The organism is bacterium (genome assembly GCA_024224155.1).
Classification (GTDB): Bacteria; Acidobacteriota; Thermoanaerobaculia; order Multivoradales; family JAHEKO01; genus CALZIK01.
Window position 1 is genome coordinate 1 of record JAAENP010000356.1, and the last position, 51,150, is coordinate 51,150.

Here is a 51,150-nt window from a genome sequence, read left to right on the forward strand (position 1 = left end):
TCCTCGAGCGCTTCGACGATCTTGTCGAAGCTCTCGGGCCTCTGCTCCGGCGCCTTCGCCAGGCAGCGGTGCACGAGGCGGACGAGGCGGCCGGGGATGGCCCCGGCTCGGAGCTCTTCCGATTGCTGATGAGCGATCTGATAGAGCACCGCCGAAAGGGTCTCGCCCTCGAACGGGCGGTGGCCCGAGAGGAGCTCATAGGCCAGTACTCCGAAAGAGAACATGTCGGTCGCCCGGCTGGGCCGCTCGCCATGGATCTGCTCCGGGGCCAGATAGGCGGCCGTGCCGACGGTGGTTCCCTTCTGGGTGAGGTCCGAAGGAGCCGCCCGGATTGCGGCGACGCCGAAGTCGAGCAGCTTGATCGAACCGTCTTCGAGAACCCGTATGTTGGCTGGTTTGATGTCCCGGTGGATGACATCGCGCGAATGGGCGTAGGCGGCGCCGCGGGCGATTTGCAGCAGTATTCGAACGCGCTCGTGAGTCGAGAGCTCGAGGCCGGAATCGATCCAGTCGGCAAGGTCCTTGCCGCCGAGAAGCTCCTGGACGATGAATGGAACACCCTCGGCGACGCCGAAGTCGAAGATTCTGACGATGTTGGGGTGACTGAGGTTGCCCGCGATCTCGGCTTCGCGGAAGAACCGCTCGTGGTCGTCTTCGTCGAGCGAGGAGCACTTCTTGATCGCAACCGAGCGTTTGATCCGTGGATCGTAGGCCTCGTAGACGGTGGCAAAGCCGCCCTTGCTGAGTGGCCGCCGGAGCTCGTAGCGGTCGAGGCACTCGCAGGGCTCGGTCTCGGGCAACCCCGAGCTCTCGATATCCTCGACGCCCACGATCCGGGCTGTCTCAAAGCTGGCTTTCTGGTTCATGAGCTCGGCCGCCGGACCGGAATGGTCTCCGGCACGTTGATCGTAGCCGCTGATAGATTGCGCGAATGTGAAAAGGGCCACTCCGCCGTATAAGGTGGAGTACCCGCTCAGGACGGGCGGAGAAGGACGAAAGTACAAGTGAACTGGGCGAAACAGCTCGTCTGTCCGCGCACGGGTGCGCGCGATCGGCTCTCGAGAATCCACAACCTGTCGCCGGCGGGCGCGCCCTGGCTGGTGGAATACGACCTCGACCCGGAGCGCGGCCAGCGTCTGCTGCGCTCGCTGCCGCGCCGGGCCTGGACGATGTGGCGGTATCGGGAGCTGCTTCCGGTGAACGACCCCGATCATCGCACCGATCTCGGCGAAGGCGGAACGCCATTGGTACCTCTCGAGGGTGAGGCGGCTCTGGGAAGACGGGTATGGGTGAAGCAGGAGGCGGGCAATCCGACCGGCTCGTTCAAGGCTCGGGGCCTCTCGATGGCGCTCAACCGTGCCCGTGAGTTGGGGGCCCCGGGGGTTCGGCTGCCGAGCGCCGGCAACGCCGCGATCGCGGCCGCGGCCTACGCCGCGGCTTGCGGCCTGCCATGCCGCGTCGCGGTCCCGGCCGACACGCCCCCGAACGTCACGGAGCGCGTGCGCTCGTATGGAGCCAGGATCGACGCGGTTGGAGAGACTCTGGTCGAGTCTGGCCGGTGGCTGGCGGAGGAAGCGCCCGAGCTGCTCGATGTCTCGACTCTGCGCGAGCCCTACCGGCTCGAGGGCAAGAAGACCATGGGCTTCGAGCTGGCCGAACAGTTCGGCTGGAATCTGCCCGAATGGATTCTCTATCCGACCGGCGGCGGCACCGGGCTAATAGGAATTCCGAAGGCCTTCGACGAGCTCGAAAGGCTCGCCTTGGTGGGCTCGCGGCGACCCCGTATGGTGACCGTCCAGATGACCGGCTGCGCCCCGATCGTCAAGGCGTTTCACGAGGGGCGAGAGAGTGCGGAACCATGGCTCGAACCCGATACCCGTGTCTGGGGTCTGCGCGTGCCGCGCGCGGTCGGCGACTTTCTGATTCTGCGGGCGCTACGAGCGACGGGGGGCACCGCCGTGGCGGTGGAGGAAGAGGTAGTCACCGCAGCCACTCGGGAGCTGCCCCGAAAGACCGGACTCGACTGGGGCCCCGAGGGCGCCGCCTGTTGGGTCGCTCTCGAGTGCCTGATCGGCGGCGGCGAGATCGGCCGCGACGACCGGGTGGTGATTCTCCAAACCGGGCATCCCGCGAACTACGGTTAGGCCGTGAGCAGTCGGAAGCTCAGGAGGTTCCTCGACGAGCTCTACGCCTCGGGCGCGGTGAGCGCGGCGGCCGCTCTGGTTGGGAGCTCACGGTCGATCGAATACCGGGCCGCGGTCGGCGTCAAGAGGCGGCGGGGTGCGGGACGGGTTACGACGTCGAGCCTCTTTGATCTTGCGTCGCTCACCAAGCCGGTGACTGCGACCCTGGCGCTGGCTCTGGATCGGTGTGGTGAGCTCTCCCTGTCAACGACGGTGGGGCGCGCACTGGGCCGCGAGGGGATCGCGGTCGAGGCCAGCCTGGGTCGGCGTCGGCTCGGCACTCTTCTGCGGCATCGCTCCGGACTGAGGCCCTGGACGCCGCTCTTTGATCGCTGCCGGGCGCGGTCAGAGGTAGTCGAGCTGTTGAGCTCGAGCCCCGGGCTTCTGGGTGCGGGGCCGCCGGCCTACAGCGATCTCGGCTTCATTCTCTGGGGGGGCATCGCGGAAGAGAGAACCGGGCGCTCCTTGGGGGCACTGATGCAGGAACACGTAACTCGACCGCTGGGTCTCCACGGCCTCGTAGGGCCGCCCGGCGACGTACCGAGGGTGGTCGAATGCCGGCTCGGCAACGATCGCGAGCGGGATCTGGCCCGGGCCGAGGGTCTCGAGATCGCCGGTCGAAGATCGCCTGCGCCCGGGACCGCTCAGGACGGCAATGCCCGCTTTCTGGGTGGGCTTTCCGGGCATGCCGGCTTGTTCGGGTCCGCCCAGGCGATTTGGCGTCTGGCCGCGGAGTGGCTGGCGCCGGGAGCCGTGTTGACCGAGGCAGCTGTGGAGTCGGCGCTTGCCGGTCGAGGCGAGTATGTCCTGGGGTGGTGGCGTCGTCCGGCCGAGTCGGCGGGTAGGGCGGGACTCTGGTACGGTCACCGGGGCTTCACCGGTGGTGGAGTCTGGTTCTGTCCCGAAACCGACGAGATTCGGGTCTTTCTGGCCCATCGCAGCTCGGTATCGGTTCCGTTGAGCCAGTGGCACGCGAGGTTCCTCGAACTGGAGCCGTGAGTCGCGCGACTCCGGCGGGGAATCTCCGAGCCCGTGTCCGGGTTATTAACTGCGTCTCTAGATAGGATGGGGCGCTTGGAGGAACAGCAGCCATGAAACTGAGCAAAGACCTGGTTCTGATCGACGGGGTGCGCACCCCGATGGGGGAGTTCAATCAATCGCTGTCCGGCATTTCGGCCATTGACCTGGGGGCCCATGCGGCGAGGGCCCTGTTCGAGCGCACCGGCGTCGAGCCGGTCGCGATCGACCACTGCGTGGTCGGTAACGCGATGCAGACCTCACGCGATGCGATCTACGGAGCCCGGCATGTGGCGCTCAAGGCCGGAGTGCCTCAGGAGGTCCCCGCGCTCACGGTCAACCGGCTCTGCGGCTCCGGGATCCAGGCGATCATCAGCGGCGCGCACATGATTCTCAACGAGGAAGGCGAGACTTGTCTGGTGGGCGGCATCGAGAGCATGAGCCAGGCTCCTCACGTCATCTGGGGAGCACGCCGGGGATTCGGCCTTGGGCAGGGGAAGCTCGAGGATCTCCTGATGGCTTCGCTCCTGGATCCCTACTGCGGTTGCTACATGGCGCAAACCAGCAACAACCTGGCGCGTGACTACGGGATCTCGCGTCAGGAGCAGGACGAGTTCGCGCTTAGGAGCCAGCAGCGTGCCGCGGCCGCCTGGGAGGCAGGGAGGCTGGCGGAGGAGGTGGCTCCGATCGAGGTCGGCAAGGGCAAGCGAGCACGCACCCTCGAGCGCGACGAGCATCTCCGGCTGGATACCACCCTGGAGGTCTTGGCCGGTTTGCCGACGGTCTTTGGCGAAGACAGCTTTGTCACCGCCGGCAATGCCTCCGGTATCGTCGACGGCGCCGCCATGTTGCTTCTGGCTACCGCCGAAAAGGCCGAAGAGCTGGGCAAGCCGGCACTGGGACGCATTCGATCCTGGGCGGTGGTGGCCGTGGATCCGTCGCGCATGGGCATCGGGCCGGCACCGGCGATCCGGGAAGCCGCCGGGCGGGCCGGCATGGCCGTCGCCGACTTCGATCTGATCGAGATCAACGAGGCCTTTGCCGGTCAGATCCTGGCCTGCGTCAAGGAGCTCGACCTCGACGTCGAGAGACTCAACGTCAACGGCGGCGCGATCGCGCTCGGTCATCCCCTGGGAGCGACGGGGGCCCGGATCACGCTGACCCTGCTCAAGGAGCTCAAGCGCCGGGGTGGGGGAGTCGGAGTGGCGTCGGCCTGCATCGGCGGTGGCCAGGGCATCGCAATCGTGGTCGAGGTCTAGCGGACGATCCGACCATGATCGACCTCGGCGGCCGGAAGGTACTGATCACCGGGGGTAGCCGCGGCATCGGCGCCGCGTGTTGCCGTCTCTTCGCTCGGGCCGGTGCGACGGTCTGGGTGCACTGTGCGACTCGCAAGCAGGCGGCCGAGCGGGTGCTCGGCGATTTGTCGGATGCCGCGGACGCACCGCACCGGATGGCAGCAGCCGATCTTTCCGATCGGCGCCAGGTGGACCGGCTCTTCGACGAGGTGGAGAGAGAATGGAGGCGCCTGGACTGCCTGGTCAACAACGCCGGGATCTGGGTGCGAAACGAGCTCGCGGACCTGGACGACGCCAAGCTCGAAGATACGCTCCGGCTCAACTTGAGCGGCGTGTTCTGGGCGGCGCAGCGGGCGCTGCCTCTGATGGCGAGATCGGCCGATCCCTCTATCGTGAACATCAGCTCGACCGCGGGCCAGCGTGGCGAAGCGTTCCACAGCCCGTACGCGGCCAGCAAAGGAGCTCTGATCGCGGCGACCAAGTCCTGGGCGGCCGAGTTGGCTCCGCAGGTCCGGGTCAATTCGGTCGCGCCGGGCTGGGTGGACACGGATATGTCGGCCGAGGCCTATGCGGGCGGTGGCCGAGAGGCGATCGAGAAGATCATTCCGCTCGGCCGGGTGGCCACGGCCGAGGACATCGCAGGCGCGGTTCTTTTCCTGGCCTCGCCGCTGGCGCGACATGTCACCGGCGAGATTCTCAACGTCAACGGCGGCAGCGTGCTCTGCGGATAGTCGCTTGACGGTCGAGACGGCGCTCGACCGCTACAGGCGTCCTCTCAGTTTGTAGCGGTCGACCCCCGCTTGCCCTCGAGCGAAGCGAAGGGTGTCGACCGAGAGGCGAGAACGTGGCGCGTCCCAGAACAGGCTGCAGCTCAGGGACTCGGAGGTTGGCAGGCGGCGTCCAAGAGCTCGAAGCCGGCGTCGTGGACAGCCACACACCGGCAACTCGACGAAACGCTCCCCCCGATCTCGCTGTGCGCGACGCGGCAAGTGATGTCCGATGTGTCGTGGTCGATCGAGACACCGTCCGAGATCAGCACCGAATGGTAGATCCTGGCCTCCGAGTCGTCTTCGAGACGCACGTTAGCCTTGTTGTCGGAAGCGGAGACGACCTCGATCGTCGTGTCTCGGAGGGTAACCAGGGATCCACTTTGGTTGAACAAACCCAGCGCCCGCTCCCAGGCCACGGTGCTGACCAGCGAGTCGGTGAGTCGCGGCCAAGCACTCGAGAGATTCCAGATGCCGATGCCGTCGGCGCAGGTCTCATCGAAGTAACCGCACGCCTCGATCTCTACCCGGTTCAGGCGGGGCTGCGATCCGAGCTCGTTGAGGAGCGCAACGTTGAAAACGCCGCCGTGCACCTTGAGCTTGACATCGGTGAGCGTCGGCGAGGCACCGCTGTTGATCATGGCGGCGGCGCATTCCATGCCATCTCCGAAACTGAATGCGGTGAGTGAGCGCAGCTCGGCATGGTCGGCCCCGAATACCGCCGCCTCGGTGCAGCCCGTCCCGCCACCGATAGAGTTGAAGATGCGGGTGATGTCGCGGCCGGCGCCTTGTATGTCGACCCAGTCCTCCATCATCACCTGACCCGAGTACGAACCCGGCGCCACCCAAACGAGGTAGGGGCTGGAATCACTGGCGCCCGAAATGCTGTCGAGCGCCGCCTGGATGGAAGTGAAGTGACCGCCACTCGCGGCGACGGTGAGCACCCGGGCGTACGAACCGCCTGCCGACGTCAGTAGGCTGCCGTCCGGAAACTGGATGCCGTCATTTCTCAGCGCCAGCGGATCGGTTTGGCCCGCCAGCACCAGGACGGCAATCACGAGCAGGATTCGGTCTCTGCTGGTCACGCCGGACCTCCGGTCTCACAACGCAGGAGTATGCAGTCTTACGGAGGACATTACAACCCCCAAACGGGTGGGTTGGCGGCTCGATCGAACATCTGCGCTGACTGCCACCGATCGCCAGAAACGGCTTCCCGAAGGCGTCTCTCTAGGACGATATGAGCGGCCTGATCGGCGATCTCGAGTCATCGGAACGCCCACGAGAGCGCTTGCTCGCCAATGGCGGCGGCTCTTTGGCCGATAGCGAGCTGGTGGCCATTCTGCTCAGAACGGGTGGCGCCGGCCGCTCGGCCCTCGACATGGCTCGGGATCTGCTGCGCGAGCGTTCGGGGCTGGCCGGGCTGGTCGGGATCGAGCCGGCTCGGCTGCGGCGACCGGGCATCGGTCCGGCCAAGACCGCGGCCGTTCTCGCCGCGGTCGAGCTCGGGCGGAGGCTGGCGCGTAGCGAGCTGCCCGACCAGGAGCTGCTGAATCGCCCGGACGCCGTCGCGAGGTACCTGCGCCTGCGCTACGCCCGGCAGGGGCAGGAGATCCTCGGTGCGCTTTTTCTGGACGCCAAGACCCGGCTCTTGGGCGAAGCCGAGGTCTTTCGCGGCACCCTTCAGCGCGCCGCGGTTTCGCCCAGGCAGCTGCTCAAGAAGGCGCTCTTGTGCGATGCCGCGCGCCTGGTCGTCTTTCACACCCACCCGAGCGGCGATCCTTCACCCAGCACCGAGGATCTCGCCTTCACCCGACGCTTGGCCGAGGCCGGGAGCGTGGTCGGCGTCGAGCTTCTGGATCACCTGATTCTCGGTGGCGGCGAGCGCTGGATATCGCTCAAGACCCGGGGCGGCTGGTAGTCTGGACTAACCGGCGGCGCTGTTACAATTCGCGTCTTGCCGACGGTGTCGCGATGTCTGATTTCTATGTAACCACGCCGATTTACTACGTCAACGACTTGCCGCACATTGGCCACGTCTACACGACCGTGGTGGCCGATACTCTGGCGAGGTACCGGCGGCTCATGGGCGACCGGGTCTACTTTTCGACCGGCACCGACGAGCACGGGGTCAACATCCTCAGAGTCGCCGAGGGCAAGGGGATTACGCCGCTCGAACAGGCCGATCGGGTGGTGTCGCGGTACCACGATCTCTGGGAGCAGCTGGGAATCTCCCACAGCGATTTCATCCGGACGACCGAGGACCGCCATCATCGCGCGGTGGCCGAGATCGTCCGGCGGATCGAGGCGAACGGCGACCTTTATGTCGCGAAGCACGAGGGCTGGTACTGCGCGTCCTGCGAGACTTTCTACACCGAGAAGGAGATCGGCCCCGACAGGGCCTGCCCGGTTCACGAGAGCCCGACCGAGTGGCAGGCGGAGGAGAACGTCTTCTTCCGGCTATCGAAATACCAGGACCGGCTGCTCGACTGGTACGCCCAGCCTGGTTCGGTCGAGCCGGTGAGCCGCCGAAATGAAGTCCGGAGCTTCGTCGAGTCCGGGCTGCGGGATATTTCGGTGAGCCGAGCCGACCTTCCCTGGGGTGTACCGTTCCCCGGACACGAGGGCCAGACGGTCTACGTATGGCTCGAAGCGCTGACCAACTACCTCAGCGTGCTGGGTTTCGGCGCCGGCGATCAGCCCCTCTTCGACACCTTTTGGCAGGGTCCGGACAGTACACGCGTCCACCTCGTCGGTAAGGACATCCTGAGGTTTCACGCGGTCTACTGGCCCGCGTTCCTGATGTCCGCGGGCCTCCCCCTGCCTACCACCGTCTACGCGCACGGCTGGTGGCTGCGGGACGCTAAGAAGATCTCCAAGTCGGTCGGCAACATCGTCCGGCTCGACGAGCTATTCGAGCATTTCGGCGTCGATCCGGTGCGCTACTTCCTGCTCCGCGAAATGGTCTTCGGCCAGGACGCGTCGTTCTCGGACGAAGCTTTTGTGGACCGGTTCAACAGCGATCTCGCCAACGATCTGGGCAATACGCTCAGCCGGCTGGTGAAGCTGTCGGCCAAGGCCTTTGACGGCAAGACGCCACCGGAGTCCTGCTCCAACAACCCGGTGAAGGATGCCGCCGAACCGGCGATCGCCGACTATCTCGAGGCCATGGACGAGTACGCTTTTCACAAGGCCTTGAGAGGCCTCTGGCGGATTCTTGCCGAGGTGAACCAGTATCTGGTCTCGAGAGAGCCGTGGAAGAGCCTGAAGAAGGATGAGGTCGACGACGGCGTTTCGCGAGTGCTCTGGAACGGCCTCGAGGGCGTTCGGCTGGTGGCCACGGGACTCTTGCCGTTCATGCCGACCCTTGCCGCCAGGGTCTTGACGGCGCTGGGCGTCGATGCCGGATCGGTGAACGCGGATGCGCTCCGGTGGGGAGGCTTGCCGCTGTCCGCGCCGCTCCCGGAGAAGCGGACGCTGTTCCCGCGCATCGACAAGTCGGCGTTTCTCGCGGGCGAAGCCGAGCCGCCGCCTCCGGAGGCCGAAGAGGAAAGAAACGACATGATCAGCATCGACGATTTTTTCAAGATCGAGCTCAAGGTCGCGAAAGTAGTGGCCGCCGAACGGATTCCGAAGTCCAAGAAGCTCATCAAGCTCGAGGTCGAGGTCGGGGAAGAGAGACGTAACCTGGTTGCCGGTATCGCCGAAGCCTACGAAGCCGAGGACTTGGTCGGCAAGCAAGTGGTGATCGTCGCCAACCTTCAACCGGCGACGCTCATGGGCGTCGAGTCTCAGGGCATGGTGCTGGCGGCTTCGGTCGACGGCAGACCGGTCTTGCTGCACCCCGGAGCCGAGGTGCCTTCCGGCACCCAGGTGAAGTAGAGGGCTTCGGGCTCGGACAGAGCTCCCGCCGGAGAGACCGTGGTGGCAAAGCAGGTTGCACTCGGGTCCGAGTCCTCGGGGCCCGTCGATTCGCACTGTCACCTGCAGTACTTCGATTCCGGGGAGGTGCTGAGGACGCTGGACGAAGCCAGAGAAGCGGGCGTCAGAGGGTTTCTGGTGCCGGCGATACGACTCAGCGACAGTGAGCGGCTGCTGAGTCTGGCGCAGCGAGAAGCGGACGTCTGGTGCGCTTTGGGAGTCCACCCGCACGAAGCCAAGAGTTGGCATGACGGCGACCAGGGGCGGCTCGGAGAACTGTTGAACGAGCCGGGTGTGGTCGCGGTGGGCGAGTGCGGCCTGGATTTTCACTACGACTACTCACCCCGGGACATTCAGGAGCGAGTGATGAAGCTGCAGTGGGAGCTGGCGAAAGAAGCAGGTCTGCCGGTGATCGTCCACAACCGCGAGAGCAACGCCGAGATGCAGGCGGCCGTCGAGGCCCCGGCATTCGCCGGCCTCCGGGGTGTGCTGCACTCCTATGCCGGTGGACCCGAGCTGGCCCTGACGGCCATCTCTCGCGGCTTCTATCTCGGCATTTCCGGAATGGTGACTTTCCCCAGGGCGGACAACGTGCGCGAGGTCCTTCCCGCCACGCCCAGGGATCGGCTCCTGGTGGAAACCGACACACCCTACCTTGCCCCGGTTCCTTATCGGGGCAAGAAGAACCGCCCGGCATGGGTTGTGGAGGTGGCACGGCGCCTGGCCGCCGAGCTCGAGGTGTCCTATCGGGAACTCTGCGAGGCCACAGGGGAGAATTTCCGGAGGTTGTTCTTGCGGACCGATGGCCAGGGGCATCAGGTTGACCCGACCGGTTGAGTCGCGCGAGGACTGTCTCTCCGGGAGCGCAGAGAGGCTCCCTGCAAGACAGGCGTCGCGCTTCATCGGGGACTGAGTCGGAACGCGGTCCGGAGCGAGCGGAGAACGCTTGCGGCACTGTGGTCGACTGCGACAGCTCTCCCGGAAGCTGGCGCGCGAAAACGCCGCCTCGGCAGGCAACCGGCCAGGGGGCTCGCCGCAAGCGCTCGGCAAGGAACTTCGCAGGATTCGGTCGATGTGCGCGCAGCGGCCCGCAGGCGGGGGCCGACGCTTCGGCAATCGCTCTACACCGGGTTCGGGACGTCCACGAACTCGACCTCGATTCCGAACTTCTCGGCGAGGTGCTCGCCCAGAGAGCGGATGCCGAGGACTTCGGTCCGGTAGTGACCGGCGGCTACGAAATGGATCCCGGCCTCGTTGGCGACGTTCATCACCCACTCGTTGGGCTCTCCCGTGATGAACACATCGAGGCCGAGGTCGATCGCGTCGTAGAGAGCCTTGGAGCCGCCTCCGGAGACGATGCCGAGGGTCCCGATGTCATCCGGACCGCCCAGGAATGCCGAGGGCTCCGGGCCGAAGACCTCGGTACAGCGATCGAGCAGCTCATCGGGGCGGATGGCCTCTGCCAGCCGGCCGTGACAGCCGATCTTGCGGCCTTCGAACTCGGCGAACGGCTCGAGCTCGGAACAACCGAGGCCCCGGGCGCCGAGCGCGTTGTTGCCGATCTCGGGGTGGGCATCGAGCGGCAGGTGGTAGCCGATCAGATTGATCCGATGACGAATCAGGGATTCCAGCCGGCGGTACTTGTCGCCGGTGACTTGCAGGGGAAGTCCCTTCCAGAAGATTCCATGATGGACGAGGACCGTGTCGGCCTCGAGCTCGGCCGCGCGCTCGAACAGCCCCAGGCATGCCGAGACGCCGGTGACGATCTTCTCGATCGACTCGCGTCCCTCGACCTGGAGCCCGTTCGGACCGTAGTCGGGAAAGGACTTGGCGTCGAGCAGCTCGTCGAGGTACCGAATCAGCTCGGCTCGAGCGACCGTTTCGCTACTCATTCGAGGGTAGCGGCGCGCCTGGTGCCCCGGGCCGGGTGGCTGGGGCGCTCGAGTTGATCTGGTTCTTGATCAGCTCGAAGTCCTCGTGGCACTGCAAGAAGGCGTCAACGAGGACCGGATCGAAGTGAAGGCCGCGATCGCGGGTGATGCGGCGGATGGCTTCTTCGTGTTCGTAGGCCTTTTTGTAGGGTCGCTGACTGGTGATGGCGTCGTAGGCATCGGCGAGAGTGACGATTCGCGCGGCAATCGGAATCTTGGACTCGGCCAGGCCGTTCGGATAGCCGTTTCCATCCCAGCGCTCATGGTGGGAGTAGGCGATCTCCATGGCCATGACCAGAAAAGTGTGTCCCTGGTGGGTTTCGATCACCGTGCGCAACGTGTCACCGCCGATGGTCGTGTGCTGCTGCATGACTTTGAACTCGGCGTCCGTGAGAGCGGCCGGCTTGAGCAGGATCGCGTCTGGAATCCCGACCTTGCCGATGTCGTGAAGCGGGCTGGATCGGTGGAGCTGATGGATGAACTGTTCGGTCAGCAGGTCGCCGTAGCTGCCGGCGCGTGCCACCTCCTCGGCCAGGCGACGGCTGTACTCGCTCATGCGCTCCAGGTGGAGCCCAGTGTCGTTGTCGCGCGATTCGGCCAGCTTTGCGAGAGTGATCAGGGAAAGGTCGCGGGTCTCGAGGATCTCCCGCGTTTGCGCCTCGACCATTTTCTCGAGGCGCAGACGGTAGGCCTCGTTCTGCTTGAGGAGCTGATGGTGCTGAAGAGCACGGTCCACCGTGTTGGCGAGCTCCTCGAGCTCGAAAGGCTTGATCAGGTAGTCATAGGCGCCGTCTCGCAGGGCCTGGCGAACGACGGCCATGTCGTGATGACCCGAGACCATGACGACTTGGAGATTGGGGTCGAGCTGCTTCAACTGCTGGAGCAGCTCGATTCCAGAAAGACCTGGCATCTGAACGTCAGAGACCACCAGCGATGGCCTGGGCTCGGCGATCGCCAGGTCCAGAGCCTCTTCGCCGTTGACCGCGCTCCGGCAGGGATAGCCGACGGCCTTGATCTGGCTCACCAGAAGCTGGCGGATGCCGTCGTCGTCGTCGACAACCAGGATCTGATCTTTCTTCTCTGGCTGATTCGGCTTGGCCGGCCGGGTCGACTCGACCAAGACATCGTCCAGGGAAGCGGTGTCCCCGAGACCCGGCTCACTCATGACCGGGCTCCTCGGGACCACACTTGATGGAAACCACGCTAGCTACGGGGGCGGCCGCCGCGGCCTCGGGACCGGCCGTCTCTGGAGTCACGGCCTCGCCCCCTCGGGCCGTCGTGCCGTGAGCGATCGCGCCCTCCCGAGCGCTCCGACGAAGGCTCCATGTCGGGATACTGCGACGGATCGAAGTCGGGTGACTCCATGATGACCGCTTTGCGGGAAAGTCGGACTCTGTTCTGATCGTCAATGTTGACTACTTTGACCGTGACTTCGTCGCCTTCGCTCACGATATCAGAGACCTGGTTGACTCGATTCGGCGCCATCTCGCTGATGTGCAAAAGACCGTCGGTTCCCGGCAGGATCTCCACAAAGGCGCCGTAGGCCTCGACGCGCCGGACGATGCCCGAGTAGTTCTTGCCGATCTCAGGACTCTCGGTGAGGCGTTCGATCATTTCACGGGCCTTCGCGGCGGCGATGCCATCCGGCGAGGCGATGATGACGTTGCCGTCGTTCTCGACTTCGATCTCACAGCCGGTCTCCTCGATGATCGACCGGATCGTCTTGCCCCCTGGTCCGATGATGTCGCGGATCTTGTTCTTGTCGATCTGCATGGTGTGGAGGCGAGGCGCATACTGGGACAGTTCCTCACGCGGTGCCGGAGCCACCTGCTCCATGAGGCCGAGGATGTGGAGCCGGCCAGCGCGGGCCTGCTCGAGCGCCTGTTGCATCACCTCGCGGGTGACGCCGGTGATCTTGATGTCCATCTGCAAAGCGGTGATGCCGTCCTTGGTTCCCGCGACCTTGAAGTCCATGTCTCCGTAGTGGTCCTCCTGACCCGCAATGTCGGAAAGCACTGCGAAGGTGTCGCCGGCCTTGACCAGCCCCATGGCGACTCCGGCCACGGGCGCGATCAGCGGCACACCGGCGTCGAAGAGCGCCAGCGAGCCGCCGCAGACCGTGGCCATCGAGGAGGAACCGTTGGATTCCATGATGTCGGAGACGACCCGCACCGTATAGGCGAAGTCGTCTTCGTGGGGGAGCACCGGCATCAGGGCCCGGCGGGCGAGCACCCCGTGGCCGATCTCACGCCGGCTCGGGCCGCGCAGAAACTTGACCTCTCCCACCGAGAAAGGTGGGAAGTTGTAGTGGAGCAGGAACTTCTGAAGAGTCTCGCCTTCGTACTCCTCGATGATTTGAGCGTCTCGGCGCGTCCCCAGAGTTGCCGAAACCAGTGCCTGGGTCTCACCTCGCGTGAACAGCGCCGATCCATGGGTGCGCGGCAGCAGCCCGGTCTCGATGTCGATCTCGCGAATCTCGTCCAGGGCTCTGCCATCGAAGCGGCGTTGGGTGTGCAGGATCGAGTCGCGCAGGATCTCCTCTTCCAGAGCGGAGATGACCTTCTTGACCTGGCCGCGTTTCTCGTCGTCGTCTTCAGGCAGGCTGTCGAGGTAGGGCCCGGTCACTGCGGCGACCGCGTCCTTGCGCTCGAACTTGCCCTTGGTGTGAAGAGCGCCGGCGAGGGCGTTGCCGAGATCGTTCTTGACCTGATCGTAGGTCTCCTGGGAGAAAGCTGGCTTGGCCTCCCATACGTCCTTCTGGGCGCCGGCCTCGGCGACCATTTCACGCTGGGCGGCGATGATCTTCTGGATCTCTTGATGGCCCCGGAAGATGCACTCGAGGACGAGGTCCTCGGGGAGTTGGTTGGCGGCCGCCTCGACCATGGCGATCGCGTCGTTGGTACCGACCACGATGAGATCGAGATCGGAGACGTCCCGTTGATTGTTGTCCGGATTGAATACGACCTCTCCGTCGATGAGACCGACTCGTACCGCTCCGATGGCGTGCTCGAAGGGGATCTTCGAAAGCATCAGGGCGAACGACGCGCCGTTGATTGCCAGAATGTCGGGATCGTGCTCGCCGTCGGCGGAGAGCACCGAGCACACGATCTGGGTCTCGTCGAAGTAGCTTTCCGGAAACAGCGGACGAAGGGGCCGGTCGATCAGCCTGCAGGTGATGATCTCCTTCTCGGACGGCCTGCCTTCGCGCTTGAAGAAACCTCCCGGAATGCGGCCGCCGGCGTACGTGTATTCGCGGTAGTCGACCGTAAGAGGAAGGAAGGACCTGGGCATATGACTCTTGGCGCTGCATGCGGTGGATAGGACGACGGTGTCGCCGAGACGGGTGACTACGGAGCCGCCCGCTTGCTTGGCGATGCGGCCGGTCTGGAAGGCGATCGTGCTGTCTCCGACCTGGACGTGTTTCGTGACTTTCATTTCTGTCTTCCTGTTCTGTTTCTTGGGTCCTCGGGCCGTACAGGCGCGATCCACGCCTGCCGAGGCCGGTTTGGCACCTGCCCGGGACTAGTGTCGTGTTGGGTTTTGCTTTTTTGGGGCTGGGTTTTCCAGCCGATGCCGCTCGGCCGCCGCTACTTGCGGATGCCCAGTCGTTCGATGAGCACGCGGTAGCGTTCCAGGTTCTGGTGCTTGACGTAGTCCAGGAGACGGCGCCGTTGACTCACCAGCTTCAGCAAACCGCGGCGGCTGTGGTGGTCTTTGGCGTGGACTTTGAAATGCTCGGTGAGCTCACGGATTCTGCGGGTCAGAAGTGCCACTTGCACTTCGGGCGAGCCGGTATCGCCATCGTGGTTGCGAAAATCGCTGATGACGCTCGCCTTGGTCGCTTCTGCTTCGGACAACTCTTCTTCCTCCTACTTTTACCTACAATTTTCCTTGCGCGGGATGGTACCACAGCCGAGTGCCTCGGGATAGACCCAACTCCTTCTATCGAAAGACGATCCGTGGCCTGACGACGCCGACGCCGCGATCCCCGATGGTCTCGACCACCGAGCCCACCGCGATGAGCTGGTGACGCTGGTTGACGAGCTTGATCCAGTCGCCCTCCTGACACTCGGCGCCGCGAATCAGCACCGTCTGGCCGTGGATGATTCGGTGCTCTTGCTGGGTGTCGGCGTTGATCTGGCGGAAGGGGAGCGGGATGGCGTCGAACGGAATCCACGCCGAACCGAGAGCGTGCGCTTCCGCGGAGTCCGCTTCGGCCAGGTCCTCGAGACTGCAGGCGTCTTCGACGCTGAAGGGGCCGACTCTGAGGCGCCTCAGCGTCTCCAGATGCCCGCCACAGCCCAGAGTCTCACCCAGGTCGTTGGCGATACTCCGGACGTAGGTGCCCGTCGAGCAGCTCAAGGTGAACTCGATGCGACCGTCACGAAGTGGACCATCGGCGGCAAAGTCGAAGATCGTGATCTTCTTGAGCGCGGTGGGAACTTCCTCTCCACGGCGCGCCAGTTCGTAGTACTTGACACCGTTCAGCTTCTTGGCGCTGTAAGCCGGTGCGGCCTGATCCGTGCTCCCGACCATATCGGCTATGGCGGACCGGACCGCTTCCTCGGAGAGATCCGCTATTGGCCTTTCGGACCTGATCTCTCCGGACGCGTCATAGGTGTCCGTACTGATCCCGAACCGGATGGAGCCGGAGTAGGTCTTGGGCGCGTTGATCAGAAACCGGGTCAGGCGCGTCGCCTTGCCGAGAGTCAGGACCAGGAGCCCCGTGGCGGCGGGGTCCAGAGTTCCGCAATGGCCGATCTTGCGCTGCCGAAGTGCCCGCCGAGCCTTCTGGACCACGTCGTGCGAGGTCCAGTCCGGCTCTTTGTCAATCAGCAGAAGGCCGCTGTGAGTCATGTTTCTCCAAAGCCTGGATCAGCTCGTCGATCACCGTCTGGCGCGCCGCGGCAGCCGAGGCGTCGAGCCGAAAACCGGCCGCGTTGCGATGCCCGCCGCCACCATTGCGGCGGGCTATCTCTTCCACGTTGACTCGATCTTTGCTGCGTAAGGAGACCTTCACCCGGTTACCGTCGATCTCGCGGATCAGACCCACGGCCTCGACGCTAGCAATGGACCGCGGGAAGTCGACCATGCCCTCGGTGTCCTCGCGGGCGGCTCCCGACCGCTCGAACATCTCCCGGGTGAGAAGGGCGGTTGCCACTCTCCCGTGCTCGTGGACTTCGAGCGAGCCGAGCATCTCCTGGAGCAGCCGCAACGAGGCTTCGCTCCTGCTTTCGTAGAGCCATTGCGAGATCTGCTGGGGTTGGGCGCCCCTGCGAACCAGCTCGGCGGCGGCCGTGAAGGCGCGATCCGAGCTGTTCGAGAACCGAAAACCACCGGTGTCGCTCACCAGGGCGACCAGGAGACAGGTCGCGGTCTTCGGATCGAGCGGGATCTTGAGCTTCTCGGCCAGCGTCAGGATCATCTCGCCGAGCGCCGGAGCCGAGGAGTCGGCCCAGTTGGCCAGGCCATAGCTCTCATTGCCCAGGTGGTGGTCGATGTTGAGGACATCTATTTCGCCGAGCGCTTTGTCGAGGCCGGACCTGGAAAGGGACGGGCACTCGAGGGCGATTGCGGCGTCGAAGTTGCCCGGGAAGCCCGACGGCGGATCGGATCCGGTATGCACGCGGTCGCTGCCGGCCAGCTGAGCGAACATGCTCGGTACCGGATCGTGGAGCCAGACCTGCGCCACCTTGCCGAAGCGGCGGAGGAGTCGCGCCAGTCCCAAGGACGAGCCGACGGCGTCGCCATCCGGATTCAGGTGGCTGGTGATGATGAAGCGCTCTCCTTCACAGAGCGGGCGCAGGAGGGGGTCAGGCGGATCGATTCTCGTCATGTAGCGACTCCAGTAGGTCCTCGATGCTTCGACTGTGCTCGGCTCCGCGATCGAGCTCGAACACCAGGTCGGGAATGATCTTCATGGTCCGCAGGCGCCTTGCCAGGGTGGTGCGCAGGAAACCCCTGGCGTGCTGCAGACCCTCGAGGCCGGCGCGTCGAGCCTCCTCGTCTCCCAGAATCGACATGCGCACTACCGCCCGTCGGAGATCTGGGGTTACGCGCACGTCGGCCACGGTGGCGAGACGAACTCGGGGATCCTGGAGCTTGCTGACGATGACTTCAGCGAGCTCGCGGCGGATGAGATCGCCGACCCTCTTGGTCCGCTGACTCATTCGAAGTCCTCGATCAGGTCCGAGTGCCAGTCGGTCAGGAACGCCTCGCTCCGGCCCTCGACCATTCGATGGATGTTCTCGAGAACCGCGACCGCATGCCGCCGGTCCGAGTTGACCAGGGCAAACCCCAATTGGGCCCGCTGATGCAGGTTCTGGTGCTTGACCTCGGCCGAGGAGACCCCGTACCTGTGAGCCACGCGGTCGAGCAGACTCTTCACCACGCGGCGCTTGTCCTTGAGGCTTCTGGCCTGAGGTATGTGCAGATCTGCGACAGCAACTCCGACGATCATCAAGATACTCCTGGCGGGGACCGCTTTCCGGGACCACGGCCCCGGCCGGACCGCGTCCCGGGTGGCCCCTAGAGCGTGGGTGCGACCTCTTCCTTGGCGTACGCCTCGATCAGGTCACCGGGCTTGACGTCCTGATACTTCTCGAGTCGAATGCCGCAGTCAAAGCCGGTTCGGACCTCGGCGACATCATCCTTGAAGCGCCGCAGGGAACCGAGCGCGCCGTCGTGAATCACGACGTTGTCGCGTAGCAGCCGAGCCTGAGCATTCCTCGGGATCGTGCCTTCGATGACGTGGCACCCTGCGATGACACCCTGCTTCGGAATCGAGAAGATCTCGCGCACTTCGGCGCGGCCCCGAATGACTTCCTTGAAAGTGGGCTCGAGAAGGCCGGTCATGGCCTTGCGGATCTCGTCCGTGAGCTCGTAGATAACCGTGTGCAGGCGAATGTCGACCTGTTCCTTGTCCGCGAGATCCGCGGCATTCTGCTCGGGCCGGACGTTGAAACCAACCACGATCGCATCCGAAGCGGCTGCCAGCAAGATGTCGTTGTTGGAAATGGCGCCGACTCCGGCACGGATGATCTCGATCCGGACCTGCTCTGTGGCCTGCTTGCGCAGGGTGTCGGCGATGACTTCGACGGATCCCTGGACGTCGGCCTTCAGCACCACCGCGAGCTCTTTCGCCTCACCCTGCTGAATGCGATCGAAGAGCTGTTCGAGCGAGGCCTTGCCGGATACCGGGGCCAGCTCCTTGCGGCGAACCTCTTCCTGGCGGAACTCGGCGACCGAACGGGCCTTGCTTTCGTCTTCGACGACCTGGAAAGGGTCTCCGGCTTCGGGCACGCTGTCGAAACCCATCACCTCGATCGGCGTCGCCGGTTCGACCTCGTCCAATCTTTCGCCGAGATCGCTGAGCATGGAGCGGACCTTCCCGAAGGTGGCACCGGCGACGAAGACGTCGCCTCGCCTCAAGGTCCCATTCTGTACCAACACCGTGGCCAGGATTCCGCGGCCGGCCTCCTTTTTGGCTTCCAGGACCACTCCCTGGGCCGGCAGTCCGGGGTCGGCCTTGAGCTCGAGGATGTCCGCCGTCAGCAGCAGCATCTCGAGAAGCTCGCTGATGCCTTCCTGCTTGAGCGCCGAGATCGGCAGGGCGATCGTGTCGCCGCCCCACTCTTCGACCGCGACGCCGTGATCGGCGAGCTCTTTCTTGACCCGCTCGACGTTGGCGTTCGATTTGTCGATTTTGTTGATCGCTACGAGGATCGGAACGTTGGCAGCCTTGGCGTGATCGATCGCCTCGATCGTCTGCGGCATGACGCTGTCGTCCGCCGCCACCACCAGAACGACAATGTCGGTGGCCTTGGCGCCCCGGGACCGCATCAGCGTAAAGGCCTCGTGTCCCGGCGTATCCAGGAAGACGACTTTCCGCCCGCCGACGTCAACCTGGTAGGCGCCGATGTGCTGGGTGATCCCGCCGAACTCGCTCTCGGTGACCCTGGAAGAACGAATCGAGTCGAGCAGCGTGGTCTTACCGTGGTCGACGTGACCCATGATGGTCACGACGGGAGCCCGCGGCTCGGTGCCGCCGACCGACTTCTGCTGTAGCTGGATCTCTTCCTCGAATGAGACCGCCATTGCCTCGACCCCGAGCTGCTCGGCGATCTCGACGGCCAGGTCGGGCTCGACGATGTGGTTGATGGTCGCCATCATCCCCCGTTCGAGGAAGTACTTGATCAGGTCCTTGGACTTGACATCGAGTTTCTCCGCGAATTCTCGAACGGTCATCGCCTCCGAGATCGTGATCGGTCCGGTCGGCGCGCCGTGCTTGAACTCGAGAGTCTGGTCGCTGGCGGTTTGCTGACGGCGCGCGCTCCGTCGCTGCCTGCGCGCCGAGGTGTCGACTTCCGTGGCCCTGCCGGCCTCGGGCGTCGGTGGAGGCGTAGGCTGAGCGCTCGGCGCCTGGGTAGCGGGCGTGGCGCTGGCCTGGACTTCAGGTGCCGCCGCGACCTCCTCGGCCGGCGCCGGAGTCGCGGGGACCGCTGGCTGCGGTTTTTGAGTCGTCGGAATCGTGCGAATGCGGGGCTGCACCCTCTGAATCATGCGGCGGCCGCGCGGTTTCAGTCCAGTCGGCATCCGCCTCTGGGGCGGCTTCTTGCGCGCCACCGGTACCGTGGCCTTGGCCTCGGCGTCACGCAGAATCACTTCGCGCGGCTGGCGCAGACTCTTGCCCTGAAGAACCGCAGCGATGATCTCGGAATCCACCTCGGGATTCTTGTCGTCGAGCTGAACGCCGATGGATTTGAGCTTGAAGATGAGGTCCTGGTCCTCGACGCCCATCTTTTTGGCGAGATCCTGGACCGAAATCTTTCCCATATCGGAGACTCCTAGAGCAGTGCTTGCGACCGCCTATACGTTTTCTTTGCTTCCCTCATCGGACTCCGAGCTCGCGTTCTCGTCGACTCCCGACGGTTCGGCAATCTCCTCGTCGCTCTCGCCGGGAGAACCGGACGTCGCCTCGGTCTCCTGAAGAGCGCGGCTCAGCGCGGCCATGAAGTCATCGTCCTGGGCAGGAGCACCCGTCTCCGCGGTCTCGACTCCGGCCGTTGCGGCGCCTTCCGCCTCGACGGCTACGGCCCCAGCGGCCGGGAAGCTGTCCGCCCAGTCCTTGATAGCGCTCGCGGTCTTGAGCCCGACACCTTCGACCTGGGCCAGGTCCTCGGGCTCCGCCGCCTGCAGTCGCTCGAGCTCGCCATAGCCGGCGGCTTCGAGGTTCTCGGCGGTAACGGCTCCGACCCCCGGTGCGCTCGCCAGGTCGAAGACTCGCTCCGGGGTCGAATCGACTTCCTCGGCCATCGCGGTCTCGAGCATCTTCGCGAGGGCATCGGCGACCTCGCCCTTGACGTCGGTCTCGCTCTTGATGTCGATCTTGGCGTTCAGGAGCTCGGCCGCGAGTCGGACATTCTGGCCGCGTTTGCCAATCGCCAAGGAGAGCTGCTCGTCTTCGACGATTACGTCCAAGTGGGGCGTCTCTCCCGGATGGGTAACCGAGACACGAGTGATCCGGGCCGGCGCTAGGGCACTCTGAGCGAAGGTGACGAGATCCTCGCTGTATTCGATGATGTCGATCTTCTCGCCGCGGAGCTCGCGGATGATGGCCTGAACGCGAGAGCCCTTCATGCCGACGCAAGCGCCCACAGGATCGACGTCACGCGCGCGGCTGAACACCGCGACCTTGGCTCGCTCTCCAGGTGCTCGGACAGCCGACTTGATGCGCACCGTGCCGTCGTAGATCTCCGGAACTTCCATCTCGAAGAGCTTGACTAGCAGTCGGGGGTCGGTCCGCGAAAGAACCACCTGAGGCCCCTTGGGCTGTTGATGAACCTCGACGATGACGGCTCGAATCCGCTCGCCCTGGCTGTAGCGCTCGTGGCGGGCCTGTTCGCCCCGCGGCACGACGGCCTCGGTGCGACCGAGATCGACGATGATGTCGCCGCGCTCGAAGCGCTTGACGGTGCCGTTGACGACTTCGCCGACGCGCTCGATGAATTCGTTGTAGATCTTCTCCCGCTCGGCTTCGCGAACTCGCTGATACAAAACCTGCTTGGCGGACTGCGCGGCGATTCGTCCCAGGCCCTCGGTCGAGATCGGGATGTGGATCTCGTCGCCGACCTCGGCGTCGGCCTTTTCCTCCCGCGCTTCCTCGACGGTCCACTCGGCCTGGGGGTCTTCGACCTCGTCGACGACTTGCTTGACAATGAACGCCTCGAACTTGCCCGTGCTCTTGTCCAGCTGGGAACGCACGGGCGCCTTGATCCGATGCTGCTTCTTGGCGGCGGACGCCATCGCGTCCTCCAACGCCGCAATCCAGCGGTCGACGTCGATCTCTTTCTCGCGTGAAACCTGATCGAGGATCTCGCCGAGGTTGATTTCCTGTGCTTTTGCTTGGGCCATGACGTGTCTTCCTAGAATTTGGGCTCGAGCCGGGTCTTCAGGACCTGATCGAGCTTGATCTTGTGGACGCCCTCGGGCAACTCGAGCGCGATCTGCGGACCGCCGTCCGCATTCGGTTCGTAGTCGATCAGGCGTCCACTGTCGGTTCGTTTCTGATCTTGATCAAGCCAAGAAACCCGCACCGGCTCGCCGAGGAACCTCTGATAGTCGCTCTCGGAGTAGAACTCCCGATCGAGACCCGGCGAGGTCACCTCGAGGGTGTAGTGGCCGCTGCCGAAGTCGACGACGTCCAGGAAAGCCGAAGCCTCCCTCGAGACGTCGGAGCACTCCTTGAGCGTCACACCACCTTCCCGGTCGAGGATCAACTTGAGTACGCCGCCTCTGAAGTCGGCATGGAGAAGCTCGCAGTTGCATCGAACGGCGATTCCCTCGAGCTCTTCCTGTACTTCCGTGTTGATTGACATGGCGAGTTTCACCCTACTCGGTCTGGAGGTCCGGGACAAAAAAAAGCGGGCGCGCGGCCCACTTCCCCAACACCGGACGACTCGACCAACCGTTAGTATATGGAATTGGGAGTGGGTTTTTCAACCAGTCGGACCGGATGCGGATCCCACGACAAGGTGCTGCGCCGGACCCCGGGTACTGCCAAATTGGCGTAGACAAGGGGATCGCGTCCTACCAAGCAACCGCCGCCCCCTGGCAAGAGGCTTGCTACGATGGGGGTCCGATGGGGAGACGGACCGGACGAACAACCGACGACAGCATTTACAGGGTAGAGGTATTCGAATGAAAAACCGCGCACAACGTGGAGTCTTGACCGCGATCTTGATCTTCGGAGCGGTCATCTTCGGGATGGTCCTGGCAGGTGGCCTCAACCTGACCTCGCGGAGCGTCGGATCGCCGACACCGGTGGCCGGGCCGGACTCGAGCGACGAACCGGTTCTGGCCGTGACCAACGGGTTTCCCGACTTCGCCGAGCTGGCCGAGCGGGTTTCCCCATCGGTGGCTTCGATCGAGGCCCATTCGTTCGAGAGTAGTTCGAGGCAGCGCAGACGGGTAGATCCTTTCGAGTTCTTCTTCGGTCCACCGCGGCGCCGAGATCAGGAGCCGGAAGGCGACGAGCGCGAGTTTCGCCAGGATTCCGGAGGTTCCGGCTTCGTGATTAGCGCAGATGGGCTGGTGATCACGAACAACCATGTAGTCGACGGTGCCGACGAGCTCAAGGTCCACCTTGGCGATCGCACTTTCAAGGCCGTGGTCAAGGGGCGCGATCCCGAGACCGACTTGGCGCTTCTGCAAGTGGAGACCGATGAGAAGCTCGACTATCTGCCGCTGGGAGACAGCGAGCAGCTACGAGTCGGAGAGTGGGTCATGGCTGTCGGCTCGCCGCTGGGGCTCGCCGACACGGTGACCGTAGGTGTGGTCAGTGCCAAGGGGCGCCGCATCAACATCAGTCGAGAGACGGGCTCGTTCGAGAACTTCATCCAGACTGACGCCGCCATCAACTTCGGCAACTCCGGAGGCCCCTTGATCAACCTCCGCGGCCAGGTCGTCGGCATCAACACGGCGATCAACTACGGTTCGGAGAACATCGGTTTCGCGGTACCTGTAAACACCTTGCAGCAGGTTTTGCCGGCGCTGCGCGAAGGGGGGCGCGTACGGCGCGGCTATCTAGGGGTCGGCGTGAACGACCTGGATCGGGATGCCGCCGAGGCCTTCGGCCTTTCGTCCACGAACGGGGCCATGGTGACCCAGGTCATGCCCGGCCAGCCCGCCGACAAAGCCGGGATCAATCACGGCGACATCGTTCTGGCCGCCGACGGCAGGCCGATCAAGAACACGCGCGAGCTGATCGACTACGTGTCCTCAACGGCGCCCGGCACGGGAGTGAAGCTCGACATTCTGCGCAACGGCAAGCGGCTGACCAAGACGGTCGAGCTGACGGAGAGGCCCTCTGAAGGGCAGGAGGCCGCCGAAGAAAGCGGCGAGGGCGAGAGCGGGATCGGTTGGTTGGGAATTCGGTACCAGGACCTGACGCCGGGTCTGCGGGAATCTCACGGTCTTCCCGAGGGCCTGGGAGGCGTCTGGATCACCTCGGTCTCGCCACGAAGTCCGCTCTACGACGAGGGCGTAACGCAGACGCAGAACGTGATCACGGTGATCACCGAAGTAAACGGCGAGAAGGTGGACTCCGTGTCCGCCTTCGAAGGCAAGGTCAGAGAGGCCGGTCTCGGCTCTCGCCTGCGGATCTACCTGCGTCGCTTCGTCAACGGCCAGGAACAGCAGCCGCTGTTCGCGTTCCCCCGAGTTCCGGAGGAGTAGCAACCGGGGGGTTGGATGGTTTGCGAGCTCCTCATGAGCTCCTTTGGTTGGGTCGGCTCCGTTGTGGGGCCGGCCCTTTTTCTTGCGCGATAGACTGCCCGCCATGGCCGACAACGAAGGCAGCTTCCGGGGGCGGATTCTCGTCGTCGACGACGAAGCCTCGATTCGAGAGAGCCTGCGAATGATTCTCGAGTACGAGGGGTATCAGGTTGAAGAAGCCAAGAACGGTGAGGAGGCGATCGAGGCGGTTCGGCGCCACGTTCCCGAGGCAATTCTGCTGGATATCAAGATGCCCGGGCTGGATGGGCTTTCCGTGCTGCGTCGGCTTCAGGAGAGAGGCTACGACCTGCCGGTTCTGATCGTCACCGGGCACGGCGACGTATCGACTGCCGTCGAGGCCACCAAGGCGGGCGCGTTTGACTTCTTCGAGAAGCCGCTTCAGCGCGAGCGCGTCCTCGTCAGCCTGCGCAACGCCGTTGACGTCGCGCGTCTTCAACGAGAGAGCGAGGCGGGCCGGCCGGACCGCGACGAGATGGTGGGGTCGTCTTCGGTAATGACGGAGCTGCGAGGGACCATCGAGAAGGCCGCCCCGACGCCGGCCACGGTCTTGATCACCGGCGAGAGCGGCACCGGTAAGGAGCTCGTGGCGCGCGCGATCCATTCTCTGAGCAGTCGTCGCGACAAGATTCTCGTGCAGGTGAACTGTGCCGCGATTCCGGAGGAGCTGATCGAGTCGGAGCTCTTCGGTCACGAGAAGGGCTCTTTCACCGGAGCGTCGAAGAAGCAGGTCGGCAAGTTCGTCGCGGCGGACGGTGGCACGATCTTCTTGGACGAGGTCGGCGACATGTCCGCCCGCACTCAGGCGAAGGTGCTGCGGGTTCTGGAGGACGGCGATGTCGAGCCGGTCGGGTCCCAGAAGGTCAGCAAGGTCGATGTGAGGGTGGTTGCGGCCACCAATCGGGACCTGAAGGAGGAGATCGGGGGGGGGCGTTTTCGTGAGGATCTCTATTACCGGCTGAACGTCGTTCCGATCCGGACGCCGCCCCTGCGCGAACGGCTCGCCGACGTCGACGATCTGATCGAGTACTTCGTGCGACGCTTTTCGCAGGCCAGCAACTATCCGCCCAAGACCTTCTCGGCCGATGCCATCGAGCATCTCAGATCGCTGCCCTGGCAGGGCAACGTCCGGGAGCTGAAGAACGCTGTCGAGAGGCTTCTGATCCTGAGCGCCGGAGACCCGGTTTCGAAGTCCGATGTGATCGGTCTCCTGGGCGGTCCGGCTCCGGGGCTCTCGGGTACGCTTGCCGAGGCCGATACCTTGCGCGAGTTCAGGGAAGTCTCCGAGAAGATGTTCCTGCTCAGGAAGCTCGAGGAGAACGGCTGGAACGTGACCAAGACGGCCAAGACGATCGACACCCCACGCAGCAACCTGTACAAGAAGATGGAACAGTATGGAATCCATCGGGACCAGAGAGGCGGAGATGGCGAATGACGGCGCCGACCTGCTGTCCGAGCTGAGATCGAGCGGGGCGCTGCATCAGGGCCATTTCCGGCTCTCGTCGGGGCTGCACTCGAACCTCTATGTTCAGTGCGCGAAGCTGCTCGAGGATCCGGCCCGCTCCAAGAGAGTCGGCTCCGCACTTGCCGCCGAGCTTGCCGCCTACGAGCCTGATTCCGTGCTCTCGCCGGCCCTCGGGGGCCTGATCATAGGCTACGAGACCGCGGCCTCGCTGCGGGTGCCGTTCCGATTCTGCGAGCGAAAGGGCGGTGCGATGTGCCTGCGACGCGGCTTCCGGCTCGGCCCGGGTGAGCGCGTGGCGGTGGTCGAGGACGTGGTGACGACCGGTGGCTCCGCGCTCGAGGCTGGGCGCCTAGCACAGGCCGCTGGGGCAAACGTAGTGGCCTATGGCGCCATCATCGATCGGTCGGCGGGCTCGGCCGGTTTCCGCGAGCCCTTTGTCTCTCTTCTGGAGCTCGAAGTCCTGGCTTTCGTAGCTTCGGAGTGCGAGCTTTGTGTTGCCGGGCAGCCCCTAACCGCACCCGGTAGTCGGGCCTAGACTAGACCCTGCGCACGAGCCGGTCGATGGCGGCTCGCAGGGCTGGAATCCGTCCCAGCTTGTCAGCCGCCTTCTGGTCGACGGCCAGAGTCGAAACCAGCTCGCTGACGTCCTGAACCGAGATGCGCCAGCGTCGTTTCTTGATCTCGTAGGCGCCCTCGGCTTCCTCCAAGCTCCAACCGGAGGGGAGGTAACTTTCGAGTTCGATGCGACTGTACGAGAGACTGCCGCCGCGATCAGATGGGCTCACGATGCTGAATTCTAGGAAAAAACAGCGAGAGGCACCAGCGCCCCGTCCCTCTTGCTTCAAAGCCGGAAGGCCGGTTCGATTTCTTGACCGCTCTTCGGAGCGGTTGCTACGATGGCCAAAGGGCGCCCCGCCCCTTTTTCGGTATTTGTGCGGCCCCCAGCGACTGTCGAGGAGACAATGAAGATCAAGCTGAGCGAAGAGCAAGAACTGCTGAGAGAGACTGTGCGGCAGTTTGCGGCCGAGGTGGTCGGACCTCGTGCAAAAGAGGTGGACGAATCGGGCGAGTTTCCCTCGGACTTCGTTGGTAGGGCGGCAGACCTCGGGTTGACCGGGGTGGCAATCCCCGAACGGTACGGTGGCTCCGGGATGGACAGCGTGTCGTACTGCTTGGTGATCGAGGAGATCAGCCGCTACTGCGCGACAAGTGGCGTTATCCTCTCGGTGAACAACTCCCTGGTCTGCGATCCCTTGCTCGAGTTCGGTTCCGAAGAGCAAAAGCAGAGGTATCTGACACCGCTCGCCTCGGGAGAGAAGCTGGGGTGTTTTGCGCTCACCGAGCCCGGAGCCGGCAGTGATGCGGTCAGCCTGCGCACCACGGCCCGACGGGACGGCGATGACTACCTCCTCAACGGCAACAAGGTCTTCATCACCAACGGCACCGACGCCGACCTGGCGCTGGTCTTCGCGACGGTGGATCGGGAGCTCAAGCACCGCGGCATCACGGCCTTCATCGTGCCCACCGACACGCCGGGCTTCAGCCGGGGCGGCAAGGAGTACAAGCTGGGCGTCAACGGCTCGGGGACCACCGAGCTGGCTTTCGAGGACATGAGAGTTCCGGCCGCTCTGCGAATCGGCGAGGAAGGCGAAGGCTTCAAGATCGCGATGCGCACCCTCGACGGCGGGCGCATCGGAATTGCTGCGCAGGCCATCGGGATCGCGCGGGGAGCGTTCGAAGAGGCCCTCGCCTACGCCCAGGAGCGAGAACAGTTCGGCCGGCCGCTGGCGAAGTTCCAGGCAATTCAGTTCTATCTTGCGGATATGTCCACCGGTCTGGATGCGGCCCGCTTTCTGACCTGGAAGGCCGCTTGGACCAAGGACAATCGTCCCCGGTGCACTCTCGAGGCGGCTCAGGCCAAGCTTTTCGCTTCCGAGGTCGCGCAGAGAATCACGGACACGGCGCTCCAGATTCATGGCGGCTACGGGTATACCCGCGAGTACAACGTCGAGCGCTACTTCCGAGACGCCAGGATCACAGAGATCTACGAGGGCACGAGCGAGATCCAGAAGATGGTCATCGCCGATGCCGTTCTTGCGGACTGAGGGCGGTAGGGGTTGACCGTCCTGACCGAGGAGAGCGCCGGAGTCGACTTCTCCTTGGCCGAGGAACAGGAGCTCCTGCGGGCGGAGGTACGGCGCTTCGCCGAGGAACGAATCCGACCCGGAGTCGCTGATCGGTACCTGAAGAGGGAGTTCCCCCACGAGATCACCGCCGAGATGGGCACGATGGGACTGCTCGGCATGATGGTGCCCGAGGAATTTGGCGGCGCGGGATTCTCACCGTTGAGTTACGTGATGGCGGTAGAGGAGTTGGCGGTCGTCTGTCCGTCGATCGCCGGCACGATGAGCGTCACCAATTCTGTGTGCTGCTGGCCGATCTCTCACTTCGGCGCCGAGCCCCTCAAGAAAAGGGTGCTTCCGCCGCTGGCTTCGGGCCAAGTCATCGGAGGCTTCGGCCTGACCGAGGCCGGCACCGGGTCCGACGCCGGCTCACTCCAGACACGGGCAAGGCGTGACGGCGACTTCTGGGTCCTCAACGGTGAAAAGGCCTGGATCACGAACGCCGGTGTTGCGGGTGTCTACGTCGTGATGGCCAAGACCGAGCCGGGCGCTGGAAAGAGAGGCATCAGCGCGTTTGTGGTGCCCGCCGATGCGCCGGGGCTCGAGATCGGCGAGCCCGAAAGCAAGATGGGCCTTCATGCCTCGAGAACGGCACCTCTGATCTTCGAGGATTGTCGGATCGCGGCCGATTCTCTGCTGGGCGAGCTCGGACAGGGATTCAAGATCGCACTAGCCACCCTGGACCATTCTCGCCTCGGCATTGCCGCGCAGAGCGTCGGCATCCATCGCCGGGCACTCGAGCTGGCCATCGACTACGCTCGAGAGCGCATTCAGTTCGGAGTACCGATCGCCAAGCACCAAGCGATCCAGTTCAAGATCGCCGAGATGGCCACCGCGTTGGCCGCTTCCACGGCTCTTACCTATGGCGCCGCCCTGGCCGAAGGCAAGAAGGACGGCGGCCGCTTGGCCTCGGAGGCCAAGCTCTTCGCCTCCGAGGCGGCGAACCGAGCGTGCTACGAGAGTCTCCAGATCCACGGTGGTAACGGCTTCGCGGACGAATATGAGATCTCGCGCCTCTACCGAGACGTTCGTGTAACCACGATCTACGAAGGCTCCAGCGAGATGCAGCGGCTGGTGATCTCGCGCAAGCTTCTCAGCTAGCGGCTGGCTTATACTCGGAGCTACAGCCGAGCCCGGCACCGGTCACGCTCGGTACCGGCGAAAGGAATATCTATGACTGTAAAGGACCCGCCGATCAGAGTCGAGACCAAGAACGTCTTTGCCGAGGACGCCCTGGAGACCATGGCCGAGGCCCGAATCCGTTGGGAGCGATCCCAGGCCGAGATGGCGGACAAGCGCCCCCATTGGAAGAGTGACTTCACCACCGTGTCGAGCATGGAGGTGGCGCACCTAGTCACGGCGGACCAGATTGGGGACATCGATCCAATCTCGGACATCGGCGTGCCCGGCGAGTTCCCCTACACCCGGGGCATCCACCCGACAGGATACCGCGGCAAGCTGTGGACGATGAGGCAGTTCGCCGGCTTCGGCTCCGCCGAGGACACCAATGCTCGCTTCAAGTACCTGCTGGATCACGGCCAGACCGGACTCTCGGTGGCCTTTCATCTGCCGACGCTCTACGGCTACGACTCCGACCACACCCTGGCTCGGGGCGAGGTCGGGAAATGCGGTGTGGCGATAGATACCCTGGCCGACATGGAGACTCTCTTCGACGGGATTCCGCTGGATCGGGTTTCGACCTCGATGACGATCAACTCGACGGCGCCGATCCTGTTCGCGATGTACCTGGCAGTGGCGGAGAAGCAGGGCGTGGATATCGCCAAGAACGTCAGCGGAACGCTTCAGAACGACATCCTCAAGGAGTACATCGCGCAGAAGGAGTACATTTATCCTCCGCGTGAGTCGATGCGTCTGATCACGGACCAGTTCGCTTTCGCCGGCGAGCACGTTCCGCGTTGGAACACGATCTCGATCTCGGGATACCACATCCGCGAGGCCGGATCGACGGCGCTGCAGGAGCTGGCTTTCACTCTTCGCGACGGCATGGAGTACGTCGAGTACGGCATTCGCGCCGGTCTGGACGTGGACGACTTCGCTCCACGCCTGTCGTTCTTTTTCAACAGCCACAACGACTTCTTCGAGGAGGTGGCGAAGTACCGGGCGGCTCGGCGCATTTGGGCGACGGTCATGCGGGACCGGTACGGCGCGCGCGACCCCCGCTCGTGGATGCTTCGATTTCACACTCAGACCGCAGGCTGCTCTCTGACCGCTCAACAGCCCTACAACAACGTCGTCCGAACTACGATCCAGGCTCTCGCGGCGGTCATGGGAGGCACGCAATCACTGCACACCAACGCGCTCGACGAAACGCTGGCACTGCCGACGGAAGAAAACGCCAGAATCGCTCTTCGGACGCAGCAGATCATCGCGCACGAGTCGGGAGTCATCAATACGATCGATCCTCTCGGCGGGTCCTACTTCGTCGAGGATCTGACCCGACGGATGGTCGACGGCGCCTTCGACTACATTCGGCGCATCGACGAGTTCGGCGGTATGGTCGAGGCGATCGAGTCCGGTTTTCCGCAGCGCGAGATTATGGACGCCGCGTATCAGCATCAGCGCGCCTTCGAGGATCGGGAGAAGCTGATCGTTGGCGTGAACGCTCACACCCTCGAGGACGAGGAGCCGATCGAGACCCTCTATATCTCCGATGACCTCGCCGACCAGCAGGTCGCGGGCATGAATGCGGTCAAGAGCTCGCGCGATAGGGGCGCCGTTGAGCGCACCCTGGGTGCTCTGAAGCTTGGGGCGGCCGGAGAGGCCAACACGATGCCTCTGATTCTCGACTGTGTGAAGGCGTACTGCACGGTCGGAGAAGTGAGTGATGCTCTTCGAGAGGTGTTTGACACCTACGAGGAACCCGCTGTCTTCTAGAGCAAGTGCTCGTGTTTGCCGTCTCGGAGGTGTCTCCCGGCGCCGAGGCGCCTGGGGCGCGCCGGCTGCCGCCCAACGGTCCGTGGCTTTGGTAAGATTTGGCGACATGAGTGAATCTCGACCACGTATCCTGATCGCAAAGCCCGGCCTGGATGGCCATGACCGGGGGGCGAAGGTCATCGCCCGAGCGCTGCGCGACGCCGGCTTCGAGGTGATCTATTCGGGACTGCGACAGACCCCGGAGCAGATCGTGGCGGCGGCGATTCAGGAGGACGTCAACGCCGTCGGCCTTTCCATCCTCTCCGGCGCCCACAATGTTTTGCTGCCCGAGATCACCGGACTTCTCGCGGAGAAAGAGGCTTCGGAAATCCTCGTCTTCGCCGGCGGCATCATTCCGGAGAAAGACATAGAGCCTCTCAAGAGCTCCGGCATCGACGAGATCTTCCTTCCCGGGACCGTCACCGGCGATGTCGTTGCCTACTTGAGTGACCGCTTGTCGACGGCCGTGGGGGCCGCCGGGAGCGAAGACTGAACAAAGCTGCCCTTGGACTGCTGGAGGAACGATGAGCAAGAGAATTCTGCTGGCGGATGACAGCGTCACGATTCGGAAAGTGGTCGAGCTCACTTTCATGGACGAGAGCTTCGACCTCATTTCGGTCGGCAGCGGCTCGGAAGCCCTGGATCGTCTTAACTCGGATATCGATCTCGTGATCGCGGACGTGCACATGCCGGGAGCGGATGGGTACGAAGTCTGCGAAGAGGTCAAGAAGAGATCTTCGGCGACTCCTGTGCTGCTTCTGGTGGGAACCTTCGAGAGCTACGATGAGAGCAGGGCCGCGGAGGCCGGAGCGGATGAGCACCTCAAGAAGCCCTTCGATTCTCAGGATCTTCTGGGCCGAGTTCACAGCCTCCTGGCCAAGGCTGAGGGCGAGGGCGAGGGCGAGGAGCCTGAGCCGATCGCCGCGGAGGCTGAGGAATCCCACGACCGCGAATCCTGGCAAGCTGTTTCGGCCACCGCGGCCGAAGTCGAAATCGAGGACGCGGCGGTGGCGGAGCCGGAGAGCTTCGATTCTGTCGACGACGAGGAGATGCTAGGGGCCGCCGGCGCCACCGACGGCGGTGCGGCGGGCGTACAGATGTCCGACGAGTTGGTCGATCGGATTGCTCGCCGGGTCGTCGAGTTGCTCTCGGAGGAAGCCATTCGCGAGGTGGCTTGGGAGGTGATCCCCGATCTGGCGGAGGTCGTGATCAAGGAGAGGTTGAACCAGCTCGAAAGCCAGGTCGAGTGAACGAGTGGAAGAACGCTCACCCGAGGCGGCGCAGCCTCGAGCGTTAGGGCCGACATTTTCCACCTTCTGCCGCCGGCTGGCCGGCCTGAGCGCAGACGACGCGCGAAGCTGGATTGCCAGCGCACTGGTCGACTCAACGAGCTCCCAGGCTCGCCGCTTCCTGGAGAGGTGTCGAAGCGGAGACCTCTCGGTGCTGCCTTGCTGTTTTCTCGCGTGGGAGCAGTGTGCGGGTCGGGGGAGAGGAGACCGCGAATGGCGGAGCGCCGCAGGTCTCGGTCTCTACATGACCCTCGTCTGTCCCGACCTTGCGCACGACTCGATTCAGCAGCTGCCTCTGATCAGCGCCGTTGAAGTAGCTCGAGCGGTGAGCGGTCTGTTGAGCGCGAAGGTAGGTGTCAAGTGGCCCAACGACGTTCTGGCGGGAGGCCGAAAGCTAGCGGGCATACTGGTCGAAGCTTCGAGCCGCGGCTCCGACACGACTGCCCTGGTGGGAATCGGTATCAACGTTCATCACACCGAAGAGACCCTGCCCCTGCCGACGGCGACGTCGCTGGCCTTGGAAGGTGCCGCCGACCCGGATGTGGCCGGGTTGGCCGTGCACGTCGCCCGGGGTCTGAGCGGTACTCTGGAGTCGAAGCCATCGATGGCCGAGGTGGTCGAGCAGTACCGGACCTGGAGCGAGCATGCGCCGGGTGACCGCCTGCGATGCCGCATGGGAGAAGATGCGGTCGAGGGCGTATTCGCGGGCTTCGCCGAGGACGGCTCTCTCAGATTAGAGGTGCAAGGCCGGATCCTGACACTACGCTCCAGCGAGATCGTCGAAACGTGAGCGCTGCGACGAGCTCGGCCTCGGAGTTGAATCACGCCTACTTCAAGGCACTGGAAGAGGCTTTCATCCGGCTTCGAGGAGCGCCGCTGCTCCTCTCGCCGGCGGACTGGCAAGTGGCCAAGGCGTGGCGAGAGGAGGGAATTCCGATCGAGCTCGTGGTGCGGGTGATGGAACGGATCTTCGAACGTCAGGGAGATTCCGAGAAGAGAGCCGGAATCAGGAGCCTGCGCTATTTTCGCAAAGCCGTTCAAGGGGCTTGGCGGCAGATTCGGGAGCTCGGGGCAGGAGAGCCGGAGGAGCTGGGTGCCGAGCCGATCGACATACCCGCCCGACTCCAGAGGCTAGCGGCGGCGCTGCCGTCGCCGAAGGACCTGCTAAAGGAGACGGCAGACCCGACCGATTCACTGCGTCTGGCTCTCGTCAAGGCCACCGAGGGGGTCGCCGAGAGGGTCACGAGTCTGGCGGGAGAACCCAGGCGCGTGGAAGAAGAGCTCCAGAGGCTCGACCGTGAAGTCATGGCGCGGCTTCGCGAAGGCCTTGATGCCGAGACGCTGGCGAGATTAGAGGCGTCGGTGGAGGAGAGGCTGGCGGTTCTCGCCGGTAGATTGGGCGACGACAGTCGCGACCAGACTCTCGAGCTGCTCTTGCGGCGCAGGCTGCGCGAAGAGCTGAACCTGCCGGTCCTGTCTCTGTTCTCGCCCGAGTCCCGAGCGTCTTCGAAAAAGGCCTGAGCGCCAGAAGAGCCCGTGTCGGCGCGTCTCCACTCGTGTGGAGAAATTCTCGACACCTGCCCTCGCTCCCGTGCTTGCGCTTCTCGCCGGTGCATGGCTCGCTACGATCCAGACGGCCGCGGAGAGCGCGGGCGGACTCGGCGTGCCCCTGGCGGCTCTGCTTGCGGGAGTCGGTTGGGCCTGGGGCAGGGAACTCGGGCGCCTGGTGGCCTGGAGCGCAGTGGGAGCGCTGCTGGTCTGGGGGAGTCCGGCCTCGGTCGGCGACTGCCTGGAGAGGTTGGACTCGTCCAGGCCGGTTACTCTGCTCGGTGACCAGGATTCGGGCTGGAATGTGAGCGAGACGGGTTGGAGGTCGACGTTCAGGGTGCGCCGGGTCCGCCAGGGGACAACCGTCCTGGGCTGCACCGCGAGAGTGGCTCTCAGCTTCGCAGGCGCCATGCCCCCGACCGACGCCGAATCAGTGCGAATCAAGGGCTTCTTGAGGAAATACGAGCCGCTCGGTAACGGTACCGACCGGCATCCGGTTCGGCCGAGCCGCCAGGGGCCTTGGAGAATGCACATCAAGAGCACTCGGTTCTGGACCGCCGAGGAGACCGGGCTGAGATCGTCTCTGAATCCGAGCCGCATCGGGCGATGCGGGCGACGTTTGCGCGAATGGGTCGAGGCGAGCTTCACCAGGGCCGGATCGGGACCGGGCGTCGGGGCGGCTCGGGCTCTGGTCCTCGGGGATAGAGCCGGCCTCGAGGCCGGATTCCAACGCTCTCTGCGTCGTTTCGGTCTCTCGCACTTGTTCGCGGTTTCCGGTCTCCACGTCGCGCTGGTCGCGCTTCTTGCTCACTGGCTCTTGCGCGGCTTGCGGCACCTTCCGCGGTTGGGGCTCACTTCGCTAGCGGTAGTCGGCTATCTGGTGCTGGTAGGTGCCCGGCCGTCGATCATTCGTGCCACGGCTATGGCATTGCTCTCCTTCGGGGCCGTCTGCAGTCAGCGTCCCGTACATTCACGCCAGGCGCTATGCCTTTCGGCCGGCGCCCTGGTGTTCGTCGACCCATCATTGGTATTGAATCTGGGGTATCAGCTGACGGTCTCCGCCACCGCCGGGATCCTCTGGGTGGCACCCGCTCTGGCCGACCGCTGGCAGGTCCTGCCAGGGCCACTGCGTCGATCGTTGGCGGCTACGGTCGGCGCCCAGGTGACGAGCCTGCCCTGGACCGCCAGCACCTTCTCGCTGGTTCACCCGCTCGCCCCGGCTTTGAACCTGGTCGCCATACCGTGGATGGCGTTCTTCGCGCTGTGTTCCTTCGTTGGATCCGCTCTGCTCCAGCTGGTACCGGCGAGCCGCGCCTGGGTGGCGGCTGCGCTCGACGCGGGGATCGAGCCCGTGTCCTGGCTGTCGAGCCTGCCGCCGAGTCGCTGGATTGCTTTTCCGGTAGCCCTCACCTTCTTCCAAGCGATGCTCCTGGCGGCGAGCCTGCTGGCGACTCTCTTGTCGCGGCCGGCCGTCCCTCGTCTGCTCGGCTTGGCGGTAGTCGGGCTCCTCTTGCGTGGTCCGGCGATGTCGAGTGTTGCCGAGTTGATCGCGATCGATGTCGGCCAAGGCGACGCCATCGTGCTTCACGACGGCGAGTCGGTGGTCTTGGTCGACGGCGGCGGTTGGCGCCGCGGAGATATCGCCGCCTCCGTTCTGGTCCCGACCTTGGCTCGACTCGGGATTCGAGGCGTGTCCGCGGCCGTGCTCACTCATCCCGACATCGACCACTGCCGGGGGCTGTTGGATCTCTCCTATTACCTGCCGATCGACCGACTTTGGAGCGGGGCCGCCGCCAACACGTCGCCATGCGCTCGAGATCTGCTGGCTCGGCCGCGCATCCGTTGGCGCAAGCTCTGGCGGGGCGAGTCGCTGCGGGTCGGCCGGATATCGCTCGAGGTCTTGCACCCCGGAGCCGGGTCCAGCAGCCGAGACAACGATTCCTCGGTCGTAATGCGTGCAGTTCTCGATGGCCGTTCGATTCTGTTGACCGGCGATGTCGAGGCCAGAAGCGAGAGGAGTATCCTCGCCCGCCACCCGCCGGACAGGCTCCGAAGCCAGGTCCTCAAGTTGGCTCACCATGGCAGCAGGACCTCGACGACGGATCGCTTTCTTGCTGCGATCAGTCCGCGCGTCGCGGTGGCGTCGGCGGGCCGGCGGAATCGCTACGGCCATCCCTCCGAAGAGGTCCTGAAGCGTTGTCGCCGACGCCGGGTTCCGGTCGCTCGAACCGATCGAGACGGCATGATCCGGCTACCGCTCGAGCCGCACGTCTTCGAGCGTGGGCGGTGACCAGGATCGGCGGGATCGAGACGAGATGGCGGTATCTCGACGGCGGGACTGGCTTAGACTGCGGACTCATGGACGAACTGCTGGTGATCCTGGGTCCGACCGCGACCGGCAAGAGCGGGCTCGGGATGCGTCTCAGTCGTCACCTCGATGGCGAGATCGTGAATGCGGACGCGCTTCAAGTCTACAGGGAGCTCGACATCGGTACCGACAAACCCACGACCGAGGAGCGCGAGCTGGTTCCGCACCATCTGATCGATCTCAAGGCTCCCGAGGAGAGGTTCTCGGCCGGGGAGTTCGCCCGAGCGGCTCGCGCGGTGATCTCGGAGGTGAGCTCGAGAGGGAAGTCGGCGATTCTGGTCGGCGGATCAGGGCTCTATCTGCGGGCGCTTCTGGAGGGAATCAACGAGATTCCCGAGGTCCCGGCGCGGGTGCGCTCCGGGCTGCGCCAGAGGCTCGAGGTCGAAGGCCTGGCCGAGCTCAGAAGCGAGCTTCGCCGGATCGATCCGATCACCGAAGCGCGGCTCGCATCGGGTGACACCCAGAGAGTTCTGAGGGCGCTCGAGGTGGCGGAAGCGACCGGCACTCCGCTGTCCGCATGGCTTGCTCGAGAGCTGCCCAAGAGGCCCAAAATCGACGCCAGGAAGGTAGGTTTGACGCTCCCGAGAGCGCTCTTGTACGATCGCATCCGCTCCCGGGTGGAGTCGATGTTGGACGCCGGATGGGTCCATGAAGTGGAATCCCTGCTCGATCGTGGCTATTCCGGAGAAGAGCCTGCCTTCCAAGCCATTGGCTACCGACAGCTCGTCCAACACCTCCGAGGGGGAGTATCGCTCGGCGAGGCAATGGAGGATACGATTCGGTCCACGCGTCGGTATGCGAAACGACAGCTCACCTGGTTTCGAAAAGACCCGGCCGTGGCCTGGTTCGATGCCTCCGACCCAAAGCGCCTGGATCGAGAGGTCTTGGCGTGGCTCCGAAGTTGACCTGCAGACCTGCTGACCTGCTGACCTGCTGAGATGTCGAGATGCTGAGTTCGTCGAATCCTGTCCGCGGGGCCGCCGGTCTTCTGGCGTCCCTGGCGATTCTGGCTGCCGGTTGCGCGGTGCCGACCGCACCGGCACCGACGACGGGCCTTGAGTCTCGGGAAGCGGCCTATCTGCAGTCGCCCTTGATCGGCTATCCCCGCAGTCTCTCGGCGTCCGAAGCCGAGACACTTCGGAGCGCTCATAGGAGTTTGCTGGCCGGAGAGAACGCCGCCGCCGTCGCCGAGGTGGCGCTCATGCTGCTCGAGGCCAACCCGGACCTCGACCCGGCCCAGATTCTCTGGGCTCAGTCGGATTTCATAAGCGGTCACTACGCGGCGGCGTTCGATCGCGCCCATCCCGTGGCCGAACGCTTCCCGGACTATCTCGGGGCGCAGCTGGTTGCGGGTCGCTCCGCGGAGAAGCTCGACCGCATCAAGTCCGCGTTCGAGGCCTATCGCCGGATAGCCGATCGCTCGGGTCTGGCCAATCGCCGGGCGGAGGAGCTCTTTCCGCGCGCGATCGAGATCGCGGTGCTGCGAACCGAGGATCTGCTGGAGAAGGGCCGGGTCGAAGAAGCCGGAGCGGAGCTCGAGCAACTCGAGTCCTGGGCTTCGGACGAGATCCGGACGCTCGAGCTCGTGGCTCGCTATTCCGCGGTGGCGGGGGCCCCGGAGAGGGAACTGACCGCGGTCAAGAGACTTATCGAGTTCGATCCCTCGGACGAGTTGCTCCGGCGCCGGGCGCGACTCGAAATGGAGGCCGGCGACGCCGGCGAGGGTCTGCGGATTCTGGAAGAGCTGACTCGGCAGAATCCCGAGGACTACGAGTTGGCCCTCGAGCTCGACAGGGCGAAGTTTCGCTGGCGCCTCGACCTGCTGCCGGCGGAGGTGCGAGGCCTTTTGGAGCTGCCGGAGCTGACGCGAGCCGACTTCGCTAAGCTGCTTTTTTGGCTGTTCCCGGATGTTCGCTACGGGCGGTCGTCGCAGGGCAGAATCGCTTCGGATATTCTGGACCATCCCCATCGGCAGGAGATTGCCCGGGTGATCAACCTGAATCTGATGACAGTCGATTCGACACTGCATCTGTTCCACCCCGAGCGTTCTCTGAGACGGCAGGACGGCCTCGAGAGCGTCTTGAGAATCCTGAGCCGACGGAGGCCGAGACCGGCCTGCCTCGGCAGCGCCGACCCGAGCCTCAGGATGTCGGTGGAAAGGCTCTGCGCCCTGGCCGCTCGGTGCGGGTTCTTTCCCGAGTCCGGAGATTGTCTGCCCGAGGCAACGGCTTCTGGCCGGTTCGTCGAAACCATCGGTTTCGCCGCGCTCGACGTTCTGGGAGCAGAATGAATCTCACGATTCCCAATCTGATCTCGCTGGTCCGGATGGGGCTCACGCCTCTGTTCATTATCGCCGTCCTGGAACAGGAGCCTCAGCGCGCCCTCGCCATCTTCGCTATCGCCGGAGTGACGGACGCTCTCGACGGACTGATCGCTCGCTACTTCAACCAGAGATCGGCTCTCGGTGCGTATCTGGACCCGATCGCCGACAAGCTCCTGCTGACTGCCGCCTTCGTGATTCTGGCGATCCCGAATACGCATACCGGAGTCCTCATCCCGCTTTGGATCACGGTGCTCGTGCTGGCTCGGGACATCACGATTCTGGTCGTGTCCCTGGTCCTTCAGCTCGCCGTTTCGATCAAAGAGTTCTCTCCAATGGGATTGAGCAAGGTCAATACGGCCCTGCAGATCACCGTAATCATCCTGGTTCTCATCAGCGGGCTGACGCCTTCGGTGGATGCGCTGGCCGTGGGCACACTCTATGTCGTGGCCGGTCTGACGGTTCTGTCCGGTCTGCTCTATATTCAACACGTGAACAAGCTGCTGGCGAAGCATCAACGTGCGAAAACCTGATCCCGCGATTCTCAGACTGATCGTATTCCTGGGCGGCCTGGTGGTGCTGCTGACGCTGCTGATCGTCTTCCGGAAGGTTTTCTTGCCGCTGCTGCTGGGACTCCTGGTGGCCTATCTGCTCGATCCCGCGGTGACCTGGTTCGAGCGGCACCGAAGGTCTCGTCTGTTCGGGGTCGTGGTGATCGCCGCGGCTCTGATCGTGGCGCTGGTCCTGGTGGCTGTGTTCCTGGTTCCGGCGCTGGGCAACCAGCTCGAGCGGCTGGCCGACCGGCTGCCCGAGTATCAGAGGCAGATGCGAGCCCAGCTCGAACCCCTCTTTGCCCGGCTCGAAGCCAGATACCCCGCCGAGATCGAGGACTTTCAGGCCCGGTTCGTCGAGAGCGTTCGCGAGAACTTCCCCGAATTGGCGGGGTCGATCGGCCGGGCTGCCAAAGGGGTCTTCAGCAACCTCTTCGGCTTCGTTTTGGCTCTCCTGAACCTGGTCTTCGTCCCGGTCTTTGCCTTCTACCTGCTCGTCGATCTGCCGAAGCTGAAGAAGGCGCTCCTGGGGCTGATTCCGCTGGCCTATCAGGAGGTTGTCGTCGCTCGGGTGGTCGAGGTGGACAGGGCGATATCGAGCTTTGTCCGCGGGCAGCTCGTCATCGCGATCATCTTGGCAGCGATCAACGCTCTTGGACTGCTGATTCTGGACGTCCCGTTCGGACTCGGCATCGGTCTGATTGCCGGGCTCGCCAACATGATCCCCTATATGGCCCTGGTCGTGGGCTTGATCCCGGCGCTCGCCCTGGCTTGGGCCGAGCATCAGGAGATCGCCCGGCTGATCGGCGTGGCGGTGGTGTTCGGTGGCGCACAGGCGCTCGAGGGGATGGTTCTGAGCCCGCGGATTTTGGGCAAGAGTGTCAACCTCCACCCGGTGTGGGTGCTTCTCGCGATCATCGCGGGGGGTAGTTTTTTCGGCTTCGTCGGCATGCTCGCGGCCGTGCCGGTCGCCGCGTCGATCCAGGTTTTCGCCAAGCACTGGATCGAGATCTATCGAAACTCGGCCGTCTACCGGAGCACGCCTCCAGCCGCGGCGACCGCCGGTGGATCACCAGAAGCCCGGGAGCAGAAGTGAGCTCGTTCGTTCATCTGCACCTTCACAGCCAGTACAGCCTGCTGGACGGTGCCAATCGGCTCGATGACGTCATCGGGGCCGCCAAGGCGGCGGGGATGTCGTCGTTGGCCCTCACCGACCACGGCAACCTCTTCGGCGCCGTCGAGTTCTACAAGCGTGCCCGTCGTCAGGGTATGAACCCGATCGTCGGCATGGAAGCCTATGTCGCCCAGGGCAGTCACACGGCGCGCGAGCGCGGTAAGGCCTCGAGCAATCACCTCGTTCTGTTGGCCAAGAACGAGACCGGCTACCGCAACCTGATCAAGCTCACCTCCAAGTCGTACCTCGAAGGCTTCTACTACAAGCCCCGGATCGATAAGGAGCTGCTGCGCGAGCACGGTGAGGGCCTAATCGGGCTCTCTGCCTGTCTCAAAGGAGAAGTGATCGAAAAGATTCTGCAGCATCGGCAGGCCGAGGCCGAAGCGACCGCGAGGGAGTTTCGGGACATTCTCGGTGAGGACAACTTCTATCTCGAGATGCAGGACCATGGCATCGAAGAACAGAAGGCTTCGAACGAGATCTTGCGACGGATCTCGAAGAAGACCGAAATCCCGCTGGTGGTTACAAATGACTGCCACTATCTCCGCAAGGACGACGCGTTCGCGCACGACGTTCTGTTGTGTATCGGGACCCAGAAGGTCCTGAGTGATCAGGAGCGTTTGCGCTACGCCAGCGACGAGTTCTACCTCAAGACGGCAGACGAGATGTTTCAGCTCTTCCCCGACGACGTCCAGGCGGTCGAGAACACGGCCCGGATCGCCGAGCGCTGCAATCTCGAGATTCCGATGGGCGAGTTCTTTCTGCCGGATTTCCCCGTGCCGGCGGGGCACAGCCTCAACAGCTACTTCGAGGAAGTCGTGCGTCACGGACTCGATCGCCGGCTGGACGAGATCCGCCGGCGCCGAGCCGATGTGCTGGAAAAGTTCCCCGAGGATATCTACCGGCAGCGGCTCGATCGGGAGGTTGCGGTCATCCGGAACATGGGCTTTGCCGGCTACTTCCTGACGGTCTGGGACTTCATTCGTTATGCCCGCGAGCGCGACATTCCGGTCGGGCCCGGAAGAGGGTCGGCGGCAGGCTCCCTGGTGTCGTACGCGCTCCGGATTACCGATATCGATCCACTTCAGTACGGACTCCTATTCGAGCGCTTTCTCAACCCGGAGCGCGTCAGCCTGCCGGACATCGACATCGATTTCTGCATGCGCCGCCGCGGCGAGGTGATTCAGTACGTCAACCAAAAGTACGGGCGCGATCATGTCGCCCAGATCATCACCTTCGGAACTCTGGCGGCCAAGGCGGTGCTGCGCGACGTGGGACGGGTCATGGGCGTGCCCTACACCAAGGTGGACCAGGTCGCCAAGCTGATACCGGACCTGACTCGCTCCCTGACCGAAGCTGTGGAATCGAGCCCGCCGCTGGCCGGTGCGATCAACGGAGATGCCGATCTCGGCAAGGTGGTGGATGTCGGCAAGCGCCTGGAGGGACTGACCCGGCATGCCTCGCTGCACGCCGCCGGTGTGGTCATCACGCCCCAACCGACCCAGGAGCTGGTGCCGTTGTTCAAGACCAGCAAGGACGAGGTGGTCACCCAGTGGGACAAGGACGTCATCGAGGAGCTGGGTTTGCTCAAGATGGACTTCCTCGGGCTGCGCACGCTCACCGTACTGGACGATGCGCTCCGAACCCTGAGATCGCAGGGTATCGATCTCGACCTCGACAACCTCCCGCTCGACGATTCCGAGGTCTACAGGCTGTTTCAGGAGGGCAGGACCAGCGGCATCTTCCAGTTCGAGTCTTCGGGAATGAGAGATCTCCTCAAGCGGGCTCAGCCCTCGAAGTTCGAGGATCTCGCGGCCTTCAACGCGCTCTACCGCCCCGGCGCCCTGTCCGTTGGGATGGTGGAGGAGTACATCAAGCGCAAGCTGGGCAAGAAGAGAGTCAGCTACGTGGTGCCCGAGGCCGAGCCGATCCTGAGCGAGACCTACGGAGTGATCGCCTACCAGGAGCAGGTGATGCAGCTTGCCGTGGAGCTCGCCGGATTCACGCTCGCCGATGCCGATCTCCTGCGCAAGGCCATGGGCAAGAAGAGCGCCGAGGCGATGGCCAAAGAGCGCGAGAAGTTCATTCAGGGAGCGATCGGCAAGGGGATTCCCAAGGCCAAGGCTCGAAAAACCTGGGAGTACATCGAACCGTTCGCGGGCTACGGCTTTAACAAGAGTCACAGTGTGGCCTACGCGATGCTGGCCTATCGGACCGCCTATTTGAAAGCGCATCATCCGGTGGCGTTCATGGCCGCGATGCTGACCTCGGAGATGGCCTCTAAGGACAACGTCGCCAAGTACATGCGCGAGTGCAAAGAGACCGGCATTCCGGTCGAGCCTCCGGACGTCAACGAGAGCAACTGGTCCTTTACCGTCGTGGACGACAAGATCCGCTTCGGCCTGGGCGCGATCAAGGGCGTGGGCTCCTCCGCGGTCGAGGCGATTCTGGAGGCCCGCAGGCACGTCGGGCGATTCGAGGACCTCTCGCACTTTGCCGGCGCGGTCGATCTCAAGGCCGTCAATCAGAAGGTGTTCGAGATGCTGATCAAATCGGGGAGCTTCGATAGCTTGGGCGTGCATCGAGCGGCCCTACTCGAATCGGTCGGGAGAATCGTCGATTTCGCGCAGCAGCAGCAACGGGCTCACGAGCAGGGCCAAAGTAGTCTGTTCTCGGCCGACACGCTACCGACCCCGAAGCCCGATCCCTCGGCACCGGAGTGGAGCGAGCCCGAGCGGCTGCGCTGCGAGAAGGAGGCTCTGGGGCTCTACCTGACCGGCAATCCACTGAGCGAGCACGAAGACATTCTGAGCGCCAAGGTCACTCATACCGCGACGAGTCTCGAGAACGCGGAGGGCTCGGTTGTCGTGGGCGGGATCGTGAGCGCGATGCGCCGAATCAAGATCAAGAGCGGTCGCAACGCCGGCAAGTTCATGGCGCGTTTCATTCTCGAAGATTTCGAGGGAGCCATTCCGGTCGCGGTGTTCTCGAGCCAGCTGGAGAAGTTCGGAAAGTATCTGGTGGACGAGGCGATCGTGCTCGTCAAGGGCATCGTCAGGGAGCGCGGCAGCGATTCCGAGCTGACGATCGAAGAGGTGACCCCGCTTGCCGAGCTTCGCCGCCAAGCCGTTTCACGCCTCGACGTCGTGATCCAGAGTGGACTCTCGGAGAACCAAATGATGGCGCTCAGAGATTGCCTCATCGAGCATCACGGTGAAGTGCCAGTGCACCTGCAGCTCGACACCGGCAAACAGAAGGTCGACATCACGCCCGAGGACCGTTTTCGGGTCGCTCCATCCGCTGGGTTCATGAAGTCCGTCGAGGAGATCGTCGGTCGCGGAAATGTCCACAAGCGCTTCCCGGCGTGAGCTCGACAAGGGGCAACCTGTTCACCGCGCTGCCCGGCGAAGCGCGGGCGGTGATCGAGCAAGCGCTCGAGCTCGGCCGCCGTTGTGGGATCGACGTCTTCCTCGTTGGCGGTGCCGTTCGCGACCTCTACCTCGACGAGCCGGTCTACGATGTGGATCTGGTTTGGGTGGGGCCGGGAGAGCCAGCGAATCTCTCACTCAGGTTCGCTGAGCTCTTCGACTGCGAGTTCACCTATCATCCCGAGTTCCTGACCGCCAGCTTCATGACCCCGAGTGGGCTGCGTGTGGATCTGGGCCGAGCGCGTTCGGAGTTCTACAGGAAGCCGGCGGCGCTGCCCTCGGTTCGACCCGGCGACCTTAGGGACGATCTTGTTCGGCGTGATTTCGCGGTGAATGCCATGGCAGTGCCTCTGGAGGAACCGGATCGGCTGGTCGATCCCTGCGGGGGAGCGAAGGATCTCGAGCACAGACGGCTCAGAGCGCTGCACGCACGGTCCTTTCAGGACGATCCGACTCGTATTCTGCGAGGGCTGGAGTTGGCCGTGCGGCGCGGCTTCAGGTTCGATTCCGCAACTCGAGCTCGAGCCGAGGAAGCGATCCGGGAGGAGTACCTGGCGCTCGTGAGCGGCACCCGACTGGCTCATGAGCTAGCCCGCCTGCTGTCGTCTCCGCGCCGGGCGGTTTCCGCCGCGGAATGGCTGCGCGCCTTCGATATCGATCGAGCCCTGCACGAGGAGTTTCGAATCGACGGCCGAGGCCTCGAGCGCCTGGGCCGGATGGCCGATTGGAGCGGTCCCGAAAGAGACTCCGAGGCACAGGTCTCGACGCCCTACTGGGTTGTTGCCCTGACGGCCCTGCTTTGGGAAAGGCCGCGGTCGACGAGGCGGTATTTGGCCGATCGGCTGAGCCTCGGCCGTGGCGAAGCCAGATGGCTCGAAAGCGGACCCGAGCGGATCGGCCCGCTGCTCGTGTCTGGCTCGGCGATAGAATTCTCGATCGAGGGGATGGCCGATCTCTACGCACTGCTTTCTCGAGACGAGGCCCGGCTCGCTGGCTTGCTCGTATCCGGCGACCAGGCGGACGTGCTTGGCAGAGCTCGCAAGCTCGCCGGGGTCGAGCTCGGAATCGGCGGGGAGGATCTGCTGGCAGCCGGCGCGCCCGCGGGGCCGCGGATCGGAGCCGCCTTGGATGCGACCTTGAAGGCCCGGCGGGCGGGCAGAATCGAAGAGCAGCAGGAGCTGGAGTTCGCGCTCGAGTGGCTGGGCCGAGAGGACCGGGGCGATGCCGAGCCGTAGAGCCGCGATGGCGCTAGCGCTGTCGCTCGGGTGCCTCGCGGGCCTCCCCGGAGAGGCAGACGACCAAGCCGAAGGCGCGTCTGCGGTGGACCGCCGGAGCCACGAGTTGGTTCGATTGGATTGCGCCAGTGGAGCGCTGAGCCGAAACCTATCCCTGTTCGCCAATGGCACCGTTCGGATCCGAGACAAGGGCGGTCCCGACCCGGGACTGCGGTTGGCGGAGCTCGAAGAGAGCGAGCTGCTCGGCTTCCGGGCGCGGCTCGCGGAGATCGATCTGTCGAAGACGAGCTCTCCAATTCGGGGGCCCAGCAGTGAGACTTTCGAGCAATGCCGGCTACGTTTGGAGTTGACCAGCGGGGTCATCGACGAGTACCGGTTCCCACGAATGGCGGCCCTGCCGCTGGCTCTCGGCAGAGCGTTGGCCGTTCTGGATGATCTGACCGTACTCGCTGAGGAACGCCAGCGACTATCGGCCGGACTCCCGGCGAGCTATGAAGCTCGAGTCGGTGACGTCCTGGTCAAGGCCGACGGCAGCAGGTACCGGGTCGTGCGTGCGACCGCCGAGGGCGACGGGGTCGAGATCATCGCGCTCGAAAGCCCGCTGGTGCTGTACCTCGCGCGCGAGAGCGTCCGAGGCGAGTTCGTTGCTGTCGAGAGCCGTCGCAAGCGTCGACCGCGGGAAGACCGTTGAAGATCGGTGCGGGCGCATTGCGCGGGCGTCCTCTGAAGGTAGCCGAGGGAGTTCGACCGACCAGTGGCAGAAGCAAGGAGGCCCTCTTTTCTCGCTGGCAGGCGACGTTGCCGGGCTGCTCGTTTCTCGACCTGTTCGCCGGCAGCGGCGGCATGGGGCTGGAGGCGGTGAGTCGGGGAGCTCGCGAAGCGGTGCTGGTGGAGAGATCGGCTCGCGCGCTGAAAGCGCTGCGGGGCAATTGCGAGCGGCTGGCTCCGGAGAGCTGCGTAGTCATCCGGGCCGAGCTACCCGAACTGCCCGGCGCCGTGCTGAGGCATCCTCGCTTCGAACACGTTTTTGCCGATCCACCGTACGACTTCGACAGCTATGATCCGCTACTCGAGCAGATCGCCAGGGTACTTGCTGCCGGCGGCGAGGCCGCGATCGAGCACTCGCGCCGCGTCGAGATCAACGAATCGGTGGTGGGTCTGGCGTCGAGCGGGTCGAGAAGCTACGGCGAAAGCGTGTTGAGCTTCTACGTCCGGTCGGGGGCTCGACCGCTTTCGGCAGGTCCTGAAGTCGGACGGTTGGGCTGAAGAGTCAGTTCTCGGTTCGGACCGCGGCCCGCTGAAGCTGGTAGCCGAGCTCCTCGAGAAAGATCCTCAGATCCACGGCCTTGGTCGCCACGCCGTTCTTCGGGGCCAGGCGCGTCGGCGCGAAGCTGAGAACCGCCTTGATGCCGGCGCCAATCAGACGATCGTAGATCTCCTGGGCCGAGTCCGGAGGAACCGCGAGCACGGCGATCTCCGCCTTGGTTTCGGCAACCACCTTGGAGAGATCCTTCGGGCTGTAGATTCGGACCTCGCCGATGCTCTGTCCGATCTTGTCGGGGTCGTGATCGATAGCCGCCACGACGCGAAACGAGCGGTCGTCAAAACTCAGAAAGCGTGCCAGAGCACTGCCGAGGTTTCCCGCCCCGACAATCAGTATCGAGTGCGTACGATCGAGACCCAGATGACCGCTCAGTCGCTTGGTCAGCTGGTCGACGTCGTAACCGACGCCGCGAGTGCCGAACTCGCCGAAGTGGGCGAGGTCCTTGCGAATCTGCGCGGCCGACAGATGGAAACGACTCGCCAGCTCGAGCGACGACACCGTGTCGACGCCTTCGGCCCTCAGTTCTCGCAAACAGCGCAAGTAGAGGGACAGGCGATTCAGCGTGAGCGATGAGACTTCGGCTGGGGGCATGAAGGATCAGAGAGCGCCGAGGGCGTTGGCGAACCAGTCCAGGATTCGCGCCGGCCAGATACCGAGCAGAAGGGTTCCGGCGGCACCGATCACGATGGCTGCCGTGGCGCCGAAGTCTCGCATCGGGCCGCCGCCGTCGGTCGCGGCCAACGCCGGCTTTCGGATTTCGGGCATCATGTAGAGCGTGTAGACGACGCGCAGGTAGTAGTAGACGCCGAGCAGGCTGGTGAGCACGATCGCCAGGGCCAGCATGACATGGCCGCTCTGGAGGGCGTGCAGAAACACCAGGTACTTTCCGACGAAGCCGAGGGTCGGTGGAATTCCGCCGAGGGACAGCAGGCACACGGTCAGGCAGATTCCGAGCAGCGGGAAGCGGTAACCCCAGCCGCCCAGATCCGCGATCAGGTGTTGCTCGCCGGGCTCGCTGTAGAGACGGCCCGCCGCGATGAAGGCCCCGGCGTTCATCAGGGCGTAGGCGACGAAATAGACGAAGATTGCCTCCCGCGAGGCGTCGCCAAGACCCACCAGGGGAACCAGGAGATAGCCCATGTGCGCCACGCCCGAGTAGGCGAGCATCCGCTTGAGGTCTCGCTGCGCCAGCGCCAGGAGGTTGCCGACCAGCATCGAAAACACCGCCAGCAGCGCGAGCACCCTGTCCCAGCTGTGGACGTCTATGGCCAGAGTCAGCTCGGTGATTCGTACCAGCACCACCGCGCTCGCCGCCTTGGGCGCGACCGAAAGAAACGCTACGAATGGGGAGGGAGCCCCCTGATAGACATCGGGAGCCCAGGCGTGGAACGGAGCGATGCTCATCTTGAAGGCGAATCCGCAGACCAGCAGCAAAAAGCCGATCAATAACATCGGCGAGCCGCTGCTCAAAACCGCCGAGCCCGACATGCGCGCCAGGTTGGTCGTGCCCGCCTCGCCGTAGATGAGGGCAATTCCCAGGAGCACGAAGCCGCTGACAAAGGCCCCGTTGAGGAAGTACTTGATGCCTGATTCAGTGGATACGTTCAGCCGTCGGTGGAAGGCCGCGAGCGCGTAGAGGCAGACGGAAAGCAGCTCCAGCGCCAGGAAGAGGCTGATCAGCTCCGCGGTTCGGGCCATCAGCAGGGCCCCGGTCCCGGCCCACAGCAGGAGCGCGGTGTATTCGCCGGGAGGCAACTTCTCTCGGAGCAGGTAGCTGTGCGAGCCGAGTAACGCCATCGCAAGGCACAGCAGAACGACCCAGCGAATGCCGATCGAGAGCGGCGTCGTCTCGAGCAGCCCCCCGAAGCTCGCCCCATAGGTGGCACCGAGGCTCTGCCAGGCCGCGGCGACAACGGCGGCAAGGCCGAGCAGTGTCGTCAGAAGTCGCCGGTCTCCGAGGAAGGCATCGAGCAGCAGCACCAGCACCCCGACCCCCGAGAGAATCAACTCGGGATAGATGCCCATCAGGTCGGCGGCGGGAATCGAGTAGGCGTTAGCGGACATGGTTACTTGGCGTCCTCGGCTGGCTCAGCGTCTGCAGCCAGTCGAGCCAGCACAGGCTGCGACCGCACCTGCGGTGGCGCGAGGCGCAGGCGCGCGCTCGCGGGAGCGTCTCGCTCGATTCGAGCCGTGAAGGAGCGGTGCGCGGCCTCGAGCGCCGGTTCGACGGGCTTCAGGAAGAGCTGCGGAGCCAAGCCCAGAGCCAGCATGAGGACGGCGATCGGCGCGAGCGTGAGGATCTCGCGAATCGAGAGATCGTCGAGCGCCCGGTTCTCGGCCTTCGTAATCGGTCCCCATAGGGTTTCGTGAAGCAGCTTGAACAAGTAGACGGCCGCCAGAACGACGCCGAAGGCCGCGAGCGCGGTCGCCGGGATGAGGCCTGCCCGGTAACTGCCCGTAAGAATCAGGAACTCTCCGACAAAACCGTTCAGGCCCGGCAAGCCGACCGAAGCCAGGGAGCTGAAAACCAGGAAGAACGCGAACCACGGCATCACCTTGGCCAGACCGCCGAACTCCTCGAAGAGCTTGGTGTGGCGGCGCTCGTAGAGCATGCCGACGAGCAGGAAGAGAGCCCCGGTTGCCAAGCCGTGGTTGACCATCTGCATCAAGGCTCCCTGCCAGGCGATGAGATCGAATGCCGCCAAGCCGAGCACGACGAAGCCGAGATGCGCCACCGACGAATAGGCCACCAGGCTCTTCATGTCGACTTGCCGCCAGGCGACCAGCGCTCCATAGAGAATCCCGATGACCGCGAGTGTGATCAGGATCGAGCGGGACTCGACCGCAGCATGGGGGAACAAGGGCAGGGCAAAGCGCAGCAAACCGTAGGTTCCGAGCTTGAGAAGCACGCCGGCCAGGATGACCGAACCGCCCGTCGGGGCCTGGACGTGGGCGTCGGGAAGCCAGGTGTGGAAAGGAAACAAAGGCACCTTGATGGCGAACGCCAGAGCGAAGGCCGCGAAGAGCCACAGTTGTGGCTCGAGCGGAAGCTCGAGCCGGAGCAGGTCGTCGTAGGCGAACGACCAGCTGCCGAAGAGCTCGGCGTACTTGGCGGCCAGCCACACGATGCCGAGCAGCATGAGCAGGCTACCGGACATCGTGAAGAGGAAGAACTTGACCGCCGCGTAGATCCGCTTCTCGCTCCCCCAGACACCGATGATCAAATACATCGGTACCAGCATGATCTCCCAGAAGACGTAGAAGAGAAACAGATCATGGGCCAAGAGGGCTCCCTGGATGCCGGTAGTCAGGAGCATGAGAGAGGCGGCGTATCCCTTCCAGTGCCTGTCGATGCCTCGCCAGGAGGCGAGGATCACGATCGGTAGCAGGAACCCGGTGAGCACGACCAGTGGCATCGAGATGCCATCCATGCGTAGGTCATAGGAGATCCCGAAGCGCGGAATCCAAGTCAGAACCTCGTCGGAGAGGCTAAGAAAAACGCCATCCTTCATTCCCGCGGCGACGATTTGAATCGAGAGGCCGAGCTCGATCAGACCCGCGGCGAGCGCGACGCGACGGATCAGCCGCCGGTTGGCGCTCGGCAGGAGAGCGAGCACCAGAGCCGCCAGAGCCGGGAAGAAAACCACCTGAGTCAGAGAAGGCTCGGTGAGAAGCCTTATGAAGCTTCCGCTCATGATGCCAACACCCACCAGGCCAGCGCCAGCATGCCGAAGACCGCATAGAAGAGGTAGCTGCGAACGTTGCCGGTCGTCGTGAGCCGGCCCAGCTCGCCGGTGACTCGGGAGACGAAGGCCGGCGCGTGCACCGCACCCTCGACGAACACGCCGTCGACGACCTTCCAACAGAATCGTGCCAGGCCCGACAGCGGCCGGACCACGGAGGCGTCGTAGATTTCATCGACGTAGTACTTGTTGAAGAGCAGCTTGTGGGTGATGGGGAAGCGTAGGGCCCAGCGTTCGCCCCCGGCCAGAGCCCGGGGCTTGCCTCCGGGGGCGCCATAGAGCGTCCAGGCCAGGTAGATCCCCAGGCCCGCCACCGCCACCGACAGCGCCATCAGCACCAGCTCGACCAGCACCGAGGCATGGTGGCCGCCATGCTCCGAGAGCCCGGCCAGATGCACCTCGGCCACCACCGGCTCCAGATAGTGCCCGAACAGGTTCCAGTCGAACTCGCCCAGCTTCGGCAACCCGAGGTAGCCCGCCAGCACCGAGCCCACCGCCAACACCCCGAGCGGCACCGTCATCACCTTGGGCGATTCGTGCAGGTGAGCTCCTTGCTCCCGCGTCCCCCGAAACTCGCCCGTAAACGTCATGAACATCAGGCGGAACATGTAGAACGCCGTCAACCCCGCGGTCACCCAACCCACGGCCCACAGCACCTTCGACGAGCCCCAGGCCGCCGCCAGGATCTGGTCCTTCGAGAAAAACCCGGCCAGACCCGGGACCCCGGCGATCGCCAGCGTCCCGACGAGCATCGTCACGTAGGTCACCGGCAGCGCCTTCTTCAAACCCCCCATTTTGGTCATGTCCTGCTCGCCGCTCATCGCGTGGATCACCGAGCCCGAGGCCAGGAATAAAAGACCCTTGAAGAACGCGTGCGTCCCCAAATGAAAGATCGCCACCGAGTACGCCCCCACCCCCGCCGCCAGAAACATGTAGCCCAGCTGCGACACCGTCGAGTACGCCAGCACCTTCTTGATGTCCGTTTGCGCCAAACCGATCGTCGCCGCAAACAGAGCCGTCACCGCCCCGATCACCGCCACCAACATCCCCACCCCCGGCGCCAGCTGATAGAACGCGTTCGAACGCACCACCATGAACACGCCCGCCGTCACCATCGTCGCCGCGTGGATCAGCGCCGAGACCGGCGTCGGACCCGCCATCGCGTCCGGCAACCACACGTACAACGGTATCTGCGCGCTCTTGCCCACCGCCCCGATGAACAGGCACAGCGCCACGAACGACGCGAACGACATCCCCAAGACATACGGCTCGCCGGTCAGAGACAGACCGTGCGCATCCGCCTCGACCGCCGAGAAAATCGACAGGTAATCCAGCGTCCCGAACCGAGACACCAGCGCGAACAGACCCAACAGGAACGCAAAGTCCCCGATCCGGTTGACGATGAACGCCTTGCGCCCCGCGTACGGCGGAAACTCCTCCTCGTAGTAGAACCCGATCAGCAAGTACGAGCACAGACCCACACCCTCCCAACCCACGAAGGTCACCAGGTAGTTGTTGCCCAACACCAACAGCAGCATCGCACCCATGAACAGATTCATGTACACGAAGTAACGCTGGTAGCCCGACTCGTGACCCATGTAGCCCACCGAGTACACGTGGATCCAAAAACCCACGAACGTCACCACGAACATCATCACCGACGACAACGGGTCCAGCAGAAA

Annotated in this window: 44 protein-coding genes; 26 read left to right on the top strand and 18 right to left on the bottom strand. The window is 64.2% G+C overall.

Annotated features, from left to right (window positions below; translation table 11 throughout):
- On the bottom strand, positions 1-866 hold an 866-nt coding region (locus GY769_17790; protein ID MCP4203774.1), incomplete at its 3' end, for a serine/threonine protein kinase.
- Positions 867-1,004: 138 nt separating this feature from the next.
- Between GY769_17790 and GY769_17795 the strand changes: the two genes are divergently transcribed.
- From GY769_17795 to GY769_17810, 4 genes are all read left to right on the top strand, one after another.
- Positions 1,005-2,144 (top strand): threonine synthase, encoded by a 1,140-nt coding sequence (locus GY769_17795; GenBank protein MCP4203775.1) that lies wholly within the window; start codon positions 1,005-1,007, stop codon positions 2,142-2,144.
- A 3-nt stretch (positions 2,145-2,147) separates the two neighbouring features.
- Positions 2,148-3,182: a beta-lactamase family protein gene (locus GY769_17800; GenBank protein ID MCP4203776.1), complete on the top strand. Its 1,035-nt coding sequence runs from the start codon at positions 2,148-2,150 to the stop codon at positions 3,180-3,182.
- Positions 3,183-3,274: 92 nt separating this feature from the next.
- The gene (locus tag GY769_17805) at positions 3,275-4,459 is read left to right on the top strand and encodes a thiolase family protein (GenBank protein ID MCP4203777.1); all 1,185 of its coding nucleotides are present in this window, start codon (positions 3,275-3,277) and stop codon (positions 4,457-4,459) included.
- A gap of 14 nt (positions 4,460-4,473) precedes the next feature.
- Positions 4,474-5,229: an SDR family oxidoreductase gene (locus GY769_17810; protein MCP4203778.1), complete on the top strand. Its 756-nt coding sequence runs from the start codon at positions 4,474-4,476 to the stop codon at positions 5,227-5,229.
- Positions 5,230-5,369: 140 nt separating this feature from the next.
- Here the strand turns inward: GY769_17810 and GY769_17815 are convergent, their stop codons facing one another.
- Complete coding sequence (locus GY769_17815; GenBank protein MCP4203779.1) at positions 5,370-6,350, bottom strand: hypothetical protein; 981 nt, start codon at positions 6,348-6,350, stop codon at positions 5,370-5,372.
- Between the two features lie 152 nt (positions 6,351-6,502).
- Here GY769_17815 and GY769_17820 point away from each other — a divergent pair, with 152 nt between their 5' ends.
- Genes GY769_17820 through GY769_17830 form a run of 3 tightly spaced genes read left to right on the top strand, consistent with a single transcriptional unit; the run spans position 6,503 to position 10,020 of the window.
- Positions 6,503-7,183 carry a JAB domain-containing protein gene (locus GY769_17820; protein ID MCP4203780.1) on the top strand — a complete coding sequence of 227 codons (681 nt, stop codon included), beginning with the start codon at positions 6,503-6,505 and terminating at the stop codon, positions 7,181-7,183.
- Between the two features lie 53 nt (positions 7,184-7,236).
- On the top strand, positions 7,237-9,144 hold the full coding sequence (gene metG / locus GY769_17825) for a methionine--tRNA ligase (protein MCP4203781.1): 1,908 nt from the start codon (positions 7,237-7,239) through the stop codon (positions 9,142-9,144).
- A gap of 42 nt (positions 9,145-9,186) precedes the next feature.
- Positions 9,187-10,020 carry a TatD family hydrolase gene (locus tag GY769_17830; GenBank protein ID MCP4203782.1) on the top strand — a complete coding sequence of 278 codons (834 nt, stop codon included), beginning with the start codon at positions 9,187-9,189 and terminating at the stop codon, positions 10,018-10,020.
- Between the two features lie 284 nt (positions 10,021-10,304).
- Here GY769_17830 and GY769_17835 read toward each other — a convergent pair whose 3' ends face one another.
- The 11 genes from GY769_17835 to GY769_17885 form a co-directional block, all read right to left on the bottom strand.
- Entirely contained in the window at positions 10,305-11,075 is a 771-nt protein-coding gene (locus GY769_17835) for a Nif3-like dinuclear metal center hexameric protein (GenBank protein ID MCP4203783.1), read from the bottom strand.
- Positions 11,068-12,279, bottom strand: coding sequence for a response regulator (locus GY769_17840; protein MCP4203784.1), 1,212 nt, complete (start codon positions 12,277-12,279; stop codon positions 11,068-11,070). Before GY769_17840 ends, GY769_17835 begins: the two co-directional genes overlap by 8 nt.
- A 38-nt stretch (positions 12,280-12,317) precedes the next feature.
- Positions 12,318-14,549 (bottom strand): polyribonucleotide nucleotidyltransferase, encoded by a 2,232-nt coding sequence (gene pnp, locus GY769_17845; protein ID MCP4203785.1) that lies wholly within the window; start codon positions 14,547-14,549, stop codon positions 12,318-12,320.
- 152 nt (positions 14,550-14,701) lie between these two features.
- Complete coding sequence (gene rpsO / locus GY769_17850) at positions 14,702-14,971, bottom strand: 30S ribosomal protein S15 (GenBank protein ID MCP4203786.1); 270 nt, start codon at positions 14,969-14,971, stop codon at positions 14,702-14,704.
- An 85-nt stretch (positions 14,972-15,056) separates the two neighbouring features.
- Complete coding sequence (truB, locus tag GY769_17855) at positions 15,057-15,971, bottom strand: tRNA pseudouridine(55) synthase TruB (GenBank protein MCP4203787.1); 915 nt, start codon at positions 15,969-15,971, stop codon at positions 15,057-15,059.
- Positions 15,943-16,950, bottom strand: coding sequence for a bifunctional oligoribonuclease/PAP phosphatase NrnA (locus GY769_17860; GenBank protein MCP4203788.1), 1,008 nt, complete (start codon positions 16,948-16,950; stop codon positions 15,943-15,945). Before GY769_17860 ends, truB begins: the two co-directional genes overlap by 29 nt.
- Positions 16,928-17,284, bottom strand: a complete 357-nt coding sequence (gene rbfA, locus GY769_17865) for a 30S ribosome-binding factor RbfA (GenBank protein ID MCP4203789.1) — start codon at positions 17,282-17,284, stop codon at positions 16,928-16,930. Before rbfA ends, GY769_17860 begins: the two co-directional genes overlap by 23 nt.
- Complete coding sequence (locus tag GY769_17870; GenBank protein ID MCP4203790.1) at positions 17,281-17,574, bottom strand: DUF503 domain-containing protein; 294 nt, start codon at positions 17,572-17,574, stop codon at positions 17,281-17,283. Before GY769_17870 ends, rbfA begins: the two co-directional genes overlap by 4 nt.
- 68 nt (positions 17,575-17,642) lie before the next feature.
- Positions 17,643-19,949 carry a translation initiation factor IF-2 gene (gene infB, locus GY769_17875; GenBank protein ID MCP4203791.1) on the bottom strand — a complete coding sequence of 769 codons (2,307 nt, stop codon included), beginning with the start codon at positions 19,947-19,949 and terminating at the stop codon, positions 17,643-17,645.
- A gap of 33 nt (positions 19,950-19,982) precedes the next feature.
- On the bottom strand, positions 19,983-21,527 hold the full coding sequence (nusA, locus tag GY769_17880; GenBank protein ID MCP4203792.1) for a transcription termination factor NusA: 1,545 nt from the start codon (positions 21,525-21,527) through the stop codon (positions 19,983-19,985).
- Between the two features lie 11 nt (positions 21,528-21,538).
- Positions 21,539-21,991, bottom strand: a complete 453-nt coding sequence (locus GY769_17885; GenBank protein MCP4203793.1) for a ribosome maturation factor — start codon at positions 21,989-21,991, stop codon at positions 21,539-21,541.
- Between the two features lie 322 nt (positions 21,992-22,313).
- Here GY769_17885 and GY769_17890 point away from each other — a divergent pair, with 322 nt between their 5' ends.
- The 3 genes from GY769_17890 to GY769_17900 all read left to right on the top strand — a co-directional run bounded on the left by GY769_17890 (position 22,314) and on the right by GY769_17900 (position 25,906).
- Entirely contained in the window at positions 22,314-23,849 is a 1,536-nt protein-coding gene (locus GY769_17890; protein ID MCP4203794.1) for a Do family serine endopeptidase, read from the top strand.
- 103 nt (positions 23,850-23,952) lie between these two features.
- Complete coding sequence (locus tag GY769_17895; protein MCP4203795.1) at positions 23,953-25,341, top strand: sigma-54-dependent Fis family transcriptional regulator; 1,389 nt, start codon at positions 23,953-23,955, stop codon at positions 25,339-25,341.
- Positions 25,331-25,906, top strand: a complete 576-nt coding sequence (locus tag GY769_17900; protein ID MCP4203796.1) for an orotate phosphoribosyltransferase — start codon at positions 25,331-25,333, stop codon at positions 25,904-25,906. The genes GY769_17895 and GY769_17900 overlap by 11 nt, the downstream gene beginning before the upstream one ends.
- 1 nt (position 25,907) lies before the next feature.
- Here GY769_17900 and GY769_17905 read toward each other — a convergent pair whose 3' ends face one another.
- The gene (locus GY769_17905; GenBank protein MCP4203797.1) at positions 25,908-26,156 is read right to left on the bottom strand and encodes a hypothetical protein; all 249 of its coding nucleotides are present in this window, start codon (positions 26,154-26,156) and stop codon (positions 25,908-25,910) included.
- Between the two features lie 177 nt (positions 26,157-26,333).
- On the opposite strand from GY769_17905, the gene GY769_17910 reads away from it, so the two are divergent.
- The 16 genes from GY769_17910 (at position 26,334) to rsmD (ending at position 45,667) form a co-directional block, all read left to right on the top strand.
- Positions 26,334-27,476: an acyl-CoA dehydrogenase gene (locus GY769_17910; protein ID MCP4203798.1), complete on the top strand. Its 1,143-nt coding sequence runs from the start codon at positions 26,334-26,336 to the stop codon at positions 27,474-27,476.
- Between the two features lie 54 nt (positions 27,477-27,530).
- Positions 27,531-28,655: an acyl-CoA dehydrogenase gene (locus GY769_17915; GenBank protein MCP4203799.1), complete on the top strand. Its 1,125-nt coding sequence runs from the start codon at positions 27,531-27,533 to the stop codon at positions 28,653-28,655.
- 141 nt (positions 28,656-28,796) lie between these two features.
- Positions 28,797-30,449 carry a methylmalonyl-CoA mutase family protein gene (locus GY769_17920; GenBank protein MCP4203800.1) on the top strand — a complete coding sequence of 551 codons (1,653 nt, stop codon included), beginning with the start codon at positions 28,797-28,799 and terminating at the stop codon, positions 30,447-30,449.
- 106 nt (positions 30,450-30,555) lie between these two features.
- Positions 30,556-30,981 (top strand): cobalamin B12-binding domain-containing protein, encoded by a 426-nt coding sequence (locus tag GY769_17925; GenBank protein MCP4203801.1) that lies wholly within the window; start codon positions 30,556-30,558, stop codon positions 30,979-30,981.
- Between the two features lie 31 nt (positions 30,982-31,012).
- The gene (locus tag GY769_17930) at positions 31,013-31,738 is read left to right on the top strand and encodes a response regulator transcription factor (protein MCP4203802.1); all 726 of its coding nucleotides are present in this window, start codon (positions 31,013-31,015) and stop codon (positions 31,736-31,738) included.
- Positions 31,739-31,742: 4 nt separating this feature from the next.
- A complete protein-coding gene (locus GY769_17935) occupies positions 31,743-32,567 on the top strand; it encodes a biotin--[acetyl-CoA-carboxylase] ligase (GenBank protein MCP4203803.1) in 825 nt (274 codons plus the stop codon).
- The gene (locus GY769_17940; protein MCP4203804.1) at positions 32,564-33,298 is read left to right on the top strand and encodes a hypothetical protein; all 735 of its coding nucleotides are present in this window, start codon (positions 32,564-32,566) and stop codon (positions 33,296-33,298) included. Before GY769_17935 ends, GY769_17940 begins: the two co-directional genes overlap by 4 nt.
- Before the next feature lie 37 nt (positions 33,299-33,335).
- The gene (locus tag GY769_17945) at positions 33,336-35,615 is read left to right on the top strand and encodes a DNA internalization-related competence protein ComEC/Rec2 (GenBank protein MCP4203805.1); all 2,280 of its coding nucleotides are present in this window, start codon (positions 33,336-33,338) and stop codon (positions 35,613-35,615) included.
- A 68-nt stretch (positions 35,616-35,683) separates the two neighbouring features.
- Positions 35,684-36,598 carry a tRNA (adenosine(37)-N6)-dimethylallyltransferase MiaA gene (gene miaA / locus GY769_17950; protein ID MCP4203806.1) on the top strand — a complete coding sequence of 305 codons (915 nt, stop codon included), beginning with the start codon at positions 35,684-35,686 and terminating at the stop codon, positions 36,596-36,598.
- 41 nt (positions 36,599-36,639) lie between these two features.
- On the top strand, positions 36,640-37,983 hold the full coding sequence (locus GY769_17955) for a hypothetical protein (GenBank protein ID MCP4203807.1): 1,344 nt from the start codon (positions 36,640-36,642) through the stop codon (positions 37,981-37,983).
- Complete coding sequence (locus GY769_17960; GenBank protein MCP4203808.1) at positions 37,980-38,546, top strand: CDP-alcohol phosphatidyltransferase family protein; 567 nt, start codon at positions 37,980-37,982, stop codon at positions 38,544-38,546. Before GY769_17955 ends, GY769_17960 begins: the two co-directional genes overlap by 4 nt.
- Positions 38,533-39,660 (top strand): AI-2E family transporter, encoded by a 1,128-nt coding sequence (locus tag GY769_17965; protein MCP4203809.1) that lies wholly within the window; start codon positions 38,533-38,535, stop codon positions 39,658-39,660. Before GY769_17960 ends, GY769_17965 begins: the two co-directional genes overlap by 14 nt.
- Complete coding sequence (dnaE, locus tag GY769_17970) at positions 39,657-43,106, top strand: DNA polymerase III subunit alpha (protein MCP4203810.1); 3,450 nt, start codon at positions 39,657-39,659, stop codon at positions 43,104-43,106. Before GY769_17965 ends, dnaE begins: the two co-directional genes overlap by 4 nt.
- Complete coding sequence (locus GY769_17975; GenBank protein MCP4203811.1) at positions 43,103-44,401, top strand: CCA tRNA nucleotidyltransferase; 1,299 nt, start codon at positions 43,103-43,105, stop codon at positions 44,399-44,401. The genes dnaE and GY769_17975 overlap by 4 nt, the downstream gene beginning before the upstream one ends.
- Positions 44,388-45,092, top strand: coding sequence for a hypothetical protein (locus GY769_17980; protein MCP4203812.1), 705 nt, complete (start codon positions 44,388-44,390; stop codon positions 45,090-45,092). The genes GY769_17975 and GY769_17980 overlap by 14 nt, the downstream gene beginning before the upstream one ends.
- A complete protein-coding gene (gene rsmD, locus GY769_17985) occupies positions 45,089-45,667 on the top strand; it encodes a 16S rRNA (guanine(966)-N(2))-methyltransferase RsmD (GenBank protein ID MCP4203813.1) in 579 nt (192 codons plus the stop codon). The genes GY769_17980 and rsmD overlap by 4 nt, the downstream gene beginning before the upstream one ends.
- A gap of 4 nt (positions 45,668-45,671) precedes the next feature.
- On the opposite strand, the gene GY769_17990 is transcribed toward rsmD, so the two are convergent.
- From GY769_17990 to nuoL, 4 genes are all read right to left on the bottom strand, one after another.
- Entirely contained in the window at positions 45,672-46,316 is a 645-nt protein-coding gene (locus GY769_17990; protein ID MCP4203814.1) for a redox-sensing transcriptional repressor Rex, read from the bottom strand.
- Between the two features lie 6 nt (positions 46,317-46,322).
- Complete coding sequence (locus GY769_17995; protein ID MCP4203815.1) at positions 46,323-47,789, bottom strand: NADH-quinone oxidoreductase subunit N; 1,467 nt, start codon at positions 47,787-47,789, stop codon at positions 46,323-46,325.
- Positions 47,790-47,791: 2 nt separating this feature from the next.
- On the bottom strand, positions 47,792-49,420 hold the full coding sequence (locus GY769_18000; GenBank protein ID MCP4203816.1) for an NADH-quinone oxidoreductase subunit M: 1,629 nt from the start codon (positions 49,418-49,420) through the stop codon (positions 47,792-47,794).
- The coding region (nuoL, locus tag GY769_18005; GenBank protein MCP4203817.1) for an NADH-quinone oxidoreductase subunit L at positions 49,417-51,150 on the bottom strand (1,734 nt) is incomplete at its 5' end. The genes nuoL and GY769_18000, both read right to left, overlap by 4 nt.

Excerpts from the sequence above, each read along its gene's own strand:
- GY769_17805 (MCP4203777.1), top strand. The coding sequence starts at position 3,275 with ATGAAACTGAGCAAAGACCTGGTTCTGATCGACGGGGTGCGCACCCCG.
- GY769_17810 (MCP4203778.1), top strand. The coding sequence starts at position 4,474 with ATGATCGACCTCGGCGGCCGGAAGGTACTGATCACCGGGGGTAGCCGC.
- GY769_17820 (MCP4203780.1), top strand. The coding sequence starts at position 6,503 with ATGAGCGGCCTGATCGGCGATCTCGAGTCATCGGAACGCCCACGAGAG.
- metG (MCP4203781.1), top strand. The coding sequence starts at position 7,237 with ATGTCTGATTTCTATGTAACCACGCCGATTTACTACGTCAACGACTTG.
- GY769_17835 (MCP4203783.1), bottom strand. The coding sequence starts at position 11,075 with ATGAGTAGCGAAACGGTCGCTCGAGCCGAGCTGATTCGGTACCTCGAC.
- GY769_17840 (MCP4203784.1), bottom strand. The coding sequence starts at position 12,279 with ATGAGTGAGCCGGGTCTCGGGGACACCGCTTCCCTGGACGATGTCTTG.
- pnp (MCP4203785.1), bottom strand. The coding sequence starts at position 14,549 with ATGAAAGTCACGAAACACGTCCAGGTCGGAGACAGCACGATCGCCTTC.
- truB (MCP4203787.1), bottom strand. The coding sequence starts at position 15,971 with ATGACTCACAGCGGCCTTCTGCTGATTGACAAAGAGCCGGACTGGACC.
- GY769_17860 (MCP4203788.1), bottom strand. The coding sequence starts at position 16,950 with ATGACGAGAATCGATCCGCCTGACCCCCTCCTGCGCCCGCTCTGTGAA.
- rbfA (MCP4203789.1), bottom strand. The coding sequence starts at position 17,284 with ATGAGTCAGCGGACCAAGAGGGTCGGCGATCTCATCCGCCGCGAGCTC.
- GY769_17870 (MCP4203790.1), bottom strand. The coding sequence starts at position 17,574 with ATGATCGTCGGAGTTGCTGTCGCAGATCTGCACATACCTCAGGCCAGA.
- infB (MCP4203791.1), bottom strand. The coding sequence starts at position 19,949 with ATGGGAAAGATTTCGGTCCAGGATCTCGCCAAAAAGATGGGCGTCGAG.
- nusA (MCP4203792.1), bottom strand. The coding sequence starts at position 21,527 with ATGGCCCAAGCAAAAGCACAGGAAATCAACCTCGGCGAGATCCTCGAT.
- GY769_17885 (MCP4203793.1), bottom strand. The coding sequence starts at position 21,991 with ATGTCAATCAACACGGAAGTACAGGAAGAGCTCGAGGGAATCGCCGTT.
- GY769_17890 (MCP4203794.1), top strand. The coding sequence starts at position 22,314 with ATGAAAAACCGCGCACAACGTGGAGTCTTGACCGCGATCTTGATCTTC.
- GY769_17895 (MCP4203795.1), top strand. The coding sequence starts at position 23,953 with ATGGCCGACAACGAAGGCAGCTTCCGGGGGCGGATTCTCGTCGTCGAC.
- GY769_17900 (MCP4203796.1), top strand. The coding sequence starts at position 25,331 with ATGGCGAATGACGGCGCCGACCTGCTGTCCGAGCTGAGATCGAGCGGG.
- GY769_17910 (MCP4203798.1), top strand. The coding sequence starts at position 26,334 with ATGAAGATCAAGCTGAGCGAAGAGCAAGAACTGCTGAGAGAGACTGTG.
- GY769_17920 (MCP4203800.1), top strand. The coding sequence starts at position 28,797 with ATGGCCGAGGCCCGAATCCGTTGGGAGCGATCCCAGGCCGAGATGGCG.
- GY769_17925 (MCP4203801.1), top strand. The coding sequence starts at position 30,556 with ATGAGTGAATCTCGACCACGTATCCTGATCGCAAAGCCCGGCCTGGAT.
- GY769_17930 (MCP4203802.1), top strand. The coding sequence starts at position 31,013 with ATGAGCAAGAGAATTCTGCTGGCGGATGACAGCGTCACGATTCGGAAA.
- miaA (MCP4203806.1), top strand. The coding sequence starts at position 35,684 with ATGGACGAACTGCTGGTGATCCTGGGTCCGACCGCGACCGGCAAGAGC.
- GY769_17955 (MCP4203807.1), top strand. The coding sequence starts at position 36,640 with ATGCTGAGTTCGTCGAATCCTGTCCGCGGGGCCGCCGGTCTTCTGGCG.
- GY769_17960 (MCP4203808.1), top strand. The coding sequence starts at position 37,980 with ATGAATCTCACGATTCCCAATCTGATCTCGCTGGTCCGGATGGGGCTC.
- GY769_17980 (MCP4203812.1), top strand. The coding sequence starts at position 44,388 with ATGCCGAGCCGTAGAGCCGCGATGGCGCTAGCGCTGTCGCTCGGGTGC.
- GY769_17990 (MCP4203814.1), bottom strand. The coding sequence starts at position 46,316 with ATGCCCCCAGCCGAAGTCTCATCGCTCACGCTGAATCGCCTGTCCCTC.
- GY769_17995 (MCP4203815.1), bottom strand. The coding sequence starts at position 47,789 with ATGTCCGCTAACGCCTACTCGATTCCCGCCGCCGACCTGATGGGCATC.
- GY769_18000 (MCP4203816.1), bottom strand. The coding sequence starts at position 49,420 with ATGAGCGGAAGCTTCATAAGGCTTCTCACCGAGCCTTCTCTGACTCAG.